Origin of the sequence: Sphaerospermopsis torques-reginae ITEP-024 (genome assembly GCF_019598945.1) — a bacterium.
GTDB lineage: Bacteria > Cyanobacteriota > Cyanobacteriia > Cyanobacteriales > Nostocaceae > Sphaerospermopsis.
The window spans coordinates 4,497,717-4,553,504 of record NZ_CP080598.1 but is presented as its reverse complement, the minus strand read 5'-3'; the positions used below and the strand labels follow the sequence as shown (position 1 = coordinate 4,553,504).

Below are 55,788 nucleotides of genomic sequence, written 5' to 3'. Positions count from 1 at the left end.
GGGGAATGTGACTCAAAATTCAGAATGCAAAATTCAACACTGAGAATTTTTGATTTTGAATTTTGACTTCTCTACTCCCCCCTGGGGCGAAACCCCAGGCTTTCCCTATCCGGCGAGGGTTGCCCCTACTCTGTTGTTACCTAGACTGCTGCTGTAGCTTTTCTTAAAGCTTTCTTTGCAGACTTGTTCCAGGGAGCGCCGATTAATCCCCAGGTTGGGCTGTTGAGTGCCAAATCCATGTCACGAGCGAAGATTGCGAATCCGTCGTAACCGTGGTAAGGACCGGAGTATTTATTTTTTTGGTTTAATGGTTTTTAATTCCGCTATGTTTGCAGTGAGCAATGTTGGCAATAAACTATGTTTGCAGTTAACTCATTAATTAGTATTTCAGATTATTAGATTTTTATTTACAGCACTTTCTGGTGTCATGAGGTACACTATTGGCGGGCTGTCCGGCCAACCCCACAAGATTTTCATTATTATGTTTTGTACCTTATAGCAATGGAATCTGCTGTATTTTCATACCTTGATTCAGCAACGCCTATTTTTAGTCTCAATATAGTCTAATACCAACCTCTCGTTACCTGTCTGAGACAGGGAATACTTCAATTAGAGGCTCTGCCTGTGCTTATAATAGTTGAAGTAGAACCTCGTTATTTGCATTCCTAGCCAGAGTCTGGGAATGAGAAAAGCAGTAGAATCCAACATACGTACAGTTTAGACTTTTTACAATGCAAGGGTTGACAGTAAGTAATATTATATATAATATTATATATAGGGTAATTTAAAAAGTATTAAAATCTGGTTAAATTTACCGAGAAAAAACACTTGCTGACTTTCATCAGAGGTTTGAACCATTATGAATACTACTGTAGAGAAAAGAAAGGCTTATCAATTTATTCAGATTCGTGTACAATTACTTGGTCGCGGAATGACTAATGAGATTATGAATCTTTACGTCAATGGCAAACGCCTAAAGCCCAAAGTAAAAACTATGCATGAATTTCTAAATTACTTAGGTTCTCAAGGATTTTGCATGGTTACTGCTGAACTAGAAACGGAAGGAATATATACTCACTTTTATACATTGCAACGTGAGGTTATCACTTATCAGCCTCCTGATGGAGATATTTTCGATGAACTTTCAAAAGCTAAGGAAGGAGCTGATTTTGGAGATGCGGTTAGAAATTTCTTTGAAGGAGGCATAGATCGCTTGGCTTAATTATTAGGTATAAAAAAGATTGTGTTATTGTTTTCCGGTTCTTGCATAGATTTTATGGAGAATCCAGTTCAAAATTATTGAAAGCCTTATTGTGTGGGCATTTCATGTAAAATATGGGTATAATTGTTTATAACCCTTGTCCTGTAATGGTTCTGTTATAATCAGTCCTCAATCACCATAAAAGAGACGCAAGAACCTGTTTTCCGAGAGTGACGGAAGAGGGGTCTGTTTGTAGTTAACAGATTTATTTTGGGTTTACGTACAGAATAATAAACTAGGACTTACGCACTGTACAAATTACCCATCATGTGTATGAACGATATTTGGTTGTTTCAGGCTTTTGGTGATTAACTTCCGATCAATAGCGATCGCTCAAAAATTATCAAACAATCACGTGAAAATGCCCGAAATCCATACCTCATATTTGGTTGATCCTGTCAATGCGTAAGTCCTATAAACAATTAAAAATGCAAAATTCAAAATTTAGAAAATAGATTTTGAATTATTTTTTTGTTTATTTTAATGCTAATGCTTTCTGCGCTTTACGTGATCGCCACAAAACACCCAACATGAAAACCAACTTAACCCAGGAAATACAGCAAGTAAATCTGCGTTTGAAATCTGCAAAAACCAGAGTTACCATTCGAGAATCAAATGGATGTCTGCAATTACGGGCAACTTTACCTATTAAACCAGATGATGCAGATATTAGGAAGACAGGTAAAAAGCAATACAACCTCAGTTTAAACATTCCTGCGAACTTAGAAGGATTAAAAACTGCGGAAGAGGAAGCTTATGAATTAGGAAAATTAATTGCTAGGAAAACTTTTGTTTGGAATGACAAATACTTAGGACAGGAAGGAATTAAAAACGATGTAGTAACTATTGGAGAGTTATTAGAAAAGTTTGAAAATGAATATTTTAAAACCCATAAACGCACAACTAAAAGTGATCATACCTTTTTTTATTATTATACCAGAATTAAACGCTATACTAATCCAGATGATTTAGCAATTGGGGAAAATTTTATTCATGCAATTGAGAAAATAGATAAAGAATGGGCGCGATATAATGCAGTTAGAGCTATTTCTGTATTTTGTCAACTTTTCAAAATTGAAATTAATTTAACTAATTATGCTAAAACACCGGAAACTAACTCTCGCAATATTCCCACAGATAAAGAAATAGTAGCCGGATTTTACAAATTTGAGGAATATGAAAATAACAGAGGTAAACAAGTTAATCAAGATGTCAAAGATAGCTGGTTATTGTGGCGTTGGGTTTATGGAATGTTGGCGGTTTTCGGTTTACGTCCCCGTGAATTATTTATTAATCCTGATGTTAATTGGTGGTTAAGTAATGAAAATATAGATTTAACTTGGAAGGTTGATAAAGATTGTAAAACGGGAGAACGGGAAGCCTTACCTTTATATAAGGAATGGATTAAGGAATTTGATTTAAGGAATCCCCAGTATTTAGAAATGTTGGTGACAGCAATTAGTAAAAAAGATAAAAATAATCATGCGGAAATTACAGCTTTAATTCAAAGAGTTAGCTGGTGGTTTAGGAAAGTTGGCTTAGATTTTAAACCTTATGATTTGCGTCATGGTTGGGCAATTAGAGCGCATATTTTAGGGATTCCTATTAAAGCAGCAGCAGATAATTTAGGTCATAGTGTGCAGATTCACACGAAAACTTATCAACGTTGGTTTTCTTTGGATATGCGGAAGTTAGCAATAAATCAGGCTTTGAGTAAACGGAATGAGGTTGAGGTGATTAAGGATGAGAATTTGGTTTTGAAGATGGAGAATGAAAGGTTAAAAATTGAGTTAAAAAAAGTAAAAATGGAAATGATTTATAAAGGTAGTTTTTAGTATTTGATATGTTATAATCACAGTATATCAAAACATATATTTTCAGGGATGAACTACCAACCAAACTCAGATTATGACAGCGCATGGAAAGAAGCGATTACAGTTTATCTTGAGCGATTCATAGAATATTGTTTTCCTGAAGTTTATCAAGATATTGACTGGGAAAAAGGATATGAAACCCTAGACACCGAATTACAAGAACTAATTAGAGATGCAGAAACAGGAAGACGTTTAGCGGATAAACTGGTAAAAGTCACCCTGCGGAATGGAGAAAAAGCGTTAGTTCTGATTCACATAGAAATACAAGGACAAGAACAAGACGATTTTGCAGAAAGGATGTATATTTATAATCATCGCTTATTTGATCGCTATCGTCTTAAAGTCTTTAGTTTCGCGGTTTTAGGAGATGATAACCCCAATTGGAAACCTACATCTTATGGTTATAGTCAGTGGGGGTTTACAACTAATTTACAATTTCCCAGTGTTAAACTATTAGATTATAGCCATGATACCCTAGCACAAAGTAATAATCCTTTTGCTATCATCATTATGGCACATTTACAAACCCAAGCCACTCAAGGTAATTCACAACAAAGATTTCAGTTAAAATTAAGTCTAGTGAAACAACTTTATGACTTGGGTTATACCGGAGAAATGATTCGTCAATTATTCCGGTTTATTGAATGGATGATGACATTACCCCCAATACTGCAATCTGATTTCAAGACTGAATTAAACCGTTATGAGGAGGGAAAACGTATGCCATTTTTAACTAGCTTTGAAATTGATGGAATGATCAAAAATTCCCGTGAAAATGTGATTGAGATTATAGAAACTAGGTTTGGCAATGTATCAGATGAGTTGAAAAATAAGATTAATGCTCTGGAAGATTTGCAATTGCTAAAAAGTATCTTTAAACAGGCAATTACTATTGTTTCAGTGGAGGATTTTGAACAGTTGTTAGCATCAAGTCAAGGAGATAATTAATTATCTGTGGGTTGGGTGGATTTAGGTGAAACCCAACCTGATGTTAAAAAAATAATGATTGGCTATCAATTTAGTTGCAAATTGCATACAAGCATAAATATCTTCTCGGTTTAAAGATGGGTATTCTTCCAAAATTTCTTCTATAGAATCACCTGCACGTAAAAATTCCATAATTGTTTGTACAGTAATTCGAGTATTAGTAATAATCTGTTTACCGTTACAAATGTTTGGATGAATAGTTATTCGCTGTTTCATAATGATTGTTTCCTTTTTATATTGTTAAACTGCCATATTTATCATCATTATCAAGGTTTTGGTGCGTTACGCTGTCGCTGACACACCCTACAACCACCACTTACAATATACACGAATTTAGCTGTATTGAGAGTTTGAAATGTGAACGATTGGGAATAGATAAGTTAATTTTCGGTTTTCTCGACCCAAGCCACAAACTAGCAAATAGAGTTAGTATATTTTTGTTAAGGTATAATCGGATAACTTGGTGCTGTGTTATACTGTATTAATCTAAAAAAATTAGATAGAAACAATAAATCATGCAAATTATGATTGAATTTAATGATCATATTCTCAATATATTACATCTAAAACTGAGAACAATATCAAGACCTTTTATGGCTTTGATTCTCATTTATTTTAATTTAATTATTTCCAAGCCTTGTTTTTCCTTGCCAGGGGACAGCATTCAAAAATCAATCAAACATATTAACAGAAATCAGCTTGGAGAAGGGTTGATTTTCAAGCCATTTTATATTAATTCTATTCTAGTGAATTATGAAGCTAGAATTCAGTTCCAAGGTAATAATGTCAAGATAATTGTTGGTGAAAAAGTCTCTGATATACAAAAGAATTACAGTGAAGCAGTTTTTATCGAAAACTCATCAATTGGACAATCTCTGAGCAAACAAGGATATAATTTAAGACGAGATCAAGCAGTTAATGAACTTATTAGCCGTATTTGGGGTGAAGCAATTAGCCAAGACTTTATTAATTCTCGATTTATAGACCGTTATTATGAAAATGGTAGACATCGCACTACATATCAAGGGAAAAAATTTGGTTATATTGCTTACTATGCTGATTATGGTGATCGTTTTTTCCGATTTGATATTTATTCTTTGAAGGATTGGGAAACCTTTCGCATACAAGGTGAATTTGAGGAAAGAGTCAAATATTGATTGTTTGTACAAATATATTTATCACTAATATGCGCTTGTCCACTAGGCTAAGTCATCACATCAGAAAATTTGATTACAACACAATAAATCTATAGAAGGGATAAAATCAATGAAAGAAATAAAAGCACCTCAAGGGATTGAAATAAAAAGAAATTATGAAACAGAAAAGAAGAATGAAGTAATTGACAAAAGGAAATATTTTTGTTACGACATTTACTATCAAAACCTACATATAGGTGCATCATTCTATAAAATGAAACAAGATCCTGAAATGCACTGGTATATAGAAACTTTTTTTATTAACGAATATTATAGGGAAAAAGGATATGGTTCATATCTACTTAAATATTTGTGTAATATGATGTGGAGTGAAAAAAGCCTTCCTATTATTATTTATCCTGCACCTGTCAATTGCAAAAAAGAAGATTTCATAGATTGGTTTACTAAAAGAGGGTTTGTTGAAAACCATGATATCCTACCTGGTAAGATATATTATTCTTTATATCCTCAATGCTTTATTTAGTATAATGTTTTTACAAAAATGGTAATTTCAATTTTCCAAATAGCAAATGATAATGAATAAATAAAACTAACAATATGTTACAAAGCCTAAAGCTTCATAATTTCAAAAGCCATAAATCAACAGAGTTTAATTTCGATAACTCCCGATTACATGGACTTGTAGGAAAAAATAGTGCTGGTAAAACCAGCGTCCTTCAAGCATTACATAATCTCAGCAGACTAACTACCTCACCCTTTAGAAATATTTTTCAGTATGATAAGTTGCCCCAATTTATTACAACAATTGGTGAAAAAGATATGTCTGTTACTGCAAGTGGTTTTTGGGGTTATAAAAATCGCCAAAATTGGCAAGCTGCCTATAATTGGAATCAACAGAATAATGATTCTTGGATTCCTACAGGATCATGTATAATAAATGAAACAAAACAAAATTTAGCAGGATGGACAAGTTCTTTCAGTAATTCTCCAGATGAAATTCGTAAATCTTTAAAACATACTGTTTACCTCAAATTATCTGCAAGTAATCTCGCTAAACCAGCGTACAGTGATGAAATCACCCCCAGAGTTGAATTTGACGGATCAGGATTAGCACCTACCTTAGATTTTCTCCGTGATGAAGCACCAGATAAATTTCAAATCATAGAAGAAATGTTAAAAAAAGTTGTACCAAATGTACACAAAATTGGCATCAGGCGGGCAAAAGTTCCCGTCATTCGTAAACGGTTAATAGAAGTTGATGGTCGCTCTATTTCCTATGATGAAACTCAAGAAATGACCGGACAAGAAGTAGTTTTAGATATGAATACAGGTGAACGTATTCCCGCCCATGCAATTAGTGAAGGAACAATGTTAACTTTAGGATTATTAACTGTGTTAATGAATCCTACTCAACCTAATTTAGTGTTATTAGATGATATAGAACAGGGACTTCATCCCCAAGCACAACGTCAGTTAATGAATGTTTTTAAAGAAATCATTGCTGAAAATCCTAACCTGCAAATTATTTTCTCTACCCATTCTCCTTATATAATTGATCAACTTACTCCTTCTCAAGTCCATATCTTAAATAACAGTAAATCAGGTTTTACAGTTGCCAAACGTTTAGACGAACATCCTGATATAGAATGGGCAAAGGAAACCTTAACAACAGGTGAGTTTTGGGATGCTGAAGGGGAAGATTGGGTGTTAGAAGGAGAAGTCAGTGGTTGAGGTTATTGTCATAGTTGAAAGTGGTGCAGATGCGAGAACAGCTATTAAATTAGCCGAGCGAGTTTTAAAAGAAAAATTTGATTGGTTAGATGATGATAGTTTGCAATACTATTTTCAGTGGACTGGTTTAGAGTCAGAAACAGAATTTTCTTGTTGGCGAGATATTATCAAAATTATTGAAGATGCAAAAGAAAAATTAAAATATAAACCTAGTAGGTTTTTAGGTCATGATAGTAATGGTGTACCTTTAAAAGCTGATGGTGCAGCATCTATTAAAGTTCTGAATTTAGTACGCTTTCTGCAAAGAACACGACAAATTAAAGCTATTTTATTTATCCGTGATTTAGATAATCAACCAGAACGTAAAGAAGGTATTGAACAAGCACGTTTAGAACATCTTAATAAAACACCAAAATTAGAAATTATCATTGGTGCTGCTGATCCAAAACGTGAAGCATGGGTGTTAAATGGGTTTATTGCATCTGATGATGAAAAGGTAATTTTAGAAGATATCAAAAATAAATTATCTTTTGATCCTTCCATAGAACCTGAAAGATTACGTTCTACTTCAGAGAAAGAACCAGAAAGAATCAGAAATATTAAATTTATAGTTGAACAACTGACGGGAAAAGATATGGAACGAGAAAAACAATGTTGGGAAGAGACAAGTTTAGAAACTTTACGTGCAAGAGGTGTGAAAACTGGTTTAATGGCATACCTTCAAGAAGTGGAGGAAAGATTAAATGTAATTATTTTATCTGAGTGATGAAGATGTCTTCTCTACGAAATATGACAACTAACTGTCAGTGATATTTTGGAGGCACTAAGTAACTTTTAAATTATATTCTAAGTATTAATAGCGTTTATTGAAACAATAGACATCTATAGACATTATATGGACAATTTATGAATTGTCCCTACGATAATTTTTACCAAATTTCTAATGTGGTTTAATGTGATAGTTCATTTTTATAACTGATAAGTTCTTTGATAAGTATGCGAATCAATTTTTATGTCACATCTGCTGCTATGGCCTTGTTAGCTGCTGCTCCATCAATAGCTCAAGCTCAAGTTAATAGCGTCATTATTGGTCAAACCTCATCAAACCCCAACACTTCAGTAGTCAATATGACCATCACTGAGTCTGAAGTCCTGGCAGCCCAAAAAGCCTGGGGCGACGCATTAGTTGCCATCTCCACCACCTACGATCAGAAGGGAAAAGCCGCAGCTAAGGCATTAGCCGAGAAGATTATTGATCAAGCCTATGGTTATCAGTTCGGAGCAGTGCTGTTCAAGCCGACTTTGACACAGACACCACAGACTTTCCGCACGACACGCCAAGGTGCATTGGCGTATTTCGTGGGTGGCGATCCGTCTTTCCCTAATGATACTGGCTTTGCCCTCAAAGGATGGCGAAAGGTGGAAATTCGCAACGCTGGAATTTTCATTAATGGTAATGTAGCTACAACAATGGGCAATGTCTTAATTACTGACAAGACTGGTAAAGTAACCACAGTGGACAAAACCTGGAAGTTCATCAAGGATAACAATGGTAAACTGCGTATTGTGGTACACCATTCCTCCCTGCCCTACAAAAATTAAAATCACCTGTTTCATCAGAAAAATAGCAGGTTGGTGAAACTAAACATGAATCACTGTAGAGATATAGAGATGTTCCATAGGTAAGAACTCTCATCTCTACATAGCATTCAATCTTTCTAACTCTGATTGTCTTACCTTGAGGTTTTCGCGATCGCAATCAGTCCAATCATTATCCCCTGGTGTATAAAACACTGGTTTAACTATTTCATTTTTCCAAAAAGTCTGACTCTTTTCCAACCAAGAGCAATTCAATCATTAACATAACCAGCCAGTGAATCAAGAAAAAATATTAAATTTGTAGCTATAATCAGAACAAACTTCTCAAAATTCTGATATGGTCGCCATTCCCCAAAAACCGCCAAAAATGACCTTTGAGGAATATCTCAGATGGGAACTTAACCAAGATATTCGCTATGAATACATCAACGGCGAAGTTTTCGCCATGACTGGTGGTACAATTCCCCATAATGATATTGCTCTCAATCTTTACAGACCTTTATATTCTCATCTCCATCCTCAAGGTTGTCGAGTCAACGTATCAGATGTCAAAGTACAAGTTAATCCCAACAGCGTCTACTTCTATCCTGATCTTGTTGTTAGTTGTCACCATGAAGATATCAACGCTCGCAAATTTATTCAACATCCGAAATTAATTGTAGAGGTGCTTTCTCCCAGTACAACCAATAAAGATAAAGGAGAAAAATTCAGATATTATTTAACAATTCCCTCCTTACAAGAATATATCTTAATTGATTCTGAAAAAATATATGTTGAGCGTTATTGTCGTGGAGAAGGGAGAATGTGGCTTTACTATCCCTACATTACTGGAGATATAATTACATTATCAAGCATTGAATTTGAATTTCCCATTGAATTATTATATGAAGGTGTAGAATTAGAGACAGAAACAGAAAATTAAACTCGAATCTTAAATCTAGAAACAAAGGAGAACATGAAAATTATGTCCAAGCGTAAAAAAAGCAACCTGCAATGGATTAAAGAAACCCTCGAACTAGATCCAAACCATCATTGGGAAGGACCTGAAGATTATAAAATATTTGTCGCTGGTAGGGGTGCAGTGCGGTTTAACGTTCCCCAAGATTGGGTATTTGAACCCAAAGAAAAATCCTTTAAATTCACAGATAAAAAACCACCTAATGATGATTGTTGTTTAGAAATTTCCTATAATCATTTACCCCCAAATGATTGGACATTATTTCCCCTCAAACGCACCTTAAAAAAAATCATCGAAGATGATAAGCGTGATGTCATTGAAACAGGGGAAATCATACAAGTTAAACGCCAAACTGCCAAAATAATGTGGGGACAAATTAAATTTATTGACACCCAAGCAGAACCCAGAGAAGCATATTCTAGAATTTGTGTAGGTTTAGGTTCTAATATTCAGTGTTTAATTACCTTTGATTATTGGGCGGATCAAGCAGAACAATTAATACCTGTTTGGGATGAAGTGATGCGGAGTTTAACACTAGGTTTATATATTCGTGATCCGCGCACTGGTTTAGCTTTTCCTGATTAAAGGAAAACAAAAGAATATTAAGATTTCCACCAATAAAGAATTATGAAAATCTCTCTTAAAACCTCATTTCTCTGTGTTCTCTGTGGTTCGTTTATTTCTTAACTTTTGCCTAAAGGTGTGTCAGATTATAATCAGATGATAAAGATTATAAATTTAATCCTTTTCTTACTAACTTATCTGTTTTACACACCTTACCAACTTACACATAATTTGAAAATCAACTAAAACTAACTTTCTATTTCTTCCTCAGTAAAAACAGGAGGCCATAATTCAGAAATAGGTAATTCCCAACCTGGTAAAAGTTCAGGAATAGTTAAAACATCATTGTTGTTAAAAACGACCGGTTCACCTTCAGAACGATAAACTGTAACAGTTTCTTCATCAGGATCAATTAAAATTCCCACCACTGCACCCAAATTAATAAAATTGATAACTTTTTTTTCTAAGGTTTTAATTCTATCACTTTGAGATTTAATTTCTACTACTAAATCAGGCACAAGTTCACCAAAATAACGGGGACTTTGACGCAACCTTGCAGCACGCACAAAAGAAACATCTGGTGCTGTTAAATTGCTATCTGGTAAAATAAAACCACCCGCAGAATCAAAAACTCTTCCTAAACGACGGGGATTAATCCAAGAAAAGAGAAAAGCTATTAAACGACTAGAAATTTCACTAGAAACTATATCTGATGGACCCACAATAGAAATGCTCCCATTTTCTAATTCTAGATCATAATCTAAACCTGCATCATTGATAGCACTTTGCAGTTTTTCCACATCTTTAATTGTCATGATGGGCATAGTTTTTTACTCCTTGTGGTGATTTGTTAATTGTAGCATTTGTCTGAATCAGGATGTCCAGGATTTGAGGATTTACAGGATGAAACCCAGAATAAGTAATAGAGATAAGTTAATGTTGGGTTTTATCAACCCAACCTTGTATCTTATGGTTTTTTAAATCTTACATACTTATCATTTCTGTCAAACCACCCTGAAAAAGCCCAGTTAATCCATCCACCATCACCTTGATTAAGGAATTCACCATCTTCAAAAACCCAAATACCGAAGGTGACACCATCATAGACTGCCGAACCATAGAATTTCACTCCTCTAAAACGTTCTTCATAATTTTGACTCAAATTAAAAACCATCACGTTATACCTCTGACCTGCACCATAAAAAGCCCCATTCATGAGATTTTTTACAAATCCACTGCGGTCTCTGGAAGATTTGATACTAGATACGATCAGGTTAGTAATGCCGAGAACATCTACGGAAACACTTAGATTGGCACTTGCTCTCTGCGCCATCATAGTTTTCTGGCTCTTTTCCTCTTGAGAGACACTGTTTGTTAAAAGTGCTATAACCATAGCTAGATTCATGTGCAAAAAAGGGTGCAATCAAAGAAGAAAACACCACTAGTCCCATAGCAGAAAAGTTTTTGATAGTTCGCGTAAATGATGCTGATTTGATGGTATGGTTCATAACTGCGTTAATTAGGGTTAAATAAAGTTTTGATTGGTAGTAGCCTCTATTGATAGTCTCAAATCAGACTTGGCGTAATGTACTAAAAAGACTATGTAAATCCTTTATAATATGGAAGTCAGTAAGAGGCTGCTGAGATTAATTGTCTGATCACTAAATTATTGTTTCTATAGGAAAATACCTGATTACATCGGGAGTTTTGTAACAAATTATTAATATAATTGTCCGAAAATGCCGGATAATACATACAGGGATTAAGCTATAATAGATGAAATGCTTATACAATATACACTTTATGGATATTACAGAAGTTTTAGAGTTAGCTGATGAATTAGTTTTTGTCCAGACAGGAAAACACTTAGATGATATTCAGGACACTGTAATTAAAGGTGTTTGGGATGGATATACCTATGAGAAAATTGCAGCACAATGTCATCGTAGTGAAAGTCATGTGAGAGATGTAGGTTATAAACTTTGGCAAGTTTTTTCGGAACAATTAGACGAAGATATTAATAAGCGTAATTTCCGTTCTATGTTATCAAGACTGCAAATTACATCATCACCTGTAATTATACAAAATAATAATCATAATTTTAATTTTTGCTCATCTTATCAAACTAAAGATGATAATAATAATAGAAAAAATGATGATAACCAAAAAACATACTCTCACGATTTAACCCTATCCCCAAAAATCTCCCACTTTTACAGCAGAGAAACCGAACTACAAACCCTATCTCATTGGTTAATCACCCAAAATAACCGCCTTGTCTCCATTTTAGGATTACCTGGCATTGGTAAAACCACACTGATTAAACATTTTATTGATCTAAATTTACAAAAATTCGATCTAGTCATTTGGAAAAGTATTAAACTCTCTCATTCCTTAGATAACATCTTTACAGAAATATTAAAATTTACCAATTCACATGATATTGAAAATAATAAATTAACTCAATTTTTAAATCTTTTAGGTCAAAAAAGATGTTTAATTATCCTTGATGATATCCAAGAAATATTTATTCCTGAATATGTTAAAATGAATCCTTGAGTTAGTGATATGCTGCGTGGATATCACAACCTTAGACACCCTGAATATCCAATAATAAAATCAAGAAAACTCACAACAATTCACCTATGACAATTACACTCATTAAACCTTCCCAATTCCTACCAGAAGGAATCTGTATCAAGCGTATTAAAAACCTTATGCTATTCAAATTTACCGATAAACTAGGGGAGCGAATGCAAGAACTCCTTGATAAAAATAAATTGAATACTCTTACCCCAGAAGAAGCAATAGAATTAGAAGCAATAGGGGAACTTGACGACATCTTCAGTTATATTAACGCTGCTGTTGCTGCTCAAGAAAATGCCCATTCCTAAATCTCTTTATGAGCAGGTGAGACAACGCGCTCAATGTCGCTGTGAATACTGTCACTACCCTGAACTTCTCAGTACAGCACCCCTTTCTATTGACCATCTGCAACCTCAATCTTTGGGTGGTACGGATAGTCTCGATAATCTTGCTCTGGCCTGTCGTCGTTGCAACGAAAGACGCTATAACTTCACTACAGGTATTGATCCCAATACTGGAAAAGAAACTCCTTTATTTAACCCTCGTCAGCAAATTTGGTCTGAACATTTTATGTGGACATTTGACGGTTTATGTATTATTGGTACAACTCCTACAGGAAGGGCAACTTGTGAACGTCTTGATCTAAATGATGAACGTCGAGGAGAAAAATTTATTCAAAAATCTCGACAAAGATGGGTTGAAAGTGGACTGCATCCTCCCGAAGAAGATCCGCAAAAATCAGAGTAATTTGTGCGATCGCCTCATTCTAAATATCCAGTGATAAAATCAAGACAAATCAAAATAATCAACTCATAACAAATATGATCAAGGAAAATGAAAAGAATAATGCAAACCTTAAATATCAATCAAACTATCACAGCTTGGTCATCCATTGCCGAAAATGTTTTTGTTCCTCACACAGAAGAAGAATATAAACATTTAGTTAATATACTTGATACACTCATTGATCAAATTTGTGAAGATGAAACTCATCCTCTTACATCTCTGATGGAAGTCATTGGTGTATTAATAGAAAATTATGAAAATGAACATATTCCTGAATTATTGTGAACTGTAAAAATATTCTAGAAAATGAATTTTGGGATGCAGAAGGGGAAGATTGGGTGTTAGAAGGAGAAGTCAGTGGCTGAGTTTATTGCCATAGTTGAAAGTGGTGCAGATGCAAGAACAGCTACTAAATTAGCCGAGCGAGTTTGAAAAGAAAAATTTGCTTGGTTAGATGATGATAGTTTGCAATATTATTTTCATTGGACTGGTTTAGAGTCAGAAACAGAATTTTCTTGTTGGCGAGATATTCTCAAAATTATTGAAGATGCAAAAGGACAATTACAATATAAACCTAGCAGATTTTTAGGTCATGATAGTAACGGTGTACCTTTCAAAGCTGATGGAGTAAGAGCTATTAAAGTTCTTAATTTAGTCCGGTTTTTGCAAAAAACACGAGAGATTAAAGCTGTTGTTTTTATCCGTGATTTAGATAATCAACCAGAGCGTAAACAAGGAATTGAACAAGCACGTTTATGCATAGAACCGTAATTTAAGTGTAATTTAAGTATAATTTAAGTGTAATTATTTTATCTGAGTGAAGAAAATTATTGAATTGAGAGCGATCGCACTTCCCAAACCCCAATAAGCAATACCTCTCCTTGGAAAACCTAGATTAACCATGAGACACCAAGTAACCTAAAGATTAGATTAACTTATATATAGCAAATTATATCCCAATATAAATATTAATGTGATTTATAGCAGGTTATCCCCATCATTAATTAATTAAACTTAAAACCCCTCTCCAAACCTTTATCTTACCTCTCCCTAACCCTCTTTGAAAGAGATGTTTAGGAACAAGCAAGAAAGCAAGTTCGGGGAGGAGAGTTTTATAAAAATTAGTAATTTTTTGCCTAAACATAGTCTAGTTAGTCTAAAAAATCCACTTGAAGAAAGTTGTTCTATATAACAAATTTCCCAAACATCGAGAATTAACAACTCCCTCAACCACTGATAAAATCATAGATTTACTACTTGCAGTTATCCATAAACAATGTTATTATATAACATAATAAAATCAATTTAATCTAAAAATTAAAATCTCAAAATTCCCCAATTCAAAAACCTGAAATTACCGCACCTTTCAACCAACATCATCAAGTTCGGAGTAATCCCAAGAGTGCATTTGACGGAAAGGAAGACCCATCTTTTGGAATACGTACTTCTCTTTCACACCAGAAGCAACTAAATCTGGCTTCAGAGCTTTAATGAACTCTTCAAATTCAAAAGCGGTTACGTCGTCATAAACGATAGTACCGTTTTCAATGTAGTGAGTAGTACGTTTATAGTCGTCATTATGAGCGAACTCATAACCAGTACCTACCAACTTCATACCCAAATCTTGGAAAGCGGGTACAACGTGACGGGGACGTAAACCACCAACCATCATTGCAACTGTCTTACCTTCCAAACGAGGACGGTACTTAGCAACGATCGCATCCATAGAAGGCTGATATTTAGCAATAACTTTCTCAGCGTTTTCTTGGATCTTAGAATCAAATTTAGCAGCGATCGCTCTTAAAGATTCAGCAATCTTGGTAGGACCGAAGAAGTTATATTCCATCCAGGGAATACCATAAGCTTCTTCCATGTGACGGCTGATATAGTTCATAGAACGATAGCAGTGGATGAGGTTGATCTTCACATTGGGAGTCAACAACATCTCATTGATAGTACCGTCACCAGACCACTGAGCAACAACACGCAAACCAATTTCTTCTAATAAGATACGGCTTGCCCAAGCATCACCACCGATGTTATAGTCACCGATGATTGCTACGTCGTAAGGAGTACCTTCAAACTTGAGAGTACCGTCTTTCTTAGCTTTGTCTGCTCTGGGGAATACCCAGTCACGGATTTGGTCGTTAGCGATGTGGTGACCCAAAGACTGAGACACACCACGGAAACCTTCGCAACGTACAGGAATAACGGGTTTACCGAGTTTTTTAGCAGCTGTCTTAGAAACCGCTTCGATGTCATCCCCGATTAGACCGATAGGACATTCAGATTGAACGGAAACACCACGGTTTAAGGGGAATAATTCTTCTAATTCTTCGATCAGTTTCAATAACTTCTTGTCTCCACCGAACACGATGTCGCGTTCTTGGAAGTCAGAAGTGAAGTGCATAGTACCGAAGGTATCAACACCAGTTGTACCTAAGTAGTAGTTGCGACGACCAGACCAAGACCAGTAACCGCAACCTACAGGACCGTGGCTGATGTGGATCATGTCCTTAATAGGACCCCAAACCACACCCTTAGAACCTGCATAAGCACAACCACGAGCGGTCATTACACCAGGTAAGGATTTGATGTTAGATTTAACACCACAATCTGTTTTACCTTCTTCGTGTACATTCAGGTGCTTTTCGCGCTTCTTAGCAGCCTTTTCGGGGTAAGCTTTAAGAACGTCTTTAATCAGTTCTTTTCTTTCTTCAACAATCTTCTTGTTGTCTGGAGGAGTCATGTCTGGCCTCTGTTAGCTCTTTTAGATATTGTTTAGGGTAGGGATGGGGAAGTTAATCCCCAAGCTTGGGTAGGAAAGGAAGGTAAAAAGGAAGTGATGTAGAGTGTTCCTTTTTCCTATTCCTCAATTACTGAATACTACTTAGTTGCAGAAGCGGGCTTACCGATGATTTCAGCGTGCTTAGAATCATCGTCAAGAATACCGTATTCGATCAACAGAGCTTCTAATTCATCCATTTCTATTGGGGTAGGAATGGTGAGGTTCTTGTTTTCGATGATCTTCTTAGCTAATGCACGGTATTCGTTAGCTTGGTTGCTGTCGGGAGCATACTCGTTAACGGTCATACGACGCAATTCTGCGTGTTGAACGATGTTGTCACGAGGTACGAAGTGAATCATTTGGGTGTTCAAACGTTTAGCCAAGGTTTCGATGAGTTCGTGTTCCCGGTCAGTTTTACGGCTGTTACAGATTAAACCACCTAAACGTACACCACCGGAGTGTGCATATTTCAAAATACCACGAGCGATGTTGTTTGCAGCGTACATCGCCATCATTTCACCAGAGGTAACGATGTAGATTTCTTGTGCTTTACCTTCACGAAAAAGATTATTTATCTCATAAAAATAGCTGTATAATGTTCATTTTAGACTATGTTTGCGGTAATCATTGTCTAGAGTGAACGGTTTTTTTATTAGGGTAAATCTAGGGTATGGACAGAACACAGGAAGCATTTGCCGATTTTCACCAAACAGCTATTACCGATGGGGGATATTTAGGTAGAATGCAAGCAGTAAATGAACAAGAAAATCATCTAACGGCAAAATTAACTACAGAATTAAAAGCAATTAATGGTAGATTAAAAGCGGCTAATGTTGGTGTTTATATCCGCAAATCTGGCAATTCTTTACAGTTGAGATGCACTTTACCTATTAAACCAGGGGATATTGATAAAAACGGTAGCGGTACAAAACAATATGATATTTCTCTGGGTATTCCTTTTAATTTTGATGGTTTGAATACTGCGGAAGAAGAAGCTTATGAGTTAGGAAAGTTAATTGCTAGAAAACAATTTCAATGGAATGAGAAATATTTAGGAAAAACTCGGATTAAAGCTAGTTTAAAAACTATTGGTGATTTAGTTGCAGATTTCGAGAAAAATTATTTTCAAACTCGGAAACGAACTTTAAAAAGTGAAAATACCTTTAGTAGTTATTTTTATATTGCTCAAAAGCATTTACCCAAGGATAAACCAGCGATTAATGCTAATTTTATTGAAGCTGTGCAAAACTGCCAATCTTCGGATAGTGTGAAAAATGAGTTAATTAAAGTAATTCGCGTTTTGTGTAAATGTTCTGGTTTAGAAATTCCTGAATTAAGCAATTTAAAAATTAAAGCTACTGCAAAACGTAAACGAGATATACCTACAGATACACAAATAGAGAAGGAATATTTTAAGTTTGAAAATTACGCCCTTAACCGTCCCAGTAAGTTAATAACTAGGGAAGATAGAAATAATTGGAAATTGTGGAGATGGGTTTATGGAATGTTAGCAACCTATGGTTTAAGACCCATTGAAATATTTGTAAAACCGGATTTAGATTGGTGGTTATCTTCAGAAAATACCATGAATACATGGCGAGTGAATGAAGAATGTAAAACCGGAGAAAGGGACGCTTTACCATTATATCCCCATTGGGTAAAAGAGTTTAATTTAAAAACAGATTTAGAAGCAATTGAATTATTAAAATGGAAAATTCAAGATAAAATAACCAGTAAAGAAATTAATGCAGCGCGACATGGTACTGATAGATGGTTTAGATTTGTAGGTATTGGATTTAAACCCTATGATTTACGTCACGCTTGGGCAATTCGAGCGCATTTAATGGGGATTCCAATTAAAGCTGCTGCTGATAATTTGGGTCATTCTGTAAATATGCACACATCCATTTATCAAAAGTGGTTTAGTTTAGAAAATCGCAAGGTTGCAATTGAGGAAGCAATTAAGAAAAAATCGAAAGTGGAAGATTTACAAGATATGGTGATGATGTTAGAACAGGAAAATGAGAGGTTAAGAATTGAAAATGAAAGATTAAAATTACAGATAGGAAATAAAAACTTAATTCATATTTAGACATCATTTAGACGTAAGTATTCAGCTATCAGTAATCAGTAATCAGCTTTTAGGTGCTATTAGATAGATTGTTCAAAAAATTAGCAGCATATTATCAAACCCCACAAGTGTTAATGAGAGAAAGTTACAGGTGAGTATTGATGTTTTTCTTCTTTCTTGCTGACTGCTGATAGCTGACAGCTGAATGTTTACATTTAGACATCCAATATCCCCAATTTCTAGAAATAGTAGGGAATTTTCTCTTGACAATAATTACTGTTCCCTGTTCCCTCTCCTAGAATATCCAATTTATTTTGCACGACTACTTATCGTTAATAAGTATAAATTATTTTTTTAGCTTGTTTATGTGTTCTGTTAATTTTTTTGTTAATTTTACTACCAATTAATTAACGCTTAATAAATTCATATTCTTGTATTTACCTCCGAAATCAGGCTCTCTTTTCTTGAGATAGTTTTTTACCTTTGTAACATATAAGTATTTTTTGATAGCTATTCGTACCTTAAACAAAGAAATGCGCTGTTTGTCCTATCTTGTCATCCAAAATACCCACATTTTCGGTGGAATGTTACTAAATATTACTAAATCTTGATAGTTGAGCCAATATTCAATCCCACATTCCGCACTTCAAAATGTAGTACATATACAAGTATCATAAGCAGCATAGAGTGTTAAACATAAATACGCAATCAAGAAAGTAAAAATATAGACTTTAATTCCCATTTGACTACTAAAGAGAAACTCATAAGGCATTGAGAATAAATTCAGGAAAAAATGAGAGAATGAGACTGAAGTACCTAAAAATGCCTTCATAATATGAATTACCAAACAGAAGAAATTGAGAGTAAAAACATAGATCACTTAGGAATAATCGCAGGAATAATAGATGAAATAGGAATAGTAGAAAAAATCAACGAGATATTTTCAATAGATATCAGAGAGAAAGTAAACACAGGAGAAGTAGTCAAAGCAATCATTCTCAATGGACTAGGCTTTGTATCAAGACCACTATATTTGTTCCCAGATTTCTTTAAAGACAAAGCCGTAGAACATCTAATAGGAACAGGAATAAAAGCAGAAGATTTAAACGACGATAAAATAGGTAGAGTCATGGATAAACTCTATAAATATGGATTAACTAAACTATTCTTAATCATTGCCTTAGAAGTAGTAAAGAAATATGGAATAGACACAAAATATTCCCATTTAGACTCAAGCTCATTACATTTACACGGGGAATATAAGAATTGCGTAAATAATCTAGAGAAAGAACTAGGAATAAATCGAGAACATCCAATAATGATTACACAAGGATATTCTCGTGACCATCGCCCAGACCTAAAACAATGTATATTAGATTTAATAGTAAGTAGTGATGGGGATATACCATTATTTTTTAGAGGGGCATCAGGAAACGAATCAGATAAAGCAGTATTTGCTCATATCTTAGTAGAATATTCTAAACAAATAGATTTTGAAAGTATCATGGTGGCTGACAGTGCATTATATAGCGAAAGTAATTTAAAATTAATGTCAAACATGAAATGGATAAGTCGAGTACCATTATCCATTAAAAAAGCAAAAAATTTAGTGAAAGCCTCCATAAATAATGAAATGAAAGCCTGTAAAATCAAAGGTTATAGCTATATCGAAGAGAAAGTATCTTATGGAGGAATAGAGCAAAGATGGTTATTAGTAGAAAGCGTAGAGAGAAAAAAAGCAGACTTAAATAAACTAGACAAAAAAATCCAAGAAGAGTTATTAAAAGCTAACAAACAAGTAGATAAATTAGAACAGGAAGAATTTGCTGATAAATCTTTAGCCGAGTTGAAAATCAAAGAAATAACAGCTAAATTAAAATATCATCAAATATCAGACTATCGAATTACCGAGACATTAAATCAAGGGAAAACAGCAGTTTATAGAGTGAAATGTAAATTAAGAGAAAATCAGGAGTTAATTACACAACAGCAAAACTCTTGTGGCAGATTTATTTTAGCCACCAATATTTTGGATGCTCAGGAGTTAGAGTCAGAAGAAATCCTCAAAATATATAAAGAACAACAATCTACAGAAAGAGGATTTAGATTTATCAAAGACCCGTTATTTTTCGCGGATAGTCTGTTTGTGAAAAATCCCCAAAGAGTAGAGACAATGATGATGTTAATGGCATTATGTCTTTTGGTTTATAATTTAGGACAAAGACAATTAAGAATGTCATTGAAGGCACAAAAAGCCACAGTTAAAAACCAACTGAATAAACCTACAGAATCTCCCACATTAAGATGGATATTTCAGTGCTTTCAAGGTATTCATCTTTTGATGGCACAAGGATTTCAACGAATTCTTAATTTAACGGAGTCGCATTGTCATATCTTGCAATTCCTACCTACTACTTGTCAAAAATATTATTTATTATCTTAGTTTTCTCTCTATTTTTACTATTTCATCGGTTATCTTTTTGATAACTGATTCCACACCTTGAATTAAATATTGTTATTGCAATAGCTTTTAAACACCTTCTAAAGCTCAACTTTGTGTGTCCATAATTTTGTTTTACATTGATACGTAATTGTTCAAACCATAAGTTTTAATTTACCGTCAATGTAGTTTGTTTATGCTACTTTTTGAAGTGCGGAATGTGGGATAGTATTCCCAATCCCAAATATAACGAGTACGGACATAAATCAAATAATCGCTTTGTCCCCGATGGAGTTGCCACAGTTAAACCTATAGAATACGGGGAACGCTGCCAAGGTAACGCTAATTGTGTACCCATTTGTCCAGTACAAGCAAAGTATGATGCACGCAAAACCTTAAATACCATTGCTTTTCCGGATCGAGTACATTTACTTGCCCAAGCTGTAGCCTATAAAGTAGAAATTGATCCTGAAAACGGTCGTGTAACCGCCATACATTACAAGCACTATCAAGATCCCAACTCTCCTAGCCATACCCTTGGCACGGCTAAAGGTACTTTATTTGTTCTAGCCGCCCATGCAGTGGAAAATGCCAAGCTGATGTTAGCCTCTGATCTACACAGCACCAGTGGACTGATGGGACGCAACCTAATGGATCATCCTTTTCTCTTAGCTTGGGCTTTGATGCCAGAAGTGACTGGAACAATGCGCGGACCCTTAGTAACATCAGGAATAGGAACTTTCCGTAAAGGTAAGTTTCGTCACAACCAATGCACATTTGCAATGGATATCCATAATGATGGTTGGGGATGGTCAGGAACGGGTGCTGCTGACATAGTGAGAGAGGCTGTAGAAAAAGGCAATATGTATGGTGCTGAACTACGTAAAGAACTAATCAGCAAGATATCACGGCAATTACTATTAGCCTTCATGTGCGAATTACCCGCCGATTATAATAACCGCATTACCATTGATCCCCGATATAAAGATCAACTGGGTAATTATCGTCCCATCATTCACTTTGATGTTCCTGATTATTGCAAGAAAACCTTTGCTTACGCCCGCAACCTCTCCAAAATTATTTTCAATCGTTTAGGTGCGGAAGATCATACCCACTACGATAAAAGCGATCCAGCTTATTTTGAGTATGAGGGTGAAGGCTATTGGTTTAGAGGCGGAAATCACTTTTCCGGCACTCATGTCATGGGAACGAATAAACATAACTCTGTTGTTGATAAATATATGCGTTCCTGGGATCACCAAAATCTTTACCTAGTTGGATCAGGAAGTATGCCCTCCATTGGTACTTCCAATACTACATTGAGTATCGCTGCTCTCACTTTCATGGCTACTGAGGAAATGCTAAAAGACTTAGCTTCTGCAACTAAACCAGCCTATGTCTAGGGTGGAAAATAACAAGGCGCACTGAATTAGACAACTCTGGAAAACTATACAACTTTTGAAAATATTGTCCGCAGAGGTATTTCATGATTGACACTTTAGAGTTGATTACAACGGTTGAAGACCTGCATTACTATCTCATTCAGGGCTTGATGATAGAACACGCAACTCTTCCCCCTTATCTGACTGCCCTTTACTCCCTCAAACCAGGATCAAACCTGGAGGCCTTTCAGTTTATTCGTACTGTGGCTGTGGAGGAAATGCTACATCTGACTCTAGTAGCCAATGTCTTTAATGCAGTGGGAGGAGATATTCAAGGAGTTTTAACCAATCCTGATTTTATTCCCACATACCCAACTTACTTACCCACCAGAGAAGAAGACTTTGAAGTTAGTATCAGTAAGTTTTCCAGAGAAACAGTAGAGACATTTTGCAAGATTGAACGTTCTCATCATGTAGATGACAATAAAGCTTTAGTAGAGTCTCGCACCAGACAAACAAGAAGACACAACTTTTTAAAACTTGCTGGTAAGAAAGATAATCTGAGTTACGAAACAATTGGATTATTCTATACAGAAGTAATTCGGGGATTAAAGGCACTGGATAAGCAGTATAAGAGTGAAGGAAAGAATCTCTTCATTGGCGATCCCAAAAAGCAAATTACCCCTGAATATTACTATGATGGTGCGGGAGATATCGTCAAAGTGACGGATCTGGATTCTGCGATCAAGGCATTGTATATTATTCAAACCCAAGGTGAAGGGTCTGGAACTAAAACAATCTATGATTCAGAGAAAGAACTTTCTCATTACTATCGTTTTCAGCAACTACTCAACGGTCGCTACTATGTGATAGATAAAGAAGATCCCACCAAATCAGATCAGCCAAATCATCCCACTGGTGAAACCTTTACTGTAGATTGGGACGCGGTTTATCCTGTGATGGAGAATTTGACTCTGAGTAAACTCAGAAATTATTGTGACGCAGATTCAGAATTATATGCTCACGCCTTAGAGTTTCAACAGGCTTACAGCAGATTTTTAGCAGAGATTGAATATTCTTTCAATGGTCATCCTGAACAGCTACTTCCGGCTGTGGGTAGTATGTTCCGACTCAAAGAATTAGCTAATAGTCTCATTCGTAACCCCATTCCTGGACTAAATGGTGTGAATGCAGGTCCGGTTTATAAGTTTGAGTAATTCAGTTTGAGTAATTCAGTTTGAGTAAAAAGGTAAATAACAAGTGAGCATGAAAACACCTGAATTTGTAGGGTATTTCCTGGGTTTATCGGCAGAATTAACAGGATTTTCTCGGTTTGATCTAGAAGGTACTGGACAGGCTGATCTGTACTTTGACACTGTTCTGAATACGATTGGTGAGCAGATATTCAAGGAATTGCTAGAAACCTTTCATCAGTTGGATAAGAGTGCCAAAAAGAAACATAATCCGACAATTTTGTCTGAGGGATTACGCGAGGAAATTCTCAGTTCTGCCACACTCGGACCAGTTGCTCGCAACATCATCAAGTTGTGGTATACGGCAACCTGGGATAAACTCCCCAAATCTTTAGAGTCCTGGTATGGGATTAACCAACAAAATAGCCCTTTTATTCCCAGTCCCCAATCTTATGCTGAAGGACTGGTATGGAAAGCAGTTGGGGTTAATCCTCCTGGAGCGAAAGCACCTGGTTATGGTACATGGAGTGAACCTCCTTCAGTGAGTTTGAGTTAATTAGGGTTTGCTGGAAAAGAATTTTATGGAGATACAACATGAATATTAAAGTTTGGTTTCGTGGACTTTCTGCTTTTGTCCTGACAGTTTTTCTGAGTTTGACGCTGTTTAGTTTACCAGCTAATGCCTTTGTTGCTAGTAGTCCCAGTGTTGCTCTGAAACATTTACTGGAGACAAACGAATGTAATGGCTGTGATCTATCAGGAGTGGATTTATCCAACAAAGATTTATATGGTAGCGCTCTCCTTAAAGCCAATCTCACAGGGGCTAATTTGTCGAATACTTTGCTAAATGAAGCCAAGCTAGATGAAGCAAATCTCACAGGAGCTAATTTATCGGGTGCGAGTCTTTTAGGGATTAGGTTAAATGCAGCTAACTTGACTAAAGCCAATTTGACTAAAGCCCTATTGACTAATGCAGAGATGAACGGCGCAATCTTTTCTGGTGCAACTTTCACAGGGGCAAATGTAGAATATGCATTAATGAAGCAAATTTTTCTAATGCGATCGCCAAAGAAGCAAATTTCAACAACGCATATTTATCTAGCTCTAATTTATCGAATGCTGATTTCTCTGATGCTGTGATGAGAAATGTCAGATTATCAGGAGCTACTTTAACAAATACTAACTTCACTGATGCTGATTTATTTCGTGCCAGAATGCCTAATGATACCGTATATAACGGAAGTGTAGCTCAGTTTGGGGCAGTTCAATAGGCTGATATTTAATAAATTCTCTCTGGTATAGCAATCCTATTTAGGGTTTGAACCAATAGGGTTGCTAAGTAAGTCGGCGGGGTCAAATTAAACACAAATGGGTAACTCCTAAATAAATCAACTTGTTGAAAATAAAACATCGAGTAATTCTCATGACAGAAAGATCCAATTTTTTTCATAGGATTAAATTCCTGGGGCAACAAATTAGTCGTTTATTAATTTCTTTGTTGGTTGTGATTCTCATAGGAATCACTAACATAGTTCCTGCTTATGCCCAAGTAAAAACTAGCTCTCCCAACGGTGCAACTGCTTCTGTTGCCAAAAACCCCATTTTCAAACCTGAAAAAGTTCGTTTAGGTATTACCCCTACAGGTTGGAGTAACAGTGATGATCTGACTATGGATCTCAATCCTGCCATTTCTTATAAACAGATTATCAGTGAAATTGCCCTAGCAGGATTTCAAGGACTTCAAGGCGCTCCTAAATTTCCCAAAGACATCGCTACATTAAAAAAAGACCTCAAGGTGCGGGGTTTAACAATTTCTGAACCTTGGGTGGGAACTTATTTTACTATCGGCGCGAAAGAAGATAGCCAAAAAATCTTTGAAGATCAGATGGCGTTCATGCAAAATTTTGATAGTAAAGTGATTGTGGTGGCTGAACTTGGAGGAGCAGTCCATCAACAACCAATTGAACCTTTAAATAATCGTCCTCAGTTTACTGATGAACAATGGCAACAGTTGATTGATGGGTTAAATTCTTTGGGAGATCAAGCCTTTGCTAATGGGATGATCTTGTGTTACCATCCCCACGTTGGCACTGGAGTAGAAGTCCGCGCAGATATTGATCGTCTCATGGCAGGAACAAAGGATCATCATGTCAATTTACTCCTAGATACTGGCCATCTTTACTATTCAGGTGTGAGCCAAAGTGAAATTTTGGATCTGATTAATACCTATGGTAGTCGGATTAAGCACGTTCACTTGAAAAACATTCGTCAAAATATCTTAGATCAAGCCAAACAAAAACAACTGAGCTTTTTAAGTGCAATTCGTTCTGGAGTCTTTACAGTTCCTGGAGATAAAAATGGAGTCATTGACTTTGACAGCATTTTAAATAAATTAGCTGCTGTTAAGTATGAAGGTTGGTTAATGGTGGAAGCAGAACAAGATCCCAGCAATACCAATATTAAGCCCTTGCGTGAACCTTTAGAATACGCGCTTTTGGCCAGGGGTTATTTGCGTAAAGTGACTGGGTTGTAATTTTTGATTTACTAACTCCGGTTGGTAGTTGTAATTATCAACCTTTTTTATCCCCCGCAAGCTCTCTGAAAAAGGGGGATTTAGTAAAGGAATCAACCTGATTATTTGTCAATAGCAACTGATGTTTATAAAAAGCACTGTTGTTTAATTCAACCTAAAAATTAAGACACAAATTAAGACACAAATTAAGACACAAATCAATCCAAATTCTGAGGATTTTAGATATGTATTCTCAAGATAAAGAAGAAATCAGACGAGTATTTGAAGAAACCTATGCCGAAAATGTGAGAACTAGAAATCTTGATGGTTATGCTGATATGTATACAGAAGATGCCCTTTGGATGGCACCGGATGTAGATGATCGCTGTGGTATAGCAGATATTGTAGAAGGATTTGCCCAAAGCATTGATAAAAAAGATATTCATCCAATTTTCACTGCTGAGGAAATTGAAGTCATGGGTGATTTTGGTTATGTAATTGGTATATCTCATGCAACTATTCATCCTCATAATGGTAGTGCTGAAAATAAAGTCATATTTCGGGCTTTGTGGTTAATGAAAAAAGAGTCCGGAATTTGGAAAATTGATCGTCAAATTTGGAACAAAAAACCCTCATAATTTTCGCGGCTATTGTCAGGCTAAGAAAAACTTCTCATCACAGAATTATTGGAACATCATCAAATGAACAAACCAGCATATTCTCCTGATATTTACCTGAGTTTTTTCATGTTTACTACAGATTTAAAACCCGATAATTTAGAATATCGGAAAACTGTAGTAGGGCATATCAAAGAACTGAAAAAATTTGGTTATACTGGATTTGAATTTCCCATTGGTACGAGCAATCCTGAAAATTATGCTCAAGATGTAGAAAATTATCGAAATTTACGTCAATATCTGGATAGCGAAGGTTTAGCAGATATTAAAATATCCACCAATGTAGGAGCAACTCAAACGTTTGATCCTAGTTCTTCCTCTGCAAAACAAAGAGAAGCAGCCCTAGAATATCTGAAATCTAGAGTTGATGTTACGGCAGCTTTAGGGGGTGAAATTATGATGGGTCCCATTGTCATTCCCTATGGTGTTTTTCCTACAACAGACTGTAATGATGGTATTTGGAGCGATCAACTACAGGATCATTTAGCTATACGTTATCAAAATGCCCAACCTATTCTCAATGAATTGGGTAAATATGCTGAAAGAAAAAATGTGAAATTGGCCATTGAACCTATTACCCATTGGGAAACACCAGGACCGAATAAATTATCTCAATTAATTGACTTTCTCAAAGGTGTGGAAAGTAAACAAGTGGGGGTAGTAATTGATAGCGCCCATGAAATCTTAGATGGAGATGGTCCAGAAAAATTTGCAGAACAAGTTAACTATTTAGCTCAACAAAAACGTTTACATTACATTCAAGTTTCACCTCCTGATCGCGGCGCTCTCCATACCTGTTGGCTACCCTGGCAAACTTTTCTTAAACCTGTTTTACCAGTGTACACTGGACCAATTGCTGTGGAAGTTTTCAATGCTATCCCTGCTTTTGCCAGTTCTTTGCGCCTGTCTCGACGCAAGTTTTGGATACCAGGGGAAGATCAACCTAATTGTTATCCCAGTGCTTACGATATTGCAGATAAGGCTATTCAAGTTACTAAAAAGGAGATTCAAAAAGCTCTCAAGTAGGCTAATTTTCTGAGGGATATGACTATTTAAACGAGAAATTATGACTGAGAAATTTGATCATGAAGATAGTTAAGGTATTCCCCAACAGCATCAATATTTTCACGGTGTTTCTGGTGTTTTTCTTGTCCTTATGTCTAACATTTTTAGGCTGGGATTTAGCGATCGCTAGTCCCAAAATAGGATCTAAAGAAATCATGGGATCATGGACAACCATACCCATGCCACCTACACAGGATCGGATGCAGTCTGTCCATACCATTGTGCTACCAAATGGCAAAGTTTTAATGATCAATGGTAGTAGTTTTCGGAGTACCCTCATTGAAGAAAATGGAAAATATCAGTTTAAGGAAGGGGTAGATCCAAAAAATTACAATGCCATCAACAATACAGGTTTACTTGATCCAAAAACGGGAAAATTTGAACGTATTCCTTCACCTCCAGCTTTACAAAATGGCACAACTAATGATCTCTTTTGTCTGGGTCATGTACAGTTAGCCGATGGTAATGTTCTATTTATTGGGGGAACAGGACGTTATTATCCCGGAGGAGCTTTTACTGGTACTAAACAGATTAATCTGTATAAATGGCAAACAGGAGAATGGAAGGCTATTGGAGAAACAAAAGATGGACGTTGGTATCCCAGTTTAATTCCTCTGGCTAGTGGCAAAGTGGTCATTTTTTCGGGTTTAAAATGGGATAAACCTAACCAAATTAACCCCAGCATTGAAATTTATGATCCCAAAACCGAGAAACTCCAATATTTCGACCCCAGACTAATTGAAAACAGTCCCTTCAACACTAAAGTAGAAGGTGAAAATGTTTACGATAGTATTGATCTTTATCCCCGTGTTTTTCCCTTAAAAGATGGTAGATTACTGATTACTGGAGATGAAGCCGGTATTGCTGGGGTTACTGTTCCCCATTTCAGTAAAAAAAGCTATTTAATGAGTGTTAAAGAAGGGGATAATGGCAATCTCTCCATTAGTTTTGAGGTTGGTCCAGATCGCTTAGAAACTAATAAAGCCTACGGCACCGGTTTACAAGTCCCTAATTCGGAAGATGTCATTTTATTGGGTGGCATTATTGGGACAAACAGTATTAATTTTGGACGGGGTGGTAGTACAGCAGGATTTCCCAAAGAGGTCAGGGTATCCAGCAGTTTACAACATTGGATTGCACCGGAAAAAGTTGGTAACAAGATTGGTAAATGGGAAATATTTGATAATTTCTTGGATAAACCCAGAGCTAACCTCCAAGCTGTCATTTTACCGACTAAAGAAATTTTAGTGATTAATGGTGGTCAATATCCCGAATATCTGCCAGTTTACGAACCTTTACTGATGACTCCAGATGAAAAGGCCACCGCCGGGTATAGAACCAAGTCCTTAAACCCTGGTAAATTTCCCAGACTTTACCATAATGGTGCTGTTTTATTACCGGATGCCCGTGTATTAGTTGTGGGGGGAAATGCTAACCGAGCCGCAGTCACAAAAGACGGTACAGTTCGTGTGGATGTTCTCGGTGATCCGCAAACATTTTTTACCTTTGCCAAGCTACACAATGAATCAGGTCAACCTGAAGAATTTGATGTTGACACCTTTTACAAAGATCCGCAACATTATTACGCCGCAGGAGATTCTCAGCCCTTTGTGCCGGCGGAAATTTGGCAAGGAGAAATTTTCAGTCCTCCCTATCTCTTTAGATCAGGTAAGCGCCCTCAAATCAATCAAGCTCCTGAAGTTCTGGAATATGGAAAAACAGGAACAATTAAGGTCAAAAATGGTACTCAAAACCCATCATTGGTACTTGTGAAGTTGGGGGCTGTTACCCATTCCTTTGATTATGGACAACGGTTAGTAGAGTTAGCCACTAAAGTATCTGATGATACTTCATTGGTGGAATTTACCGCACCTGACAACGCCAATCTTTATCCTCCTGGATACTACATGATGTTTTATCTCAATGATGTCGGTAAACCTGCCAAAGCCAAAATTGTCAGACTTCAAGCTGCATAAAAAAAGTCATCAAAAAGGTGGAAATTTGTGGCATTAACAGAAGAAGACTTAAAAAATGTTCCCGAAACCGGCATTGATCCAGAAAATCCTGGCAAGTATCAAGGACTCTTAGAAGACTTGCAAGGAAACATTTTAAAAGGACATGGACGAGATTACAGCGTACATCTGTTTTTAGAATGGAAAGCGGACAAAGTTACCGAAGCTAAAAACTGGATACAAACTTTTGCTAAATGTTATGTAACATCAGCTAAACAACAAGCAGATGAGGCTTTACGCTACCGACAAGAAGGCATTCCGGGAAAGGTTTTTGCTAACTTTTTACTAACTCGTTATGGTTATGAGGCTTTAGGATTTAAACCTTTTCAAGTGCCGAAAGATCAGCCTTTTACTATGGGGATGAAAAATGAGCAAATCAGACAAGATTTTTTAAAAGATCCGGAGGTGAAAGACTGGGAAGCAGGATTTCAAAAAGATATTCATGCTTTACTATTAATTGCTGATGATAACTTGATTAATTTGTTGCAAACTGTCAATCAAATTTGTCAGAGTCTACGCCAAGTTGCAGTAATTCTACACCGAGAAGATGGTTTTATTCTCAGAAATAAAGCCGGACAGGTGATTGAACATTTTGGTTTTGTTGATGGGGTAAGTCAGCCATTATTTATCAAACGAGATATTGTCAGAGCGCGAACCAATGATGGTAATTTCAGTCAATGGGACCCAAGAGCTTCTTTAGATATTATTCTCGTGAAAGATTATAATGGGAAAACTGAGGATAGTTATGGTAGCTATTTAGTTTACCGAAAACTTGAACAAAATGTGAAAGCATTTCATGAGGATCAACAGAAACTTGCGGAAACTTTAAACATCAAAAATGATTTAGCAGGGGCTTTAGTGATGGGTCGTTTTGCTGATGGTACTCCTGTTACTAAATCAGATATTCCCACCTATGCTGTAACTCCAACTAATAACTTTAATTATGATGAGGATACGGCAGCTACAAAATGTCCATTTCAAGCCCATATTCGTAAAACAAACCCCCGTGGTGATACAGGACGGGTTGAATCTGCTCCTGATTTTGATGAAGCTTTACGCATAGAAAGAGATCATCGCATTGCCCGTCGTGCAGTCAGTTATGGAGAACATGATCCCACTGCCAAACCGACAGAAGGATCAGGATTATTATTTCTTTGTTTCCAGGCAGATATTGAAAATCAATTCAATTTTATGCAGTCGAGATGGGCAAATCCTGACCGTTTTGTTGATGTTGGTGTAGGACTTGATCCAGTAATTGGTCAACCAGGAAAACCAAAAGGTGATCCGAAAAATGTTGTATCCAAATGGCCAACAAAATGGGGTGAGTGTGAAACTAAGGAGTATCATTTTGAGTTATGGGTGAAAATGAAAGGAGGAGAGTATTTTTTCGCTCCTAGTATTAGTTTTCTCACCAGTTTAGCTGAAAGATAGCTGAGAGATAGCTGAGAGATAGCTGAGATATTTATCTAGCTAATTCAGACTTTTTTTTACCAACATTTCATTTATTAAATCTGAAAAAACCATGATTAACATTCAAGATACTGCCGAAAGAAAAAGATTAGTTGAAGATAGCAACCGGGAGCAACATTGGAAAAAGTGGGGTCCTTATTTAAGCGATCGCCAATGGGGAACTGTACGGGAAGATTATAGTCCTGATGGCAACGCTTGGGACTACTTTTCCCATGATCAAGCTCGTTCCCGTGCCTATCGTTGGGGAGAGGATGGGATTATGGGAATTTCTGATAATCATCAACGTCTTTGTTTTGCGATCGCCCTGTGGAATGGTAAAGATCCTATCCTCAAAGAAAGGTTATTTGGATTAACCAATAGTGAAGGAAATCACGGGGAAGATGTCAAAGAGTATTATTTTTATTTGGATAGTACCCCCACTCACTCTTACATGAAGGGACTATACAAATATCCTCATAATGCCTTTCCCTATGAACAATTAATCAAAGAAAATGGCCGCCGCAAAAGAGAAGATTCTCGCGCCTTTGAATTTGAATTAATGGATACAGGAATATTCGATGATGACCGTTATTTTGATGTGTTTGTCGAATATGCCAAAAATACTCCCGAAGATATCTTAATTCAAATTACGGTTGTTAATAGAGGTCCTGAAGCTAAAGACTTACATCTAGCACCGACCCTTTGGTTTCGTAATACTTGGTCTTGGGGAAAAACAGAAGAACCTAAACCTTCTCTCAAAGGTGTTAATTCTACTGGGAATTTTCAGGTAGTTAAAGCTGAATTTACTGACCTGAAATCATCCCAACCAGAAGTTAAGAAATGGCTGTATTGTGAAACCCCCAAGGCCATGCTATACACAGAAAATGAAACCAATAAAAAAAGGTTTGGATGGGGAGAAAATAGCTCTTGCGTCAAAGATGGCATTAACGATTATATTGTTAATGGTCAAACTGCTGCGGTAAATCATCAACAAGGAACAAAAGTTTCACCTTACTATCAATTAAATCTTGCTCCTGGGGAAACTCAAGTAGTACGATTGCGCCTGAGTGATATTGATGATTTAACCACACCTTTTGGTAGTGAATTTGCATCAGTATTTGCACAACGCAAAAATGAAGCTGATCAATTCTATCAAGCAGTTACTCCCTATCAAGAATTATCACCGGAAATGCGTAATGTCCAAAGACAAGCCTTTGCAGGGATGTTATGGAGTAAGCAATTTTTCCACTATGTTGTACAGGATTGGATCAATGGTGATCCCGGCGCACCACCACCACCACAACGCAAAAATTCAGGGCGAAATAGTGAATGGACTCATTTATTTAATGAAGATATCATTTCCATGCCCGATAAATGGGAATATCCTTGGTTTGCTGCTTGGGATTTAGCATTTCATACTATTCCTCTCGCCTTAATTGATCCAGATTTTGCTAAAAAGCAATTATATCTCTTCACCAGAGAATGGTTTATGCACCCCAATGGCCAAATACCAGCTTATGAGTGGAACTTTAGCGACGTAAATCCTCCAGTTCATGCTTGGGCAGCTTGGCGGGTTTATAAAATCGAAGAGAAAATGTATGGCAATGCAGATCAAGAATTTCTCGAACAACTATTTCAGAAATTATCTCTCTACTTTACTTGGTGGATTAACCGCAAGGATGTAGATGGAAATAATTTGTTTGGCGGCGGTTTCCTGGGGCTAGATAATATTGGGGTTTTTGATCGCAGTAATTTGAAAATTTCTGGAGCTAGTATTGAACAAGCCGATGGTACAAGTTGGATGGGAATGTTCTGTCTTAACTTGTTGAAAATGGCGACGGAGTTAGCCAAAATTCATAGAAATTCCAAAGTTTATGATGATATGGCTTCTAAATACTTCCAGCACTTTTTATTGATTGCTGAAGCTCTGAACAAACTAGGAGGAGCAGAAGTCAATATTTGGGATGATAGTGAATATCAAGAAGGCGGTGGCTTTTTCTATGACATTCTCAAAGTTCCTGCTAATGCAATCGAGGGAGGAAATAATCCTTTTTCTTTCTCGATGAAAGTCCGTTCTATGGTAGGGCTTATTCCTCTATTTGCAGTGGAAATGATTGATCAGGAAACCCTAGATAAATATTTGTCTTCTGACTTTAGAAAAAGGGCTGACTGGTTTCTCAAAAATCGTCCAGATTTAACTGACAATATTTACATAGATAAGACATCTAGTAATTTAATGGAAGGTGGTTTAGCCTTATCTTTAGTCAGTCCTGAAAGGCTGAAATTAATTCTCAAGCGAATGCTCGATGAAGCTGAATTTTTAGGAGATTATGGCATTCGGGCTTTATCTAAATCTCATCAACCACCTAATCCTTATGTCTTGCCTTTTGCTATCAGAATGGAAGATGGTAGTTACCAAAGACCTTTAGTAGAATATGAACCTGGAGAATCAAGATTTGGTTTATTTGGTGGTAATTCTAATTGGCGTGGTCCGATTTGGATGCCTGTGAATTTTTTAATTATTGAATCACTCCAAAAATTCCACCGTTATTTAGGAGATGATTTTAAAGTAGAATATCCCACTGGTTCAGGAAAAATGATGAATCTTTGGGAAGTGTCTACAGCAATTTCTCAAAGATTGATCAATATCTTCTTACCAAAATCGGAAGGTAGCAGTGCGCGACCTGTGTATGGAGGATCTGGAAAGTTTCAAGAAGACCCAAATTGGAATCAATACATTCTTTTCTATGAATATTTTCATGGAGATAATGGTGCGGGTATTGGCGCTAGTCATCAAACAGGTTGGACTGGAGTAGTTGCAAAACTAATTCAACAATATGGAAGTTATACTGCTCAAGGAAAAAGCCCTGAATAGGTAGCAAATAGAGTTACTTAAAAATGGGGTAGAGGTTTTTAAACTTCTGCCCCTATTTAGGGTTTTGCTGAAAAAATGTAAGTAAGTATTCAGCTATCAGTAATCAGTAATCAGCTATTCTCTAGAGAGTTTTAGTGAATAATAAGAATGCTTTTAAATCCAAAAATGATCAAGCTGTAAAGTTAGAAGCTGATAAACATTGATAGATATATAGGACTCCTATTTGATTTATGAACGGATTTTTTAAAACGAACCGATCCAGACGCAGAGGTGGAAAAAATAGGTGTTCATATTTTATTGAGGATTGCTATATGGCGACTAAGGTTTGTTTATTTTTTAAGATTTTTAAAAGTTACTCTGAATCTTCTCAATGAAGATGATATTTCTTGATCTAAATAATCTTCAAAATTGACTAATGATAATCCTGCATCTACAAATCTCATCAGGTCATTTTTAGTTAATGGATAAGGAACTTTATCTAGTTGATCTTCTGGATTTCTACGTCTGCAAATAATTAATAATGTTCCTTGAACAGATAGAAAATTCGCTATTATATCAATAGCTTGGTTACTTACTGCTGTGGGTAATGATTGCAAAGTATAGGATTCTAAAATAAAATCAAAATTTTGATTCCATTCACTAGGAGGATTTAATAAATCAGCAACTAGATAATTAACTGAAGAATTAGGAAATCTCTGTTTACACCATTTTATGGCTGAGGGGGAAATATCAAAAGCTGTGACATTAAAACCACGTTTTGATAATTCTTCTGCGTCATCTCCTAAACCACAACCAATTACTAATGCTCTTTTTTCTTGACCGTGAATTTTATGATCATCTAGCCATTGTACTAGGTTATGATTAGGTTTCATATCTGCCCAAGGAATCAGTTTTTCATCGTTATTTGCTTGGGAGTAAAGCACTTCAAACCATGCTGTTGGTTTACCTGCTTCGATGTATTGTTGAGCTAGGTTTTGAACTGTGGAGCGATTTTCAGTCATAATAGATCAATAAATGTGGTAATTGTAATTTTGTTTTCATAGTATTTTATACTATATTTTATATCTTAGGAGGATTATTAATTTTTTAAAAAAATTATTGTATAATTATATAAAATAGCAATTTTAAAGAATCAAGTTTTATAGATTTATGTCTTATAGTCAATTTACATCTATAGGTAAGGTAAAAGAAGCTTTTGGTTTAAAAACTCAGGAAGGTGGGCGGTTTATTCCTGAAGTTGCCAAAATTGAACCATCTACGACGTTAACAGCATATTTAGCAGAAAGTTTACCCCTTGCTGCTTCTGCTAGTGAAAAAGCGCGTTCTGAAGGGATTATTTATCCAGTTTTGTTAGAAGTGAGAAGAATTTTAAATCGGCAAATTAGTTTATTTTCGGGAGAAGATTTTACAGTTGATGAGTCTGTAGGACTGAATGGAATATGTGATTTTCTATTAAGTAGTTCTCCTGAAGTGTTGGAAATTGAAGCACCTGTAATTGTGATTGTAGAAGCCAAAAAAGCAGATTTAAGAACTGGGTTTGGACAGTGTATTGCAGAGATGGTAGCCGCACAGAGATTTAATATTGCTAAAAATAATCCCCTTAGTGTTATTTATGGTGCAATTAGTAGCGGTACACAATGGCGATTTTTAAAGTTAGAGGGTGATACTGTGACTATTGATTTGTCTGATTATCCTTTACCTCCTGTAGATGAAATTTTGGGGATGTTGGTTTGGATGGTGGAAAATGGTGGATAACTAAAGAATGAAAAGTTGAAAATTAATGACCAATTATCATAGAAGAACCTACCATTAAAGGACGTGGAAGTTGTCTTCCTTGTAACTGATATTCTTCAATCAAAAGTTCTAATACTTCTTCTCCATTTTTTAGAGCTTCTGCATAAGTTTCTCCATGAGTATGGGCATAAGGACCGAACTCTGGAAAACTGACTACATATTTTTGATCTTCATCTGACCACTGAATTAATATACTGTAATGATGATTCATAATTACTCTTCCTCGTTATCTAAATTTTCTAAGTCTCTGAGGGCATTTCTTACATCACGTTCTTGATAATGATCTGCGTCTGCTCCGTCTTTCCCTGATAATATCAAACTATAGGATAAACTGGGATGACTCCAAACTGTATGACTTCCTTTACCTGGTCTGTAAGTAAAGCCAGCCTTTAATAGTTTAGCTTTTAGTTCTCGAATTTTTTTAGGCACAAAGAACAAAACCCCTGTATGTTACATTAAAGATGAGAATTATTTCACCCAGTACATTTCTGAATTTTTAATTTTATCAGCAATTACTCGCAAAACTGATGCTTGTACATTAGATATTGCTTGTTGTTGAGTTGAACCATAAGCTAAAACACCAGGAATTTCTAAAATTTCTGCTATCCAACGTCCATCTTCTTCTTGTTCAATTTCAATAGTTAAGTGATTAGATATTGAGTTCTGCATTATATTAACTCCACAGAATTTAACTTTTCTCGTAATTGTTGAAAAACTAATTCACCTTCAATTACTTCACCTTGACGAACTTGTTTTGTTCCTTCAGCAATTTTTCGTCTTAATTCACTAAGTTGCTTTTCTTTTTCATCATGTTGTTCTAAAAGTTGAAAAGCTGCGGATAATAACTCATCAACATTTTTATACTTACCTACTTGTAATTTTTCAAGAATGTATTTTTCTTGATCTGGCTTAATTGTAATTTGCATTTTTATCTCCTTATCTTGGAACTGATAATACTCAAAAATATATATTCTATGTTAATTGTAGCATAAAATTACTTACTTTGATCCAGTAAATGCGTTAGCGTAGCTGACGGAAGGTATCGCACATTCACAAACCACAACACCCAAAAAGCGATTGCACCGACAACCCACACACCATAAATGCGATAATGTTAATATCAGTCTTTCGGTAAACCTAAATCTGGTAAATTATTAACTATTTCCACTGTTTCTAAACTCACAGTAATTACCTGTTTAATTAACCTGACAATATATTCTTCATCTTCCAAACGATTGGGATCATTTGTGATTTCGCTACGGTAATCTGTAGTAACTTGATATTGGTTGATAATCCAATCTAAGGCGGAACGGTTGCCTAAACGATATTCAAATACTGCTGGTGGTATTCCTGTTAATGTGAGAAATTCGTTATATTTGATTTGGGTTTTATCTTGAGAAAGGCGCATTTTTTCTACTCGCCAATCAATGGGTAAATCTTTATTTTCCAGATGTTTAAGGGGATATTCTGGTTGTTGTTCGTAGTTAATATGAATTTCTGCTAGTCTTTTTCCTGCTATGACAAAAGGATAAAATTCGGGCGCGAAAGGAATACGGGGAAGTTCTCTTTTTAGGTTCGCAGCGTAACGTTCCCGGTAGTGGGGATGATGCAGCACTGCATAGATATAATAGAAGATATCCCATTTAGTGATTGTGGTATCTTGGTAATGGGTTTGATATTGTTTTAATGCCCAATCTGTGATATTTTCTTGGCGGTTTGTTCCGTCTTCATCGTAAGTGTAGAATGGGAAACATTGAGAACCACCTTGAGGTAATAAATCAGGAATATGATTTACACAAAGAGCAAACATAGGAACTTCTGTTCCTACTTTGAGCCAAATTACCTGATTTTCTTGTTCAGTTTCAGAAGTTGGAAATATTAAGGGAAATTGCCCACGACGATCATTTAATATTTTATCAAAATATAAATATTGATGACAAAAAGGACGATAAATATAATTACGAATCTGATCATAACTATATTTATTTAATATACCTCTTTTAAGATAATTTTTAAGGGTACTACTCCAGTTAATTTTAGTTTCATCATAAATAATAATATCATCAATATTTGTGCAGGAATGATCTCGATTTTTCCATTTCATTACCTGCTCATTGTAAATTTCAATCGTTTTTATTATATTAGATTCTAATATTTTAGTATCATGATTAATAACCCAAGAATTTCGACTGGTATTAACACCTAAACTAAATAGTTTAAATACTACTTCTTGATTTTGATTAACAGCAGCTTTAGCATTTTGATTACCAATTGCTATAAAACTATCAAAATCATCTTCTAAACCTTGAGTTAACCAATTATTATTTTTATCTGGTTTAATTTCTTGCCATTCAACATCATACCAGTTAAGGTTTTCTAAATATTTTAACTTTTCTTCCTTTGTCCAAAATTCATCCATTCGCGCATAGTAGATTTTTGCTTTTTTCATAAATCCTCTGGTTGTAATCCTGTTTTTTACTTATCAGCAATTACTCGTAAAGCTAAAGCTTGCACATTAGATATTGCTTGTTGTTGAGTTGAACCATAAACTAAAACACCAGGTATTTCTAAAATTTCTGCTATCCAACGTCCATCATCTTCTTGTTCTATTTCAATAGTGAAGTGATGAGGAAATGATTTTTTCATTTTTACCCTTGTTCCATAGGAATTAATTTTTGTTGATATTTTCAAGTTTTATAAATATCACCTCTAAAGCCTATATCATAAATTTGTAGTTGATCTTGTTCTATATCAACTGTAAAAATAATCCTAATTTTACCTACCCGCATTCTTAAAAACCCTTGCCATTCTCCTTCTAATGTTTTTATATCAAGTTCTCCAGATGGTACTAAACCAGATTCTTCAACTGAGTTTAACAGTTGCAATATCTTATTACGTACCCTCTCCGTATCTTTATCTGAAAGTTTTTTGAGAAATTTCAGCGCATTTTTACTGAAGTTTAGTTCCATTTCGCACCCAATCCGTCATATTGATAAATTCATCCTGATCATAATCTGAAGGTGATCCAAATTGTTCTTGAATTTCCTGCATTTCCCTGTCACTAACACGAGGTATCAAAGCTAAACAAAGAGCAAGTCTTTCTTTCTTTAATACTTCTAGCATTGTTTCTCTTACAGTTTCTTGAATCAGAGTTTTAAGTTCTTGTGTTTCCATGAGTATCATCCTTGAGAATATAATTATTATACCATTTTTCATTATCAATTATAAATTTCATGCGCTTAATAAGGGTAATTCTCTTTCTCTTAATGCTTGTGCTGCATAATGTAAAGCTTCCTGAAGATCCTCTATTTCTAAGTCAGGATATGCTGCTAAAATTTCCTGATCTCTCATTCCTTCAGCAAACATAGCAACAACGGTAGCAATATTCAAAAAGTTGTCGCAATACATCTACTAAGTTTTGGGGTTTGGTAATATCTTCATCCATTACTAATTTACCATCTTGGTAAAGAATTGCCCTTTCTGGTTGTTGAAAAATAATGTTATCTTTAGGATAATCAACCGCTATTTTTTTCTGAACTTCTTTTTTTAAATTGTCCTTACTATCTTTCGCTTCCCAATAAGCACGGGGTAAATTAAAATCATCAACTAAAGCACCATCAACCCTTAAAGGTTTTCTTTTTGATCTGGTAATAGCATACTCCTGTACCAGAGTCCATTTAAACTGCTGACAGCAAAACTCAAGCAACTTTTGAAAAGCAACTTTTACCGCAGTTTCATGAACCACACCCAATCTTTTAAAATTTTCTAATTCTTCGTAATATTGCTTAATAGGTTTGTGAGTTGGTTTGAGATTAAGACTAGACATATAATTAAAAGTAACGTAATAATAGCATATTATACAGAATAATTTTGATATTATAACTTTGCTCGCAAATGTATAAAAACTTAATATTTTTCCCTCTGCTTCCTCTGCGTGAGGTAACACATATATCAAAAATCCTGTATCCCCCTTGACACAAGGTAAAAAATAGGGTAAAACCAAACCATAAAACCCCAACCAAAACCCCATTTACCCAAAAAATCCCAGGGCAAAAATAGGGAACAAAAAAACAAAAATCATCAAACAATAGCACCAACAAAAACCCTAAACAACCCCCTTAACCTTCACGGATAGGCATAGCGAAACCACCACATACAACGTCACCTAATACGTCGTAGGAAACGAAGTCTAAATCTTGATAAGCACCGTTTTCTTCCAAGAAGTTAATAGCGGTGATAATACCACGACCTGCACAACCTACACCGGGTTCTGGACCACCAGATTCAACGCACTTAACACCACGGAAACCAGTCAACATTACTTCATGGAGTTCGAGGTCTTCTACAGCACCTCTTTCAGCAGCCAAGTGTAATACTGTAGTTTGAGCCTTAGAGTGAAGCATCAAACGAGTAGAGTCAGCTTTGGGGTCACAACCTACGATCAGAATGCGTTGACCCATTTCAGCCATAGCTGCGAGGGTGTTTTGAGAGGTGGTAGATTTACCGATACCGCCCTTGCCGTAGAATGCTATCTGTCTAATTTTTTCGTCGCTCATTGTTCCTAGTTCCTAGTATTAGTGGTTTACTGGTCTTTTGTTTGTTGGTTTCTCACGCCTTGTATCTACGGCAGTGAGCGTGTAATAGAGCGTCCCAGGTTATGGAGGCGATCGCTCTACCAAACATAAATTTAGTGTTGTGTTCATAGTGTTTATTAGGTTGTAAGAATTACTGGTTTGTTAGTTGTCAATTGTCAATTGTCAATTATCAATTGTGACTAAACTTCTTCAACAATGATGTCTTTGTTGACGCGATCGCGTAATCTTGATTCAATCGCAATCTTTAAAGTTGCAGTGCTACTTGGACATGAACCACAAGCACCTTTAAGAATTACTTTCACCTTATCGCCTTCAATATCGTAAAGTTCAACATCTCCCCCATCGGCAATTAAAACGGGTCTGACTTCTTCATCTAATACTTTTTGAATTAGGGCGATTCTTTGAACATTAGTTAATGGTTTTTGTTGCCCTACTGTGGAAATTTCTTTGTTAGCTGTTGAGCCATTTGTACTTGCGAGTTCTTTCTCGTACTCTTGCTTAACTTCCTTTATTATATCATCAATCTTCACTAAACAAGAACCGCATCCGCCACCAGCTTTTACATAATTTGTTACCTGTTCTGCACTGAAGAGGTTATTCTGTCTTACTGCTTTCTTGATCTTAGCATCAGTTATTCCAAAACAACTACAGATTAGGACACCTTCATCATCGTCATCATGTGCCGCTAAAGGAATGCCACGATAGTTATAGATAGCAGCTTCTAAAGCTTCCTGACCCATAACAGAACAGTGCATTTTCGCTTCAGGTAAACCACCCAAATATGCAGCGATTTCCTTATTTGTAACTTTCAAAGCTTCATCTAAAGTTAGACCTTTAACCATTTCAGTTAAAGCACTAGAAGAAGCGATCGCACTGGTACAACCAAAGGTTTGAAAACGAGCATCAAGAATTTTATCAGTTGCTTCTTCAATTTTTAAATGTAATCTTAAAGCATCACCACAAGCGATACTTCCTACATCACCCACAGAAACCTTTACACCAGGTTCATGATTATCTTCAATTGCGCCTTGATTTTTAGGCTCGTAAAACAATTCTAATACTTTCTCAGTGTAGTCCCACATAGTTAATTTTGGATTTTGGATTTTGGATTTTAGATTTTGGATTGATGATTGGTAATTGGTGATTGGTGATTGGTAATTGGTAATTGAAACAATATATTTGCTATTACCCATTACCCATTACCCATTACCTATTACCGATTTACTAAAGTTTGTCCATGTTGTTGTAACCAACTTGCATCATCATTTTTGAAGGGAGATAATGCACGTAGTCTTTCAACAATTTCTGGCATTACTGCAATTACTTGATCAATTTCTTCTTCAGTGGTGTAGCGACAAAGACTGAAACGAATTGAACCATGTAAAGTAGTGTAGGGTAAACCCATTGCTCGTAAAACGTGAGATGGTTCAAGAGAACCCGAAGTACAAGCAGAACCAGAGGAAGCACAAATATTATGCTTATTCAAAAGTAACAGAATTGCTTCACCTTCAATATACTTGAAACCGATGTTAGAAGTGTTAGGCAATCTATTATTTACATCACCGTTTACTGCACAATCAGGAATCTTAGCCAGTAAACTTTGTTCGAGGCGATCGCGCAATTTTCTTTCTCTCTTTGTCGCCTCTTCTAAGTGTAACAGTTCCAGTTCCGCAGCTTTGCCTAAAGCGATAATTCCAGGAACGTTTTCTGTACCTGCTCTACGTCCTCTTTCTTGGTGTCCACCTATTAAGAAAGGACGGAATCTCACACCACGTTTCACATACAAAGCACCAATACCCTTGGGAGCGTGAATTTTATGACCAGATATTGTTAACATATCAATTGTGCTGGTCTTCATATTCAAGGGTACTTTACCTACCGCTTGTACTGCATCAACGTGAAAGATAGCTCCATACTCTTTTACTCTAGCACCAATTTCTTCAATTGGAAAAATTGTGCCGGTTTCATTATTGGCATACATTACTGTTACTAAAGCAGTGTTGCCAGTGAGAGAAGCTTCCAACTCATTCAAGTCTATTTGTCCCTTACTATTAACAGACAAATAAGTAACTTGATAACCTTGAGTTTCTAATTGTTTGCAGACATTTAAAACAGCGGGATGTTCTACCTGGGAAGTGATGATGTGGCGTTTATCTGGTTGAGCTAATAACGCCGCACGAATAGCAGCATTATCACCTTCAGTACCACAACTTGTAAAGACAATTTCCGATGAATCTTCTGCTCCCAATAAAGCTGCAACATTTTCTCTAGCCACTTTCACATCTTTAGCTAATTGACCGCCAAAAGTGTGCATACTAGAAGGATTAGCATAGTAGTCAGTCAAGTAAGGTAGCATAGCTTCCAAAACTTGAGGATCTACTTTTGTAGTTGCATTATTATCGAGATAGATGCAATTCTTTAACATTTCACTCACTATTTACTTAGTTATGATTTATTGTTTATTGGATTTGGGTAATTGGTGATAGGTAATTGGTAATTGGTAATTGGTAATTGCTAAAAACTTCTTTACTGTCACCTGTCACCTGTCACCTGTCACCTAAATCACTGCTTGTTGTTTTTTCAATTGTTCCGCTAATTTCTGGGAATAAGTGTTATACCAGCGTTCCCAATAATCTTGTTTATTGGTTAATTTTGCAATCACGCGGTTATAAGTAGCAAACCACATTTCCCAATAATCTTTTGATTCTTCTACACAACCACTAGCTGTAGGACAAACTGCTTTACATTGAGGAACAGTGTAAATAGTATTAGCACAGTTTGTACACTTTTCAGAATCAATTACGTGCTTACCTTCAACTTCTTGAATTGCACCATTAGGACATACAGACACACAAAGATTACAGGAAATACACTGGCTAGTAATTGTGTAAGCCATGATTATTCTCCTTTGAGGTTTTGGGCTGTAGTAATGGGTGAATAGAGAAGGCAAAAGTGAGAAGTAAAAAGAACAGTATTCTTCAAACTTTTGACTTTTGACTTCCTAAATATTCATTACTGTTTCGCCTTTACATACTGCTCGTAAAACTCTAAAGCAACTTTTTCGATTACATCGTAAGCTTCAACAGTCTGTATGCCGGCTGCGTGCAGTTTCTCTTTAGGACAGTTGCCAATTTTGGAAACTAAAACCGCTTTGCAATCTGCAATTGCTTTCATTATATTCTCTGCGGTTGCTTCTTCGCCGTATCCACCTTGACAATATTGATCAATTCGGCGATGTCCTGCATAACGAACTTCATTTCCATCAACTTCGTAAACTTGAAATTCTTTCGCGTGTCCGAAGTGTTGGTTAACTAAACCACCGCCTTTAGTAGCAACTGCAACGAGAATTTTTTCCTTAGTAGCTGTTTGTTTTTCAGCCTTAACTTTCTCTTTTGCTAGTTTGATTTCTTCTCTAAATTTCTCAATTCCTTCCTGTACTTCTTGACGTTTTTCTAAGTCATATTCTGGGGACATTTCCAAGAATTTCTCTTTAGTAAATTCCTGGCTGCGGTCTTCTCCTAATAATCCTACCGCATCGGCACGACACTGGCGACAGTGACGCATCATTTTCATGTTACCAGAACATTGATCCTGTACTTCTTTCAGTTCTTTGTTGGTTGGTCCACGTTGACCAGTTAAACCAAAATGTGTACCATGTTCTGGGGCAGAAATTAGCGGCATGATGTTGTGCAGGAATGCACCTTTTTCACGAATTGCTTTGTTAACTTCTACCAAGTGTTGATCATTAATTCCGGGAATCATCACAGAATTAACTTTACACAAAATGTCAGCTTCTTTTAAAGCTTGCAATCCTTCCATCTGCTTTTCTAGCAGAATTTTCGCACCTTCTACACCTCTATAACGTTTGCGTTTATAGTGAACCCAAGAATAAATTTGTGCGCCTATTTCTGGATCAATGGTGTTGAGGGTGATGGTAACGTGATCTATATTTAATTGTTTGATGCGATCAATATATTCTGGTAGCATCAAACCGTTGGTTGATAAACAAAGCTTAATATCTGGTGCTTTATCTGCAATCAACTCAAAGGTACGAAATGTTTTTTCGGGGTTTGCTAAAGGATCGCCAGGTCCAGCTATTCCCAAAACTGTCATTTGGGGAATTTTACTCGCTACAACTAATACTTTATGTGCAGCTTCTTCTGGTGTCAGTAACTCACTGACTACCCCCGGACGACTTTCGTTAGCGCAGTCATACTTGCGGTTACAATAGTTACATTGAATGTTGCAAGCTGGGGCAACGGCAACGTGCATCCGTGCATAATGGTGATGCGCTTCTTCGCTGTAACAAGGATGGTTGGCGATGCGTGCTTTGAGTTTTTCGTCCATTTCTGGTGCTGTGCTGCTATCGCAACCGCAACCACCAGATTTGGCTTTGAGATTGGGTTCCTGTTCGGAGGAGGTGAGGAGTCCTGTAGCCGGTAGTGTCATTGAATTTCGCAAACGTCGGTGGACTAGATGGCCACTGTGGGAGATGCCGTTGCTCCTTCCAATGCCTATGAACTGAAGTCGCGTTTATACTCTCTTTGCCCCCAAGGGTTAATTTGGCAATAATATCAATTTTGGTAATTTATGATAGATTCTAAATTTTGGTGACATTTAATTCAAAATCCCAAATCTAAAATCTAAAATCCAAAATTGATCGGGCAATCAATCCTTGAAGTTTGGCTGGTGTGTGTTAACTTTGGGTTTTGGGTAGATGGGTACAGCCGCGACTTCCTTTCACTTCAGGCATGGTGCTATCTCATCCCTCCACTCACTTTTCGCTGTTGATTTGTTAAGGAGCGTTAAGTGATTGGCGATAAATGATTTATAGCAGCACTTTTTATATGGCTTTTTGCTATCTCTAGGATAGGATTTATTGGATTTATTATGTTTGTACTCAGTTCTATAATTCCCTATCTCTGCAAGGATTACATTAATTAAATAATATTTTTTCGGGTATGGGTGCTAGTATTTTTTGCTTGGGGTACGAGTATTTATAAACTGGGGTTCAGGATTTCTTTGTACTCATTCAAAACCCAATCTCTGTCAGGGTTTGGATAAAATATTATTGAATTTTCGCTTACATTTACAATGTACTCAAATCCTACTCTATTTCTTCTGAAAGTCTTAATATATAAGGAATTTCAGGATTTAAGCTCCATTTACAGCCGTTTTACTAAAGTTTTACTAAGTCGGAAAGATGCCTATTGTATTCTGTATCCACAATAGCATTTTTTTTCAGATAAAAATGCAGTTTATATTCTTTTAAGTTTTCGGTAAGCAATCAGCAATCAGCTTTCAGCGAGTCGTTAGATTTTAGCGGGAGCATCCCAATTTTGAAAAAATAACCGCAGCAACACCAAAAAATCTCTTCAACTCTCTTACCTTTGTGTCCTTTGCGTCCTTTGCGGTTCAATCATATCAGTCCCTTAGATCATTTTTTCCGTGAGATCAAAATCAACTTACACATTTGGAATGCTCCCTGAAAACTCTCTTCTTTCTTCTTACCTTCGTGTCCTTCGCTCCTTCGTGGTTAGTTCATTTTATGTCTTAACCTCAGACAAAAAATAAACTTACACATTTGGGATGCTCCCGATTTTAGCTGAAGGCTGTCATGGTTTAATAATACTATAGTCTTAATGCAGATAATTTGCAAGTAATCTTATTTTGTTTAAGGGAGGGAATAGAAATAAGTAATCAACTATCAGTAATCAGTAATCAGCTTAGAGATGTAAATATACAGGTTGGTGAAATTATAAGCCTTGAAAGTTTTTCATAATTTGTCTAGGTTTCACAGCTTTTTCATAAGGAAATTTACAGACTAATATTTGTGTTTTTTATGATTTTTGCTAATGGCTGAATGCTGACGACTGAATGTTTATGAATAGGGAATAGGGAATGAAAAATAATCTCAAATTAGGTGACAGGTAACAGTAAATAAGTCTTGTTGAACTTTTGGCGATCGCCTACGGCGCTGCGCTACGCGCAATCGCTAAACTGTAATTATGGCAAACAAATATATAAGGATGGGAATTTTTATGAAAGCTATGGTGATACGTCGTTATGGTTCTCCTGAAGTCTTGCAATATGAAGAGGTGGAACAACCAAAAATCAAACCTGATCAGCTATTGGTGAAGGTTCACGCTAGTAGTGTTAACCCTATTGACTGGAAAACCCGCAAAGGAATGTTAAGCATTTTGACTGGAAACAAATTTCCTCTTATTCTCGGTTTTGATGTCGCTGGAGAAGTGGTGGCAGTTGGTTCACAGGTGACGCGCTTTAAAGGAGGTGACGCTATTTATGGCAGTACCAGCTTTCCTGGGGGTGCTTATGCAGAGTTCGCAGCCATCCCGGAAAATTTAGCAGCTACTAAACCTACTAACATGAGTTTTCAGGAAGCTGCCACCGTCCCATTAGCAGCGTTAACGGCTCTCCAATCCCTGCGAGATTTGGGAAATATCAAATCAGGTCAAAAGGTATTGATTAACGGTGCTTCGGGCGGTGTAGGGGTGTTTGCGGTGCAAATTGCTAAGGCGTTAGGTGCTGAAGTGACTGGTGTTTGCAGTGCTAAAAATTTGGATTTGGTGAGGTCTTTGAACGCAGATTTAGTTATTGACTATACGCAACAAAACTTTACAAAAGGTAATGTGCAGTACGATATCATTTTTGATGCGGTTGCTAAAAGTTCGTTTTCTAATTGCAGAAATGTTTTAACGCCAAATGGAATTTATGTATCAACTTTGCCTATACCAGAGGTAATTCTACAGAGTGTTTTAACGGCGTTTCTTCCTGGGCAAAAGGCGAAAATTGTCTTGGAAAAGCCGAATAGTCAGGATTTGGGTTATTTGAAGGAGTTAATTGAAGCGGGTAAATTGCGGACTGTGATTGATCGCACATATCCGTTACAAGAATTAACAGAAGCCCATCGGTATAGTGAGGGTGAAAGGACTGTGGGGAAAATTGCGATCGCAATTACACATTGAGTCAAGTTTCGCGCAATCTCCGTCAGGAGATCCCGCAGGGTAGAAGCAAAGGCGCAAAGTTAGTATATCTTGAAATAATTTGAAAATGGTACTAAACTTAGTTTATAAACTTAGCTAAAAAGCCGTGGAAACTGTCAATATCCATCAAGCTAAAACAAATCTTTCACGTCTGTTATCTCGTGTAGAACTGGGTGAGGAAATTATCATCTCTAACCGGGGTGTTCCTGTGGCCAAGCTAGTTCCTTTTAGTGTCTCATCTAATAGACGTGACAGTTTAGGGCAAGATAAAGGACTTTTTGTAGTACCAGAAGACTTTAATGCGCCCTTACCAGATGATATTTTGGCAGCATTTGAGGGTAGTGAAGAGTGAAATTTTTATTGGATACTCAATGTTGGTTATGGTGGTTTGTTGAACCAGAGCGTTTAAATGAAGAGGCGATCGCACAGATAGCTGATGAAAACAACGAACTATGGCTTTCTGTTGCTAGTGTGTGGGAAATGGGAATAAAAGTGGCGATGGCTTCGCCCGCCGCAGGCAACGGTAAGTTACCATTACCAGAACCAATAGATAGTTACATTTCTAGTCGCATGGTGCGGTTAGGTGCGAAATATTTGGAAATTACAGCTTCTCATGCACTCAGAACAGCGACTTTACCTTTACATCATAAAGATCCTTTTGATCGAATGTTAATAGCTCAGGCACAAATGGAGGATATGACAATTATTACGGCTGATCCAATGTTTAAAGAATATCAAGATACTGCTATTATTTGGGCAGCGAATAAAAGTTAAGCAATGCTCATTGGTGTCAACTTAACGTAAAACCGATCATCCGACTGGGAATGAATTCCCAGTCTCATAGCAGAAGTCATCTAAAGATGACTGAAAACGCGCACAAATCTATAGTTTACTTTAGTAAACTTTGACTATTAGCCCGGAAATTCATTTCTGGGCGGGTGTGGAAGCCAACAAATAAGACATTTTTTCGAGCTTGTTTATTATTTGCATCTCGCTCCCTAGATGTTAAAATGGTATAGAGTAAGATAGAGTAAATAATATGAGCTATCAAGATATCATTACCATTGAACCAGATAAACGGGGTGGTAAACCTTGTATTCGCCGGATGAGAATTACAGTCTATGATGTTTTAGGTTGGTTAGCGTCTGGGATGTCTTATACAGAAATATTAGAGGATTTTCCTGAATTAACGGAAGCAGATATTAGAGCTTGTTTAGAATTTGCTGCTGATCGTGAACATCGTTTAGTTGCTGCGGTAGGTGCTAATTGAAATTGCTGTTTGACAAAAATTTGAGTCGTAAATTAGTAACTAGATTATTCAAAAAAGGAAGGCATGAGCAATTATAATATTGAATATTTCCGTCTTTGAGTGTAGAATTAATGAGTTGTACTGTCGAATTTCATGAAGATTTTGAACCTGAATTTGATGCTTTACCAGAGGATGTGCAAAATAAGTTATTTGCCCGTGTTAGTTTACTAGAAACTTTTGGTTTTGAATTAGGGCGGCCTCATGTTGATACTCTCAATGGTTCGCGCCATAGCAATATGAAAGAATTAAGGTTTAAAGCAGCAGATGGTGTTTGGCGTGTGGCCTTTGCATTCGACCCCAGACGGAATGCTATATTATTAGTTGCAGGTGATAAATCAGGTGGAAGTGAAAGTCGTTTTTATAAGCAACTGATCAAAACTGCTGATGCTAGATTTGATGCACATTTAGCTCAACTAAAAAAACAATCAGAAGAAAAGAAAGGATAAAACAATGGGGAAAACTTTAAAGGAAAAATTAGAACAGTTATCACCAGAAAGACGACAAAAAATTGAAGAAGAATCTAAGTTGCTAATTGCTGAAGAAATGGCACGACAACAATTGAGATTAGCACTTAAACTCACTCAGGAACAAATGTCAGAAGTAACTGTTTCTCAAATGGAAAATCGTACTGATTTAATGCTTGCAATTTTGCGAAAGTATATTACTGAGATGGGTGGTGAGTTGCGTCTTGTTGTTGAATTTCCAAACCATCCACCTATTAATATATTAGATATCTCGGAAATTGAAGAATTGGAATCAAAAGCGAGTTAATTTGGATAAAAACTTAATTTCTTACCTGTTGAAAAGTTTTATAATTTTTACAAACAACCTCTAAACAAATATCTCCTTGCAAATGAAAATAAATTGGTGATTCTAAACTGGTATTATCTACTTTATTTTGATTGACAAATGGATAGGATTTAGATAAATATTTCTGAATATCATCTTCAATTTTTTTGAGTTCAACTTCTCCTACCCAAAAACAAATATCCTCATCATCTGTATTTAGAGGTTGGGAAAAAACTAGGTGAATAATGTGGTCAAGTTCAATAGCGACATCATCAGCTTCAGGACCAAAGGTAAAGTCAAGATGTAATCCCAGGGTTTGAGGATTTAAGGAAATACCAACTAAGTCAGCACTTTTTAAATCATCGAGAAAATCTGATAACATAAGATCATTGTTTATAAACATCTTTACGATGTAGACAATGAAGAACTATAACAGTGAGAGTTTGATCATCAATTTCATAACGAACTCGATAATCTCCTATTCTAATTCTATATTCATTATCAAATCCTTTGAGTTTTTTCACTCCAGATGGACGCGGATCTTCAGCTAGAGATAAAATTTTTTCTAAAACTCTAGCAGATACATCATTTTGTAAATTATCAAGTTGTTTCTGCACCGGTTTAGGTATAATAACTTTGTAACTCATAAAGGTTGAGTATTTCTATTAGCAATATATTCTTGAATCGTTTGATAATCACCATTTTGATAAGCCTTTCGAGCTTCTGCAATTTCGGATATAATTTGGGTATTTTGCTCTATTAAATCTTCTTCATCTTCTAAAAGTTGTTCTTCAAGCAGTTCTAGAAGTTTCTGCTTTTCTTCTAACTTGAGGGATGAAATTGCAGTAATTAATGATTCAAAGGGAATTTGTAGGTTAACTATGGTCATTATTGGTTATCCTGTCAGGTCAATTATATTTTTAATTATGTCATATTTTCAGCTATTTTACATCTAGAACAATTTAGTATTGATGGTCAATGGTTACGATGTATGAATATTAAAAGATAAAGAAGGGGTTTATCCCACAAGGAAATGAATTTCCTTGCTCATAGCAAAAGTCATCTTTAGATGACTAAATAGAGAAAAAATCTAGTAAACTTTAGTTTACTTTGGTTATTAGCCCAGAAATTCATTTCTGGGCGGGTATGGAAGCTAACAGATAAGCCATTTTGAATTAAGTTGATACTACACCATTAACCTATGTTAAACTCCTATGAATATTGTGAGAAAATATGTGTTGGGTTTCGTTCCTCAACCCAACCTACTTACTACTTACTACTCACTATTCACTAATGTTTATTACTACCATTGAACAGACCTAATTATTGTAAACCCAATTAAAATAACTATAAAAAGACGAATAACTTCGCCCCAAAAATATCTATCCTTAATTAATTCATTGATAGATGTAATTTTACTTTCTCCATCAATGATTGAATTTTCCTGATCTAATGAATTTTCTTTCATCAAAACTAACTCAAGAGGAGATTCTTGTTCTATTTTACTAATATCTAATTCTTTTTCTTGTGTAATATTTTCTTGTTTCAATTTTGAATCTGAAGGAGATTCTTGTTGTATCTTCTCATCAACCTCTAAGTCAGTTTTCGGTTTAAAAGCTTCTGTCATCAATGATCTAAAATTGTACTTTCTCGAAAAAATAGTTGAAGCAAAGGAAAGCAAAAAAAGTATTAGAGCGTTAATGATGTAAGCAATGACATTATATTTATTCATTTTCTATATAACTCCTTGTATTACATTCTAAAAAATCGAATTGTTCACAAGCATATTCCCTGATTTTTTTACCTACCCAGTAACCAGCAAATCTGCCTTTATTAAAACCATCTATACCTACAATGTCATAATAAGATTCAAATACAGGATAATTATCATTATTGTTTATTCTACTGCGTTGATTTTGATAATTGTCAACTTCAGTCGATCTCACATGAGTTTGTGAATTCTGAATATCCAGTGTCTTGTTATTTATTATAGATTCTGCTCTGGATTCTAAATTATCCAATAATAGCAATGAGCATATTATTAGGATTACAATAATGAAACGCCAAAATTTTCTGATCATTACTATTTTTTGTGTAGTTATTAAAATCCAAATATAGCTGGAATAAATTCAACAATGAAACCAAGAAGCCATAAAGCTAACCAAAAAGCTGCTGCGCCTACGAAAAATACTACTAATTGTCCGAAGAAATTATTGATCATATTGATATCCACTCTCTAATAGGGTTTTCAAATTTCAAACTTGCATCTATTCTTAACTACTCTACACCACACACTCAAACCTGAAAAGCGGAAAAAAGCGGATAGCAAAAAAAATTCACAACACAAGGCGGAAAAAGACGGATAAATACGGATAAAGTCTGATAAAATTACCTGTATCCAGTTAGATTCCTATTTGCTAAAATCAAAGCAACAATTTACAAAAGCAATCATGATAATTTCGGATGAAGTCGTCAAAGCTAGTGGTTTATCAGAAAATCAACTTTTGCTAGAAATTGTAATTATGTTATTCCAGCAAGAAAAAATCAGCTTGGGTAAAGCTAGTGAAATCATAGGAATGAATCAAATTAAGTTTCAAAAATTACTTGCCCAACGGGGAATATGTATTCATTATGATGTAGCTGAGTTACAGGAAGATATTCAACATTTACGGTCAAAAGGCTGGTTATGATTGTTATTAGCGATACCTCACCTTTGAGTAATTTAGCCACTGTTCGTTGCTTGTCACTTTTACAGCAGATTTACAACAAAGACGGATAAAGTCTGCTAAAATTACCTGTATCGAGTTACATTCTGATTTGCTAAAATCAAAGCAACAGTTTACAAAATCCATATATGGATCTAAAAATATGAAACTAAAAGTAATCTTAGAACCTAGTGATGAAGGTGGTTATACTGTTTATGTCCCTTCCTTACCTGGTTGTATCAGTGAAGGGGAAAATGTTGATCAGGCATTAGCAAATATTCAAGAAGCTATAGAGTTATATCTTGAACCTATAGAAAATGAATTTTCCTTGAGGGAAGGTATGATTGTCAGAGAGTTGGTTCTATGACTAAAGTTCCTAGTCTTCCATACCATAAAATCATAGCTGCTCTAGAACGAGATGGATGGATTGTAGTTCGTCAACGCGGTAGCCACATTCGATTAGAAAAACAACTAAATGATGAGGTCTTCAAGTTGACAGTTCCCGCCCATAAAACTGTTAAACGCTCTACTCTCGCCCATATCTTAAAACAAGCTCATATTGATGTTGAAAGATTTATTGATATGCTATGAGATGTCATAGCTATAGCGATCGCCCCTATTACAAAAAAAATTACAAAAAAAGACCAGCAAAAACCAATAAATACGGATAAAGGCTGCTAAAATCAGTGATGTATCTTTACATTCCTCAATATGCAGATTCACGAACTACTACAATTTGTGGATGACGCTGTTTATCTCAACACAGGTGAGCATCTGAACGACATACAACGTGCAGTAATTGAAGGTTCACTCAATCATCAAAAGTATGCTGATATTGCTGAAGAATGTGGTTGTAGCGCCGGTCATGCAAAGGATGTAGGTTATGAACTGAAATCTTAAATCTGTTCTGGAACGACAGGGAAATATAAATATTTCTTTCGGTGATAATATCGGTGATAATAATAGTAATATATTTGGAAAAGGTAGTATAAAAATTAGCTGTAAAAATCCTAAAAATAAATCAGATAAAAATAATTCTATTCATCCTAAATTCAAACATCGGAAAAAGAATAAAACTCAGATAGAAAAAATTGATAAATTAAGGTATTTTGGTTTAAGTGATGAACAAATTGCAGAAGTGCTAGATTTACCTTTGGAGGTTGTCAAGCAGGTGGAATAGGACATTATTTAAGTAGAACAAAATTAAATTAAATCTTCTAAATCATCAACTGTCATAGGTGCTTGAGCCGCATGGCGAACATATAAAACAGATACAATATTGTCTCTAATTGTAAACATCACTCTGTAAATATTTTTAGATTTACCATAAAGCAATTGACGAACTTCTTCTGGAAAAATCTCATGTTCAACTGCCAAAGCACAACGCTGGGGTTTATCTTGTAAAGTAGCAATAGCATTCATCAATCCTCGAAACCAGGTATCAGCAAATTCAGGATTACGTTCTCGATACCAACGATATGCTTGCTCAATCTGTTTTTCCGCAATTGGAGTAATTTCAACTTGAAATGTCATATTTCTGTTGCATTTCCTGAATAAAATCTGCAAGAGGACGAGTTTGGCCACTGTTGAGTTCTTCAAAACCCTGCTGAATACCAGCAATAGTTTCCAAATGCTCAATTAATTGGCGTATCTTGCTAGGTTCAATTTTACCAGGATCGAGAAAAGTAATGAGAACCTGGGTACTATTATTGACATTTTCGGGAATTTCGGTAAATTCAATCTGTCCGTCTCGATAAATACCTTCGACTGTTTTTAGCATAAGTCTTGTGGTGTTGATTATTTTTTAGATTATACCATAATTTTCACAAGATATTTAATATTCTCATCCTGTAAATCCTCTAATCCTGGACATCCTGATTCTGACAATTATAACATAAGAACATAACCAATACTAAGTAAAATTCTCTGATCACTCAACTTTTATTCCTACCTATTGCTATTTTGTATTCCCCCCTACAGAAAATAAAATCCTAAAACAAAATAAAGAAATCGGTCTTTTGACTACCAAAACTCTACACTAATAATAGTAACAGCAAATACATAAAACCTTTATTTTCCGTCATTAACACAACTTTTCTCATCAACTGAGTACAACTTAATATATCTCAAAATATCTTGCCTAAATCGCTGTAACTCTCACAGGCAAATAGATTTAATTGAGTACAAAAAACCTCAAACCTAACCCCAAAAATACCCGTACCCCTGTGCTAAAAAGCTAGTACCCCTACCCCAACAGAAAATGTAAATTTGTGTTAAATATCTGTTAAATAGGGGTTTAAACCTATTGAGTACAATCTTAATAAATTCAATAAATCTAATCGGTAGCTGGGATTTTCTCTGCTTTCGAGTCACCTGATATAAGCAGAAAAACACAACATGGCTCTCTTAACCAGACAGTACCGATGCAACAGTCTCTAGACAGTCTCAAAACCCAAGCTGCAAATACAGACTCGCGGAAAAATCTACTCTCTGGCGATTTTTTAGAGCCATTAATGAGTGATTTTCGCATCATTTTTGAGCGTGATCCAGCCGCACGAAATTGGTTAGAAGTTATCTTTTGTTATCCTGGTTTTCATGCTCTTTGTTTACATCGTCTCGCCCATTGGTTACACATTCGTAAAGTGGGTTTTATTCCCCGTTTAATTTCTCATTGGGGACGATTTTTTACAGGTATTGAAATTCATCCAGGTGCAAAAATTGGTAAAGGTGTATTTATCGATCATGGGATGGGTGTGGTTATTGGTGAAACTGCCATTATCGGCGATTATACACTCATTTATCAAGGTGTAACTCTCGGTGGAACAGGGAAAGAAAGCGGTAAACGTCATCCCACTTTAGGTAATAACGTGGTTGTGGGTGCAGGTGCGAAAGTTTTGGGAAATATTCAAATTAGCGATCGCGTGCGGATCGGTGCAGGTTCTATCGTTTTACGTGATGTTCCTCCTGATTCTACCGTGGTTGGTATTCCTGGGCGCATTATTTCCCAAAAACAGAAAAAACGCATTTCTCCTTTAGAACATGGAAAATTACCCGATGTGGAAGCAGGTATAATTCGTTCTTTACTTTCCCGCATTGAACAACTTGAACAACAAGTTAAAACTCTCAAAAATCATCAACAAGATGATGTATAGCAATGGAAATATCGGTAGTTCACAAATTGAGGATGGAATTTTCTCGACAAAAGCGTTTTCCTCCTGACTCCTGACTCCTGCTATATGAGAAAACTGTAAACTTTGCCTATCAACGAGCAGTAATTTATGTCCTTGAATGGTAACTTTTTGGCTTTAGGTGAACAATTTTTGGAAATTCCTTTGAGCGATCGCTCGGAAATTTTTCACCGCTTGCAAGAGTTAATGATTGCCTGTAGTTGTGAACCGGATGGTTCTTTAAGAGTGCAAATTAATAGCTTCAAAGAGGCAGTGATTGTGCAAAATACCATCATGCAATTTTTAGCTTCTCGTGAGGAATTAGTGGAATGGTTAGAAAGTTGTTGGTACTGCGGTTATAATGGCTAATTCTCAAAACCGATGTGAGTGATACAATTCACGACTTATCTCAGGTTTAATCACCACAATATCAGAAGTAAATTCAAGATGCAAATTTA

The 55,788-nt window shown here is 36.0% G+C and carries 67 protein-coding genes and 2 pseudogenes; 41 read left to right on the top strand and 28 right to left on the bottom strand.

Annotated elements, in window-relative coordinates:
* Positions 1-859: 859 nt before the first annotated feature.
* The 3 genes from K2F26_RS21170 to K2F26_RS21160 all read left to right on the top strand — a co-directional run bounded on the left by K2F26_RS21170 (position 860) and on the right by K2F26_RS21160 (position 4,083).
* Positions 860-1,222: a hypothetical protein gene (locus K2F26_RS21170; protein ID WP_220609364.1), complete on the top strand. Its 363-nt coding sequence runs from the start codon at positions 860-862 to the stop codon at positions 1,220-1,222.
* A gap of 569 nt (positions 1,223-1,791) precedes the next feature.
* On the top strand, positions 1,792-3,096 hold the full coding sequence (locus tag K2F26_RS21165; RefSeq protein WP_220611977.1) for a site-specific integrase: 1,305 nt from the start codon (positions 1,792-1,794) through the stop codon (positions 3,094-3,096).
* Between the two features lie 48 nt (positions 3,097-3,144).
* A complete protein-coding gene (locus K2F26_RS21160; protein WP_220609363.1) occupies positions 3,145-4,083 on the top strand; it encodes an RpnC/YadD family protein in 939 nt (312 codons plus the stop codon).
* Between the two features lie 21 nt (positions 4,084-4,104).
* Here the strand turns inward: K2F26_RS21160 and K2F26_RS21155 are convergent, their stop codons facing one another.
* The gene (locus K2F26_RS21155) at positions 4,105-4,338 is read right to left on the bottom strand and encodes a DUF433 domain-containing protein (RefSeq protein WP_220609362.1); all 234 of its coding nucleotides are present in this window, start codon (positions 4,336-4,338) and stop codon (positions 4,105-4,107) included.
* 299 nt (positions 4,339-4,637) lie between these two features.
* Between K2F26_RS21155 and K2F26_RS21150 the strand changes: the two genes are divergently transcribed.
* From K2F26_RS21150 to K2F26_RS21120, 7 genes are all read left to right on the top strand, one after another.
* Complete coding sequence (locus K2F26_RS21150) at positions 4,638-5,279, top strand: hypothetical protein (RefSeq protein WP_220609361.1); 642 nt, start codon at positions 4,638-4,640, stop codon at positions 5,277-5,279.
* Between the two features lie 109 nt (positions 5,280-5,388).
* The gene (locus K2F26_RS21145; protein ID WP_220609360.1) at positions 5,389-5,802 is read left to right on the top strand and encodes a GNAT family N-acetyltransferase; all 414 of its coding nucleotides are present in this window, start codon (positions 5,389-5,391) and stop codon (positions 5,800-5,802) included.
* 74 nt (positions 5,803-5,876) lie between these two features.
* Complete coding sequence (locus K2F26_RS21140) at positions 5,877-7,010, top strand: AAA family ATPase (protein ID WP_220609359.1); 1,134 nt, start codon at positions 5,877-5,879, stop codon at positions 7,008-7,010.
* Positions 7,003-7,776 carry a hypothetical protein gene (locus tag K2F26_RS21135; protein ID WP_220609358.1) on the top strand — a complete coding sequence of 258 codons (774 nt, stop codon included), beginning with the start codon at positions 7,003-7,005 and terminating at the stop codon, positions 7,774-7,776. The genes K2F26_RS21140 and K2F26_RS21135 overlap by 8 nt, the downstream gene beginning before the upstream one ends.
* Before the next feature lie 263 nt (positions 7,777-8,039).
* On the top strand, positions 8,040-8,612 hold the full coding sequence (locus K2F26_RS21130) for a metal-independent carbonic anhydrase family protein (protein WP_246605445.1): 573 nt from the start codon (positions 8,040-8,042) through the stop codon (positions 8,610-8,612).
* A 334-nt stretch (positions 8,613-8,946) separates the two neighbouring features.
* Entirely contained in the window at positions 8,947-9,531 is a 585-nt protein-coding gene (locus tag K2F26_RS21125; RefSeq protein ID WP_220609356.1) for a Uma2 family endonuclease, read from the top strand.
* 42 nt (positions 9,532-9,573) lie between these two features.
* Positions 9,574-10,152 (top strand): Alr1449 family protein, encoded by a 579-nt coding sequence (locus tag K2F26_RS21120; RefSeq protein WP_220609355.1) that lies wholly within the window; start codon positions 9,574-9,576, stop codon positions 10,150-10,152.
* A gap of 227 nt (positions 10,153-10,379) precedes the next feature.
* On the opposite strand, the gene K2F26_RS21115 is transcribed toward K2F26_RS21120, so the two are convergent.
* Complete coding sequence (locus tag K2F26_RS21115) at positions 10,380-10,955, bottom strand: Uma2 family endonuclease (protein ID WP_220609354.1); 576 nt, start codon at positions 10,953-10,955, stop codon at positions 10,380-10,382.
* Between the two features lie 143 nt (positions 10,956-11,098).
* Positions 11,099-11,524 carry a hypothetical protein gene (locus tag K2F26_RS21110; RefSeq protein ID WP_302850030.1) on the bottom strand — a complete coding sequence of 142 codons (426 nt, stop codon included), beginning with the start codon at positions 11,522-11,524 and terminating at the stop codon, positions 11,099-11,101.
* Between the two features lie 410 nt (positions 11,525-11,934).
* Between K2F26_RS21110 and K2F26_RS21105 the strand changes: the two genes are divergently transcribed.
* The 5 genes from K2F26_RS21105 to K2F26_RS21085 all read left to right on the top strand — a co-directional run bounded on the left by K2F26_RS21105 (position 11,935) and on the right by K2F26_RS21085 (position 14,274).
* Positions 11,935-12,690: a helix-turn-helix domain-containing protein gene (locus tag K2F26_RS21105; RefSeq protein WP_246605444.1), complete on the top strand. Its 756-nt coding sequence runs from the start codon at positions 11,935-11,937 to the stop codon at positions 12,688-12,690.
* A gap of 86 nt (positions 12,691-12,776) precedes the next feature.
* The gene (locus K2F26_RS21100) at positions 12,777-13,025 is read left to right on the top strand and encodes a hypothetical protein (RefSeq protein WP_220609352.1); all 249 of its coding nucleotides are present in this window, start codon (positions 12,777-12,779) and stop codon (positions 13,023-13,025) included.
* The gene (locus K2F26_RS21095) at positions 13,012-13,464 is read left to right on the top strand and encodes an HNH endonuclease (RefSeq protein ID WP_220609351.1); all 453 of its coding nucleotides are present in this window, start codon (positions 13,012-13,014) and stop codon (positions 13,462-13,464) included. The genes K2F26_RS21100 and K2F26_RS21095 overlap by 14 nt, the downstream gene beginning before the upstream one ends.
* An 87-nt stretch (positions 13,465-13,551) precedes the next feature.
* Positions 13,552-13,788, top strand: a complete 237-nt coding sequence (locus K2F26_RS21090; RefSeq protein ID WP_246605443.1) for a hypothetical protein — start codon at positions 13,552-13,554, stop codon at positions 13,786-13,788.
* Between the two features lie 180 nt (positions 13,789-13,968).
* Positions 13,969-14,274, top strand: a complete 306-nt coding sequence (locus K2F26_RS21085; RefSeq protein ID WP_246605442.1) for a hypothetical protein — start codon at positions 13,969-13,971, stop codon at positions 14,272-14,274.
* 595 nt (positions 14,275-14,869) lie between these two features.
* Here K2F26_RS21085 and nifD read toward each other — a convergent pair.
* Positions 14,870-16,252, bottom strand: coding sequence for a nitrogenase molybdenum-iron protein alpha chain (gene nifD, locus K2F26_RS21080; protein ID WP_220609350.1), 1,383 nt, complete (start codon positions 16,250-16,252; stop codon positions 14,870-14,872).
* 137 nt (positions 16,253-16,389) lie between these two features.
* Positions 16,390-16,851, bottom strand: a pseudogene (locus tag K2F26_RS21075) (NifH family ATP-binding protein); the annotation flags it as partial.
* Positions 16,852-16,961: 110 nt separating this feature from the next.
* On the opposite strand from K2F26_RS21075, the gene K2F26_RS21070 reads away from it, so the two are divergent.
* From K2F26_RS21070 to K2F26_RS21015, 13 genes are all read left to right on the top strand, one after another.
* Entirely contained in the window at positions 16,962-18,383 is a 1,422-nt protein-coding gene (locus tag K2F26_RS21070) for an integrase (RefSeq protein ID WP_220609349.1), read from the top strand.
* An 814-nt stretch (positions 18,384-19,197) separates the two neighbouring features.
* Positions 19,198-20,805, top strand: a complete 1,608-nt coding sequence (locus tag K2F26_RS21065; protein ID WP_220608157.1) for an IS1634 family transposase — start codon at positions 19,198-19,200, stop codon at positions 20,803-20,805.
* Between the two features lie 215 nt (positions 20,806-21,020).
* Entirely contained in the window at positions 21,021-22,205 is a 1,185-nt protein-coding gene (locus K2F26_RS21060; protein ID WP_246605441.1) for a GMC oxidoreductase, read from the top strand.
* An 83-nt stretch (positions 22,206-22,288) separates the two neighbouring features.
* Positions 22,289-23,401, top strand: coding sequence for a ferritin-like domain-containing protein (locus K2F26_RS21055; protein WP_220609348.1), 1,113 nt, complete (start codon positions 22,289-22,291; stop codon positions 23,399-23,401).
* Positions 23,402-23,450: 49 nt separating this feature from the next.
* Complete coding sequence (locus tag K2F26_RS21050) at positions 23,451-23,933, top strand: hypothetical protein (protein WP_220609347.1); 483 nt, start codon at positions 23,451-23,453, stop codon at positions 23,931-23,933.
* A 38-nt stretch (positions 23,934-23,971) separates the two neighbouring features.
* Entirely contained in the window at positions 23,972-24,517 is a 546-nt protein-coding gene (locus K2F26_RS21045; RefSeq protein WP_246605440.1) for a pentapeptide repeat-containing protein, read from the top strand.
* The gene (locus K2F26_RS24980; protein ID WP_367890347.1) at positions 24,406-24,648 is read left to right on the top strand and encodes a pentapeptide repeat-containing protein; all 243 of its coding nucleotides are present in this window, start codon (positions 24,406-24,408) and stop codon (positions 24,646-24,648) included. The genes K2F26_RS21045 and K2F26_RS24980 overlap by 112 nt, the downstream gene beginning before the upstream one ends.
* Positions 24,649-24,800: 152 nt before the next feature.
* Positions 24,801-25,910 carry a myo-inosose-2 dehydratase gene (gene iolE / locus K2F26_RS21040; RefSeq protein WP_220609346.1) on the top strand — a complete coding sequence of 370 codons (1,110 nt, stop codon included), beginning with the start codon at positions 24,801-24,803 and terminating at the stop codon, positions 25,908-25,910.
* Between the two features lie 224 nt (positions 25,911-26,134).
* Positions 26,135-26,527 (top strand): YybH family protein, encoded by a 393-nt coding sequence (locus tag K2F26_RS21035; protein WP_220609345.1) that lies wholly within the window; start codon positions 26,135-26,137, stop codon positions 26,525-26,527.
* A gap of 63 nt (positions 26,528-26,590) precedes the next feature.
* Positions 26,591-27,592 carry a sugar phosphate isomerase/epimerase family protein gene (locus K2F26_RS21030; protein ID WP_220609344.1) on the top strand — a complete coding sequence of 334 codons (1,002 nt, stop codon included), beginning with the start codon at positions 26,591-26,593 and terminating at the stop codon, positions 27,590-27,592.
* Positions 27,593-27,651: 59 nt separating this feature from the next.
* Positions 27,652-29,607: a galactose oxidase early set domain-containing protein gene (locus tag K2F26_RS21025; protein WP_220609343.1), complete on the top strand. Its 1,956-nt coding sequence runs from the start codon at positions 27,652-27,654 to the stop codon at positions 29,605-29,607.
* A gap of 27 nt (positions 29,608-29,634) precedes the next feature.
* Positions 29,635-31,074: a Dyp-type peroxidase gene (locus K2F26_RS21020; protein WP_220609342.1), complete on the top strand. Its 1,440-nt coding sequence runs from the start codon at positions 29,635-29,637 to the stop codon at positions 31,072-31,074.
* A 91-nt stretch (positions 31,075-31,165) separates the two neighbouring features.
* The gene (locus K2F26_RS21015; protein WP_220609341.1) at positions 31,166-33,967 is read left to right on the top strand and encodes an MGH1-like glycoside hydrolase domain-containing protein; all 2,802 of its coding nucleotides are present in this window, start codon (positions 31,166-31,168) and stop codon (positions 33,965-33,967) included.
* Positions 33,968-34,296: 329 nt separating this feature from the next.
* Here the strand turns inward: K2F26_RS21015 and K2F26_RS21010 are convergent, their stop codons facing one another.
* Positions 34,297-34,968, bottom strand: coding sequence for a class I SAM-dependent methyltransferase (locus K2F26_RS21010; RefSeq protein ID WP_220609340.1), 672 nt, complete (start codon positions 34,966-34,968; stop codon positions 34,297-34,299).
* Positions 34,969-35,116: 148 nt separating this feature from the next.
* On the opposite strand from K2F26_RS21010, the gene K2F26_RS21005 reads away from it, so the two are divergent.
* Positions 35,117-35,722: a hypothetical protein gene (locus tag K2F26_RS21005; RefSeq protein ID WP_220609339.1), complete on the top strand. Its 606-nt coding sequence runs from the start codon at positions 35,117-35,119 to the stop codon at positions 35,720-35,722.
* A 22-nt stretch (positions 35,723-35,744) separates the two neighbouring features.
* Here the strand turns inward: K2F26_RS21005 and K2F26_RS21000 are convergent, their stop codons facing one another.
* From K2F26_RS21000 to nifB, 15 genes and pseudogenes are all read right to left on the bottom strand, one after another.
* The gene (locus K2F26_RS21000) at positions 35,745-35,972 is read right to left on the bottom strand and encodes a type II toxin-antitoxin system HicB family antitoxin (RefSeq protein ID WP_220609338.1); all 228 of its coding nucleotides are present in this window, start codon (positions 35,970-35,972) and stop codon (positions 35,745-35,747) included.
* 2 nt (positions 35,973-35,974) lie between these two features.
* A complete protein-coding gene (locus tag K2F26_RS20995) occupies positions 35,975-36,190 on the bottom strand; it encodes a type II toxin-antitoxin system HicA family toxin (RefSeq protein WP_127053912.1) in 216 nt (71 codons plus the stop codon).
* A gap of 39 nt (positions 36,191-36,229) precedes the next feature.
* On the bottom strand, positions 36,230-36,430 hold the full coding sequence (locus tag K2F26_RS20990; protein ID WP_220609337.1) for a type II toxin-antitoxin system HicB family antitoxin: 201 nt from the start codon (positions 36,428-36,430) through the stop codon (positions 36,230-36,232).
* Positions 36,430-36,687 (bottom strand): type II toxin-antitoxin system ParD family antitoxin, encoded by a 258-nt coding sequence (locus tag K2F26_RS20985; RefSeq protein ID WP_220609336.1) that lies wholly within the window; start codon positions 36,685-36,687, stop codon positions 36,430-36,432. Before K2F26_RS20985 ends, K2F26_RS20990 begins: the two co-directional genes overlap by 1 nt.
* A 194-nt stretch (positions 36,688-36,881) precedes the next feature.
* The gene (locus tag K2F26_RS20980) at positions 36,882-38,210 is read right to left on the bottom strand and encodes a type ISP restriction/modification enzyme (RefSeq protein WP_220609335.1); all 1,329 of its coding nucleotides are present in this window, start codon (positions 38,208-38,210) and stop codon (positions 36,882-36,884) included.
* A 26-nt stretch (positions 38,211-38,236) separates the two neighbouring features.
* On the bottom strand, positions 38,237-38,407 hold the full coding sequence (locus K2F26_RS20975) for a type II toxin-antitoxin system HicB family antitoxin (RefSeq protein WP_220609334.1): 171 nt from the start codon (positions 38,405-38,407) through the stop codon (positions 38,237-38,239).
* Positions 38,408-38,448: 41 nt separating this feature from the next.
* Positions 38,449-38,730 (bottom strand): type II toxin-antitoxin system RelE family toxin, encoded by a 282-nt coding sequence (locus tag K2F26_RS20970; protein WP_220609333.1) that lies wholly within the window; start codon positions 38,728-38,730, stop codon positions 38,449-38,451.
* Positions 38,711-38,935, bottom strand: coding sequence for a hypothetical protein (locus tag K2F26_RS20965; RefSeq protein WP_220609332.1), 225 nt, complete (start codon positions 38,933-38,935; stop codon positions 38,711-38,713). The genes K2F26_RS20970 and K2F26_RS20965 overlap by 20 nt, the downstream gene beginning before the upstream one ends.
* Before the next feature lie 57 nt (positions 38,936-38,992).
* Entirely contained in the window at positions 38,993-39,112 is a 120-nt protein-coding gene (locus K2F26_RS20960; RefSeq protein WP_246605439.1) for a DUF433 domain-containing protein, read from the bottom strand.
* Positions 39,113-39,116: 4 nt separating this feature from the next.
* On the bottom strand, positions 39,117-39,587 hold the full coding sequence (locus K2F26_RS20955) for a hypothetical protein (RefSeq protein ID WP_220609330.1): 471 nt from the start codon (positions 39,585-39,587) through the stop codon (positions 39,117-39,119).
* 295 nt (positions 39,588-39,882) lie between these two features.
* Positions 39,883-40,317 (bottom strand): annotated as a pseudogene (locus K2F26_RS20950) (AAA family ATPase); the annotation flags it as partial.
* A gap of 218 nt (positions 40,318-40,535) precedes the next feature.
* A complete protein-coding gene (nifU, locus tag K2F26_RS20945; RefSeq protein ID WP_220609329.1) occupies positions 40,536-41,438 on the bottom strand; it encodes a Fe-S cluster assembly protein NifU in 903 nt (300 codons plus the stop codon).
* A gap of 131 nt (positions 41,439-41,569) precedes the next feature.
* Positions 41,570-42,781: a cysteine desulfurase NifS gene (nifS, locus tag K2F26_RS20940; RefSeq protein ID WP_220609328.1), complete on the bottom strand. Its 1,212-nt coding sequence runs from the start codon at positions 42,779-42,781 to the stop codon at positions 41,570-41,572.
* A 132-nt stretch (positions 42,782-42,913) separates the two neighbouring features.
* Positions 42,914-43,252 carry a 4Fe-4S binding protein gene (locus K2F26_RS20935; RefSeq protein ID WP_194059989.1) on the bottom strand — a complete coding sequence of 113 codons (339 nt, stop codon included), beginning with the start codon at positions 43,250-43,252 and terminating at the stop codon, positions 42,914-42,916.
* 116 nt (positions 43,253-43,368) lie between these two features.
* Positions 43,369-44,805, bottom strand: coding sequence for a nitrogenase cofactor biosynthesis protein NifB (gene nifB / locus K2F26_RS20930; RefSeq protein WP_220609327.1), 1,437 nt, complete (start codon positions 44,803-44,805; stop codon positions 43,369-43,371).
* Between the two features lie 1,592 nt (positions 44,806-46,397).
* On the opposite strand from nifB, the gene K2F26_RS20925 reads away from it, so the two are divergent.
* The 6 genes from K2F26_RS20925 to K2F26_RS20900 all read left to right on the top strand — a co-directional run bounded on the left by K2F26_RS20925 (position 46,398) and on the right by K2F26_RS20900 (position 49,440).
* Positions 46,398-47,342, top strand: coding sequence for an NAD(P)-dependent alcohol dehydrogenase (locus K2F26_RS20925; RefSeq protein ID WP_220609326.1), 945 nt, complete (start codon positions 46,398-46,400; stop codon positions 47,340-47,342).
* A gap of 124 nt (positions 47,343-47,466) precedes the next feature.
* Positions 47,467-47,712 (top strand): type II toxin-antitoxin system Phd/YefM family antitoxin, encoded by a 246-nt coding sequence (locus K2F26_RS20920; protein ID WP_096568597.1) that lies wholly within the window; start codon positions 47,467-47,469, stop codon positions 47,710-47,712.
* Positions 47,709-48,134: a type II toxin-antitoxin system VapC family toxin gene (locus K2F26_RS20915; protein ID WP_220609325.1), complete on the top strand. Its 426-nt coding sequence runs from the start codon at positions 47,709-47,711 to the stop codon at positions 48,132-48,134. The genes K2F26_RS20920 and K2F26_RS20915 overlap by 4 nt, the downstream gene beginning before the upstream one ends.
* Positions 48,135-48,399: 265 nt before the next feature.
* Positions 48,400-48,630, top strand: a complete 231-nt coding sequence (locus K2F26_RS20910; protein WP_220609324.1) for a DUF433 domain-containing protein — start codon at positions 48,400-48,402, stop codon at positions 48,628-48,630.
* A gap of 110 nt (positions 48,631-48,740) precedes the next feature.
* Positions 48,741-49,115, top strand: a complete 375-nt coding sequence (locus K2F26_RS20905) for a type II toxin-antitoxin system RelE/ParE family toxin (protein ID WP_193942352.1) — start codon at positions 48,741-48,743, stop codon at positions 49,113-49,115.
* Between the two features lie 4 nt (positions 49,116-49,119).
* Complete coding sequence (locus tag K2F26_RS20900; RefSeq protein ID WP_137667205.1) at positions 49,120-49,440, top strand: transcriptional regulator; 321 nt, start codon at positions 49,120-49,122, stop codon at positions 49,438-49,440.
* A 13-nt stretch (positions 49,441-49,453) separates the two neighbouring features.
* On the opposite strand, the gene K2F26_RS20895 is transcribed toward K2F26_RS20900, so the two are convergent.
* From K2F26_RS20895 to K2F26_RS20875, 5 genes are all read right to left on the bottom strand, one after another.
* Positions 49,454-49,840: a hypothetical protein gene (locus K2F26_RS20895; protein ID WP_220609323.1), complete on the bottom strand. Its 387-nt coding sequence runs from the start codon at positions 49,838-49,840 to the stop codon at positions 49,454-49,456.
* A gap of 4 nt (positions 49,841-49,844) precedes the next feature.
* Positions 49,845-50,105 (bottom strand): type II toxin-antitoxin system RelE family toxin, encoded by a 261-nt coding sequence (locus tag K2F26_RS20890; protein WP_220609322.1) that lies wholly within the window; start codon positions 50,103-50,105, stop codon positions 49,845-49,847.
* Positions 50,102-50,347, bottom strand: coding sequence for a hypothetical protein (locus K2F26_RS20885; protein ID WP_220609321.1), 246 nt, complete (start codon positions 50,345-50,347; stop codon positions 50,102-50,104). The genes K2F26_RS20890 and K2F26_RS20885 overlap by 4 nt, the downstream gene beginning before the upstream one ends.
* 414 nt (positions 50,348-50,761) lie before the next feature.
* Positions 50,762-51,190, bottom strand: a complete 429-nt coding sequence (locus K2F26_RS20880) for a hypothetical protein (protein ID WP_220609320.1) — start codon at positions 51,188-51,190, stop codon at positions 50,762-50,764.
* The gene (locus K2F26_RS20875; RefSeq protein WP_220609319.1) at positions 51,183-51,479 is read right to left on the bottom strand and encodes a hypothetical protein; all 297 of its coding nucleotides are present in this window, start codon (positions 51,477-51,479) and stop codon (positions 51,183-51,185) included. The genes K2F26_RS20880 and K2F26_RS20875 overlap by 8 nt, the downstream gene beginning before the upstream one ends.
* Before the next feature lie 429 nt (positions 51,480-51,908).
* On the opposite strand from K2F26_RS20875, the gene K2F26_RS20870 reads away from it, so the two are divergent.
* From K2F26_RS20870 to K2F26_RS24975, 4 genes are all read left to right on the top strand, one after another.
* Positions 51,909-52,148: a UPF0175 family protein gene (locus tag K2F26_RS20870; RefSeq protein ID WP_220609318.1), complete on the top strand. Its 240-nt coding sequence runs from the start codon at positions 51,909-51,911 to the stop codon at positions 52,146-52,148.
* Between the two features lie 178 nt (positions 52,149-52,326).
* Positions 52,327-52,530 (top strand): type II toxin-antitoxin system HicB family antitoxin, encoded by a 204-nt coding sequence (locus K2F26_RS20865; protein WP_220609317.1) that lies wholly within the window; start codon positions 52,327-52,329, stop codon positions 52,528-52,530.
* Positions 52,527-52,754, top strand: a complete 228-nt coding sequence (locus K2F26_RS20860; protein WP_220609316.1) for a type II toxin-antitoxin system HicA family toxin — start codon at positions 52,527-52,529, stop codon at positions 52,752-52,754. Before K2F26_RS20865 ends, K2F26_RS20860 begins: the two co-directional genes overlap by 4 nt.
* A 120-nt stretch (positions 52,755-52,874) precedes the next feature.
* Positions 52,875-53,063: a helix-turn-helix domain-containing protein gene (locus tag K2F26_RS24975; RefSeq protein ID WP_246605438.1), complete on the top strand. Its 189-nt coding sequence runs from the start codon at positions 52,875-52,877 to the stop codon at positions 53,061-53,063.
* A gap of 303 nt (positions 53,064-53,366) precedes the next feature.
* Here K2F26_RS24975 and K2F26_RS20850 read toward each other — a convergent pair whose 3' ends face one another.
* Both K2F26_RS20850 and K2F26_RS20845 read right to left on the bottom strand, forming a co-directional pair.
* A complete protein-coding gene (locus tag K2F26_RS20850; protein WP_220609315.1) occupies positions 53,367-53,696 on the bottom strand; it encodes a type II toxin-antitoxin system RelE/ParE family toxin in 330 nt (109 codons plus the stop codon).
* A complete protein-coding gene (locus tag K2F26_RS20845) occupies positions 53,680-53,943 on the bottom strand; it encodes a hypothetical protein (protein ID WP_194060007.1) in 264 nt (87 codons plus the stop codon). The genes K2F26_RS20850 and K2F26_RS20845 overlap by 17 nt, the downstream gene beginning before the upstream one ends.
* 643 nt (positions 53,944-54,586) lie before the next feature.
* On the opposite strand from K2F26_RS20845, the gene cysE reads away from it, so the two are divergent.
* Both cysE and K2F26_RS20835 read left to right on the top strand, forming a co-directional pair.
* Positions 54,587-55,315: a serine O-acetyltransferase gene (gene cysE / locus K2F26_RS20840; protein WP_194060008.1), complete on the top strand. Its 729-nt coding sequence runs from the start codon at positions 54,587-54,589 to the stop codon at positions 55,313-55,315.
* 126 nt (positions 55,316-55,441) lie between these two features.
* A complete protein-coding gene (locus K2F26_RS20835; protein ID WP_194060009.1) occupies positions 55,442-55,699 on the top strand; it encodes an Asr1405/Asl0597 family protein in 258 nt (85 codons plus the stop codon).
* Positions 55,700-55,788: the final 89 nt, after the last annotated feature.

What these genes read in the sequence shown, in the direction of transcription:
- K2F26_RS21170 (WP_220609364.1), top strand. Translation starts at nt 860, where the DNA reads ATGAATACTACTGTAGAGAAAAGAAAGGCTTATCAATTTATTCAGATT.
- K2F26_RS21165 (WP_220611977.1), top strand. Translation starts at nt 1,792, where the DNA reads ATGAAAACCAACTTAACCCAGGAAATACAGCAAGTAAATCTGCGTTTG.
- K2F26_RS21160 (WP_220609363.1), top strand. Translation starts at nt 3,145, where the DNA reads ATGAACTACCAACCAAACTCAGATTATGACAGCGCATGGAAAGAAGCG.
- K2F26_RS21155 (WP_220609362.1), bottom strand. Translation starts at nt 4,338, where the DNA reads ATGAAACAGCGAATAACTATTCATCCAAACATTTGTAACGGTAAACAG.
- K2F26_RS21150 (WP_220609361.1), top strand. Translation starts at nt 4,638, where the DNA reads ATGCAAATTATGATTGAATTTAATGATCATATTCTCAATATATTACAT.
- K2F26_RS21145 (WP_220609360.1), top strand. Translation starts at nt 5,389, where the DNA reads ATGAAAGAAATAAAAGCACCTCAAGGGATTGAAATAAAAAGAAATTAT.
- K2F26_RS21140 (WP_220609359.1), top strand. Translation starts at nt 5,877, where the DNA reads ATGTTACAAAGCCTAAAGCTTCATAATTTCAAAAGCCATAAATCAACA.
- K2F26_RS21130 (WP_246605445.1), top strand. Translation starts at nt 8,040, where the DNA reads ATGGCCTTGTTAGCTGCTGCTCCATCAATAGCTCAAGCTCAAGTTAAT.
- K2F26_RS21125 (WP_220609356.1), top strand. Translation starts at nt 8,947, where the DNA reads ATGGTCGCCATTCCCCAAAAACCGCCAAAAATGACCTTTGAGGAATAT.
- K2F26_RS21120 (WP_220609355.1), top strand. Translation starts at nt 9,574, where the DNA reads ATGTCCAAGCGTAAAAAAAGCAACCTGCAATGGATTAAAGAAACCCTC.
- K2F26_RS21115 (WP_220609354.1), bottom strand. Translation starts at nt 10,955, where the DNA reads ATGCCCATCATGACAATTAAAGATGTGGAAAAACTGCAAAGTGCTATC.
- K2F26_RS21110 (WP_302850030.1), bottom strand. Translation starts at nt 11,524, where the DNA reads ATGGTTATAGCACTTTTAACAAACAGTGTCTCTCAAGAGGAAAAGAGC.
- K2F26_RS21105 (WP_246605444.1), top strand. Translation starts at nt 11,935, where the DNA reads ATGGATATTACAGAAGTTTTAGAGTTAGCTGATGAATTAGTTTTTGTC.
- K2F26_RS21100 (WP_220609352.1), top strand. Translation starts at nt 12,777, where the DNA reads ATGACAATTACACTCATTAAACCTTCCCAATTCCTACCAGAAGGAATC.
- K2F26_RS21095 (WP_220609351.1), top strand. Translation starts at nt 13,012, where the DNA reads ATGCCCATTCCTAAATCTCTTTATGAGCAGGTGAGACAACGCGCTCAA.
- K2F26_RS21090 (WP_246605443.1), top strand. Translation starts at nt 13,552, where the DNA reads ATGAAAAGAATAATGCAAACCTTAAATATCAATCAAACTATCACAGCT.
- nifD (WP_220609350.1), bottom strand. Translation starts at nt 16,252, where the DNA reads ATGACTCCTCCAGACAACAAGAAGATTGTTGAAGAAAGAAAAGAACTG.
- K2F26_RS21070 (WP_220609349.1), top strand. Translation starts at nt 16,962, where the DNA reads ATGGACAGAACACAGGAAGCATTTGCCGATTTTCACCAAACAGCTATT.
- K2F26_RS21065 (WP_220608157.1), top strand. Translation starts at nt 19,198, where the DNA reads ATGAATTACCAAACAGAAGAAATTGAGAGTAAAAACATAGATCACTTA.
- K2F26_RS21060 (WP_246605441.1), top strand. Translation starts at nt 21,021, where the DNA reads ATGTGGGATAGTATTCCCAATCCCAAATATAACGAGTACGGACATAAA.
- K2F26_RS21055 (WP_220609348.1), top strand. Translation starts at nt 22,289, where the DNA reads ATGATTGACACTTTAGAGTTGATTACAACGGTTGAAGACCTGCATTAC.
- K2F26_RS21050 (WP_220609347.1), top strand. Translation starts at nt 23,451, where the DNA reads ATGAAAACACCTGAATTTGTAGGGTATTTCCTGGGTTTATCGGCAGAA.
- K2F26_RS21045 (WP_246605440.1), top strand. Translation starts at nt 23,972, where the DNA reads ATGAATATTAAAGTTTGGTTTCGTGGACTTTCTGCTTTTGTCCTGACA.
- iolE (WP_220609346.1), top strand. Translation starts at nt 24,801, where the DNA reads ATGACAGAAAGATCCAATTTTTTTCATAGGATTAAATTCCTGGGGCAA.
- K2F26_RS21035 (WP_220609345.1), top strand. Translation starts at nt 26,135, where the DNA reads ATGTATTCTCAAGATAAAGAAGAAATCAGACGAGTATTTGAAGAAACC.
- K2F26_RS21030 (WP_220609344.1), top strand. Translation starts at nt 26,591, where the DNA reads ATGAACAAACCAGCATATTCTCCTGATATTTACCTGAGTTTTTTCATG.
- K2F26_RS21025 (WP_220609343.1), top strand. Translation starts at nt 27,652, where the DNA reads ATGAAGATAGTTAAGGTATTCCCCAACAGCATCAATATTTTCACGGTG.
- K2F26_RS21015 (WP_220609341.1), top strand. Translation starts at nt 31,166, where the DNA reads ATGATTAACATTCAAGATACTGCCGAAAGAAAAAGATTAGTTGAAGAT.
- K2F26_RS21010 (WP_220609340.1), bottom strand. Translation starts at nt 34,968, where the DNA reads ATGACTGAAAATCGCTCCACAGTTCAAAACCTAGCTCAACAATACATC.
- K2F26_RS21005 (WP_220609339.1), top strand. Translation starts at nt 35,117, where the DNA reads ATGTCTTATAGTCAATTTACATCTATAGGTAAGGTAAAAGAAGCTTTT.
- K2F26_RS21000 (WP_220609338.1), bottom strand. Translation starts at nt 35,972, where the DNA reads ATGAATCATCATTACAGTATATTAATTCAGTGGTCAGATGAAGATCAA.
- K2F26_RS20990 (WP_220609337.1), bottom strand. Translation starts at nt 36,430, where the DNA reads ATGCAGAACTCAATATCTAATCACTTAACTATTGAAATTGAACAAGAA.
- K2F26_RS20985 (WP_220609336.1), bottom strand. Translation starts at nt 36,687, where the DNA reads ATGCAAATTACAATTAAGCCAGATCAAGAAAAATACATTCTTGAAAAA.
- K2F26_RS20980 (WP_220609335.1), bottom strand. Translation starts at nt 38,210, where the DNA reads ATGAAAAAAGCAAAAATCTACTATGCGCGAATGGATGAATTTTGGACA.
- K2F26_RS20975 (WP_220609334.1), bottom strand. Translation starts at nt 38,407, where the DNA reads ATGAAAAAATCATTTCCTCATCACTTCACTATTGAAATAGAACAAGAA.
- K2F26_RS20970 (WP_220609333.1), bottom strand. Translation starts at nt 38,730, where the DNA reads ATGGAACTAAACTTCAGTAAAAATGCGCTGAAATTTCTCAAAAAACTT.
- K2F26_RS20965 (WP_220609332.1), bottom strand. Translation starts at nt 38,935, where the DNA reads ATGGAAACACAAGAACTTAAAACTCTGATTCAAGAAACTGTAAGAGAA.
- K2F26_RS20960 (WP_246605439.1), bottom strand. Translation starts at nt 39,112, where the DNA reads ATGAGAGATCAGGAAATTTTAGCAGCATATCCTGACTTAGAAATAGAG.
- K2F26_RS20955 (WP_220609330.1), bottom strand. Translation starts at nt 39,587, where the DNA reads ATGTCTAGTCTTAATCTCAAACCAACTCACAAACCTATTAAGCAATAT.
- nifU (WP_220609329.1), bottom strand. Translation starts at nt 41,438, where the DNA reads ATGTGGGACTACACTGAGAAAGTATTAGAATTGTTTTACGAGCCTAAA.
- nifS (WP_220609328.1), bottom strand. Translation starts at nt 42,781, where the DNA reads ATGTTAAAGAATTGCATCTATCTCGATAATAATGCAACTACAAAAGTA.
- K2F26_RS20935 (WP_194059989.1), bottom strand. Translation starts at nt 43,252, where the DNA reads ATGGCTTACACAATTACTAGCCAGTGTATTTCCTGTAATCTTTGTGTG.
- nifB (WP_220609327.1), bottom strand. Translation starts at nt 44,805, where the DNA reads ATGACACTACCGGCTACAGGACTCCTCACCTCCTCCGAACAGGAACCC.
- K2F26_RS20925 (WP_220609326.1), top strand. Translation starts at nt 46,398, where the DNA reads ATGAAAGCTATGGTGATACGTCGTTATGGTTCTCCTGAAGTCTTGCAA.
- K2F26_RS20910 (WP_220609324.1), top strand. Translation starts at nt 48,400, where the DNA reads ATGAGCTATCAAGATATCATTACCATTGAACCAGATAAACGGGGTGGT.
- K2F26_RS20905 (WP_193942352.1), top strand. Translation starts at nt 48,741, where the DNA reads ATGAGTTGTACTGTCGAATTTCATGAAGATTTTGAACCTGAATTTGAT.
- K2F26_RS20900 (WP_137667205.1), top strand. Translation starts at nt 49,120, where the DNA reads ATGGGGAAAACTTTAAAGGAAAAATTAGAACAGTTATCACCAGAAAGA.
- K2F26_RS20895 (WP_220609323.1), bottom strand. Translation starts at nt 49,840, where the DNA reads ATGTTATCAGATTTTCTCGATGATTTAAAAAGTGCTGACTTAGTTGGT.
- K2F26_RS20890 (WP_220609322.1), bottom strand. Translation starts at nt 50,105, where the DNA reads ATGAGTTACAAAGTTATTATACCTAAACCGGTGCAGAAACAACTTGAT.
- K2F26_RS20885 (WP_220609321.1), bottom strand. Translation starts at nt 50,347, where the DNA reads ATGACCATAGTTAACCTACAAATTCCCTTTGAATCATTAATTACTGCA.
- K2F26_RS20880 (WP_220609320.1), bottom strand. Translation starts at nt 51,190, where the DNA reads ATGAATAAATATAATGTCATTGCTTACATCATTAACGCTCTAATACTT.
- K2F26_RS20870 (WP_220609318.1), top strand. Translation starts at nt 51,909, where the DNA reads ATGATAATTTCGGATGAAGTCGTCAAAGCTAGTGGTTTATCAGAAAAT.
- K2F26_RS20865 (WP_220609317.1), top strand. Translation starts at nt 52,327, where the DNA reads ATGAAACTAAAAGTAATCTTAGAACCTAGTGATGAAGGTGGTTATACT.
- K2F26_RS20860 (WP_220609316.1), top strand. Translation starts at nt 52,527, where the DNA reads ATGACTAAAGTTCCTAGTCTTCCATACCATAAAATCATAGCTGCTCTA.
- K2F26_RS24975 (WP_246605438.1), top strand. Translation starts at nt 52,875, where the DNA reads ATGCAGATTCACGAACTACTACAATTTGTGGATGACGCTGTTTATCTC.
- K2F26_RS20850 (WP_220609315.1), bottom strand. Translation starts at nt 53,696, where the DNA reads ATGACATTTCAAGTTGAAATTACTCCAATTGCGGAAAAACAGATTGAG.
- K2F26_RS20845 (WP_194060007.1), bottom strand. Translation starts at nt 53,943, where the DNA reads ATGCTAAAAACAGTCGAAGGTATTTATCGAGACGGACAGATTGAATTT.
- cysE (WP_194060008.1), top strand. Translation starts at nt 54,587, where the DNA reads ATGCAACAGTCTCTAGACAGTCTCAAAACCCAAGCTGCAAATACAGAC.
- K2F26_RS20835 (WP_194060009.1), top strand. Translation starts at nt 55,442, where the DNA reads ATGTCCTTGAATGGTAACTTTTTGGCTTTAGGTGAACAATTTTTGGAA.